This window comes from Sphingomonas trueperi (genome assembly GCF_040545965.1).
GTDB classification, from domain to species: Bacteria; Pseudomonadota; Alphaproteobacteria; order Sphingomonadales; family Sphingomonadaceae; genus Sphingomonas; species Sphingomonas trueperi_C.
In genome coordinates this window covers 1-57671 of the sequence record NZ_JBEPMV010000007.1, presented here as the reverse complement: position 1 = coordinate 57671, position 57671 = coordinate 1, and the positions used below count along the sequence as shown (strand labels likewise).

The window sequence follows — 57671 nt, the reverse complement described above, 5'->3', positions numbered from 1 at the left end:
TGCTCACCGTGGTGAACTTCCAGAGCTGGCTGGATCCGTTCGTGATCATCACCGCACTGCCGGGCGCGATCGCGGGAATCATCTGGATGCTGTTCACCACCGGGACCACCCTGTCGGTGCCCGCACTGACCGGCGCGATCATGTGCATGGGCGTGGCGACCGCCAACTCGATCCTGGTGGTCAGCTTCGCCCGCGAGCGGCTCGCCGAGCTTGGCGACGCCACGGCGGCGGCGATGGAGGCGGGCCTGGTCCGCTTCCGCCCGGTGCTGATGACTGCGCTGGCGATGATCATCGGCATGCTGCCCATGGCGATCGGCTTCGGCGAGGGCGGCGAGCAGAACGCCCCGCTCGGCCGCGCGGTGATCGGCGGCCTGATCGTCGCCACCTTCGCGACGCTGATGTTCGTGCCGGTGATCTTCAGCCTCGTCCACAAGCGCAAGGCAGGCGCCGCCCCCGCCGACCGCGGCCCCATCCCACTGGAGGAATTGCATGTCTGAGAACGGCAACGGCCGGCTCAAAATCACCGCGGCCGTCGCGGGGTTCGTCGCGATCGGCGCGGTTGCCACCGGCATCGTGACGCGGGCCAATTCCGAGCGCAACCTCGCCGCCTGGACCGCCGAGCAGGCGGTGCCGAGCGTCAGCGTGATCCACCCCACGCTCGCCGCGACGAGCGACGCGCTGCGCCTGCCGGCGAACCTGCAGGCACTCAACAGCGCGCCGATCTATGCGCGCACCACCGGCTATGTCCGCCGCTGGCTCGTCGACCTGGGCGATCCGGTGCGGCGCGGCCAGGTGCTGGCGATCCTCGACGCCCCCGATGTCGAGCAGCAGCTCGCCGCCGCCCGCGCCGACCTGCAGACCGCCCGCGCCAACCAGCAGCTCGCCCAGACAACCGCGACCCGGTGGAGCGCCATGCTCGCCAAGGATGCGGTGTCGAAGCAGGAAGCCGACGAGAAGCAGGGCGATCTGGCGGCCAAGTCGGCGCTCACCAACGCGGCGCGCGCCAATGTCGCGCGGCTGCAGGCGCTGACCGGCTTCACCCGGCTGGTCGCGCCGTTCGACGGCGTGGTCACCAGCCGCTCGACCCAGATCGGCGCGCTGGTCGTGGCGGGCAATGCCAGCTCCACGCCGCTCTTCACCGTCGCCGATGTCAGCCGCATCCGCGCCTATGTGAAGGTGCCCCAGGCCTATTCGCAGCAGATCCATCCCGGCATGGAAGTCGATCTTTCGCTCCCGGAATTCCCCGACCGAAGCTTCAAGGCGACGCTGACCCGTACCGCCGACGCCATCGATCCTGCCTCGGGTACCGTGCTGGTCGAGGTGCAGGCGGCCAATGGGGACCGCGCGCTGAAGCCGGGATCCTATGCGCAGGCGAGCTTCCCGCTCAAGGGCGGCGGCAATGCCGTCACCTTGCCGCCGAGCGCGCTGATCATCGGGTCCAAGGGCACCCAGGTCGCAGTGCTGGGCAACGACGGCAAGGCGCAGCTCCGCACCGTCACGCTCGGCCGCGACGAGGGCAAGGTGGTCGAGGTGATCGCCGGCCTGTCGCCCAACGACCGCGTGATCGACAATCCGCCGGACTCGCTCCAGACCGGCGACCCGGTCAAGGTGCTCGCCAATGCGCGCAAGTAAGCGCGCGCTGGTCGCGGCCACGGCGCTCGGCCTTTCCGCCTGCTCGATGGCGCCCGACTATCATCGCCCCGAGGTCGTCGCCGCGCCCGCCTACAAGGAAAGCGGCGCGTGGCAGACCGCCGGGGCCAACGTGCCGGCCGCGGGCAACTGGTGGGAGATTTTCGGCGACCCCACCCTCAACGGGCTGGAGCAGCGGATCGAAGCCGGCAGCCCGAACCTCGCCGCCGCCGTCGCCCGCTATGACCAGGCGCAGGCCCTGGTGCGGCGAAGCCGGTCGGAATTGCTGCCGGAAATCGGCATCGGCGCCGATCTCGAGCGCGACCGCGTCTCCGCCGCCCGCCCCGCCTCGCAGGGGCGCGCCGCGACCTATACCAACGCGCAGATCGGCGCCTCGCTCAGCTACGAGCTGGACCTGTTCGGCCGCATCCGCAACACGGTGAAGGCGAACCAGGCCAATGCCGAGGCGAGCGCTTCGGACGTCGCGGGCGTGCGCCTCGGGCTGCAGGCGCGGCTCGCCAGCCTCTATTTCGACCTGCGCGGGCTCGACGCGCGGGTGGTGCTGCTGCGCGAAACGGTGACGGCGTTCCAGCGCGCCTATGACCTCACTGATACCCGCCACGATGGCGGCATCGCCTCCGGCATCGACGTCAGCCGGGCGCGGAGCCAGCTGGCCAGCGCCAAGGCCGAGCTCGACGCAGTCGCCGCCGATCGTGCCGCCGACGAGCACGCCATCGCCGTGCTGATCGGCGAGAGCCCGTCGACCTTCTCACTCCCGGTGGTCGACACGCTGATCGCCCCGCCCGCCATTCCGGCGGCGCTGCCCTCGACTCTGCTCGAACGGCGTCCCGACATCGCCGCCGCCGAGCGCCGCGTCGCCGCCGCCAACGCGCAGATCGGCGTCGCGCGCGCGGCGCTGTTCCCGACGGTGACGCTGGGCGGCGCCGGCGGGTTCGAGGCGGCGAGCGGCAGCCTGTTGCGCAGCGACAACAGCTTCTGGGCGCTCGGCCCGCTGTCCGCCGCGCTGTCGATCTTCGACGGCGGCGCGCGGCGCGCCAATATCCGCATCTCCCGCGCCCAATATGACGAGGCCGCCGCCACCTATCGCGAAGCGGTGCTGACCGCCTTTCGCGAAGTGGAGGACGACCTCGCCGCCGGCCGCCACCTGATCGACCAGGAGCGCAACCAGCGCGAGGCGGCGGCGGCGGCCGAGCGCACGCGGGACCTGGCGATGACACGCTACCGCGATGGCGCCGCCGATTTCCTTGAGGTCACGATCGCGCAGACGGCCGCGCTCGATGCGGAGCGCGCGTTGCTGGCGATACGTGCCAGGCAGCTGGCGGTGGCGACCGACACGGTCCGCGCCCTGGGCGGGCTTTACTAGGCCGCCGGCGCACGTCCTTCCGGCTACGGTCGTACATGGATTGATGGCCGACCACCCGCACCGCCAGCGCGTTGCGGGCGCGGGCGGCGGCTCCCGCGCTGCAACTTGCAACGGGCACGGTGGTCAGACCGGCAAGGAACGCGACGTCAAGAGCGCACGCCTTTTGTTGCGTAGCAGGTAAGCCCATCCATCGCACATGTTGGTTCGCCGTGCGTCATGCTGCCGGTTCAGACAGGGTCGACACTTCCGCCGGGCGGACCTCGTGGACCAGTTGCTCCATCCCGCACTGTGCCGGCGCCTTGTCGGGCCGCCAGCGCAGCAGCTTGGTGCCGTGGCGGAAGCGGTCGCCGGTCACCTGGTCGTACAGCACTTCGACCACCAGTTCGGATCGCAGCGGCACCCATTCGCTTCCGGCGCCGTTGTTCCACCGGCTGGGCCCGCCCGGCGCCTTGCCGGTAAAGCCCGGCGGCGCGATCAGCGGTCCCAACTTGCGCAGGAGCGCCCGCCGCTCGGCCGCAGCGATAGCCGAAGTGAAGCCGACATGGTGGAGCAGCCCCGCATCGTCATAAAGGCCCAGCAACAGCGATGCGATGCCGTCCCCCTCCTGGGTATGACGGAAGCCGCCGACCACGCAATCGGCGGTGCGGTGCTGCTTCACCTTCAGCATCGCACGCTCGCCCGGGCGATAGGGTTCGTCGAGCCGCTTGGCGACGACGCCGTCCAGTGCACCGCCGCCCTGCGCAAGCCAGGTGCGCGCGATATCCAGATCCTGCGTGCGGTGCGACAGCAACAGCGACGGGCCGCCATGGGCTTGGTGGAAGCCTTCCAGCGCAGCACGTCGTTCGTGCAGCGGCGCGCAAAACAGCAACTCGTCGTCGATGGCGAGGCAATCGAACAGCATCAGCTGTGCCGGCGTCTCCTGCGACAGGCGCCGGATGCGGCTTGGCGCGGGGTGGAGGCGCGCCTGGAGTGCATCGAACGACAGCACGTCGCCGACCGGCAGGAGGAGTTCGCCGTCCAGGACAAAATCCGGGCAGTCCACGGCTGCGATGGTCGCGACGATCTCTGGGAAATACCGGTCCAGCGGCTTGCCCGACTTGGACAAGATCTCGACCGCATCACCGCGGCGGAACACCAGCGCGCGAAAGCCGTCCCATTTGGGCTCGAATTGCCACCCGGGCTCTTCCGGCAGCGCTGCGACCAATTTGGCCTCCATCGGCGACAGATCGGGCGTGGCCATGATGCTCCCTTGGACGGTGGTGCCAGATCGAACGCGCGGCGCTCCGCCAGGTTCAGCCGGTGGAGGGCGGGTCTAAGCTGCCGCTTCAAGCAGCTTTGAAAGCTGCAGCGCATCGCCCATCGCGGCGGAGGAGGCGGTGTTGTCGAAGATGCACCACGTCCCCTGCTCGGGTGCGCCGTGTAGGGGGAGTGCCGTCGCCACGTCCCGCAGACGCGCTTCGCCATACGCCGACCGATACATCACCGGAGAGCCGTGCAGCCGCCAATAGGACAGGCCGCGCCAGCCGCCCGGTGTGGCTGCTTCGGGAACCCTCGCCGGATCGGCGGCGACGCGTGCGACGCCCAGGCCGGCAAGCAGTGCGTCGGCCTCGGGCGTAAACCAGCTCGCGTGGCGCGGCTCGCAAGCGACCGGGACGGCAGTACGCGTCGACAGTGCGGCGCAGAATGCGGAAAACAGGCCCGCGTCGAACGCAAAGCTCGGCGGCAGCTGGAGGAGCAGCACCGCCAGCTTGTCGGCCAAGCCGCCGACCTGCTCGAGAAACTGATCGAGCAGCGCATCCACATCTGCGAGCCGCTGCGCATGGCTGATGGCCTTGGGCATCTTGGCGGCGAAGCGGAAGCCGTCCGGCACGCTATCGGCCCAACGCTGCCAGGTCGTTCGCCGGTGCGGGCGATAGAAGGAGGAGTTGATCTCCACCCCGGTCAGGCGCGTCGCATAGCGTTGCAACGCGCTGCCCTCGGTGGGGAAGCCGGGCCGGTCTGCTGCGGGGATCGCCCAGCCGGCGGTTCCGATCACCGGTCGCATCATCCTGCTCCATCGCGGCGTATTCTTGACCCTCTGATCGAATTCGAACCGCGTTCGTTCCCCATGCCGGCAATGAGCGCGGAGCGAAACGCCGATGAAGATCGCAACCTTCAATGTTAACGGCGTGAATGGCCGTCTGCCGGTGCTGCTGCGTTGGCTGGAGGAAGAGGCACCGGATATCGTGTGCCTGCAGGAGCTGAAGGCACCGCAGGGGAAATTCCCCGAAGCGCCGATCCGCGACCTCGGCTACGACGCGCTGTGGCACGGCCAGAAAAGCTGGAACGGCGTCGCGCTGCTCAGCCGGGTAGGCGAGATCCACGAAACGCGACGCGGGCTGCCGGACGATCCGGACCCGTCGCAGAGCCGTTATATCGAAGCGGCGGTGAACGGGGTCCTTGTCGGTGGGCTGTACCTGCCCAACGGCAATCCCAGGCCCGGCCCGAAATTCGACTACAAGCTCGCCTGGTTCGAGCGCCTGATCGCGCACGCCGCCACGCTTTTGGAGAGTGGGCTGCCGGTGGTGCTTGCCGGCGACTTCAACGTGATGCCTTCCGAGCAGGACGTCTACAAGCCGGAGCGCTGGCTGGACGACGCGCTGTTCGCCCCGGAGGTGCGGGCGCTCTATGCCCGATTGCTGGCACAGGGATGGACCGATGCCGTGCGCAGCCTGCATCCGGACGCCACCATCTACACCTTCTGGGACTATTTCCGGAATGCCTTTGCGCGGAACGCCGGGTTGCGCATCGACCATTTGCTGCTGAGCCCCGTGCTCGCCGGCCGGTTGGCCGAGGCGGGGGTGGACCGCCAGGTGCGCGGCTGGGAAAAGGCCAGCGATCATGCACCCACCTGGATCCGCTTGCGCGACGGTTGACCTTCGCCTTCCCGGCGCGTTGGCGAATTGCGTCACGGCACCAATCGTCGCGCTTGTCGTTACCGCTCTGTAAGGGCTCTTCACCGGAGGATCGGGATGTCGCTCATCGTGAACGGAGCGAAGGTGTCGGCACCCGCCGATGCTCGCACGTCGTTACTCGACCTGCTGCGCGAGGACCTGCACCTCACCGGCACCAAGAAGGGCTGCAATCAAGGAGCATGCGGTGCGTGCACGGTGCTGGTGGATGGCGAGCGCGTTCTCGCCTGCCTGACGCTGGCGGTGCAGGTGGATGGCCGCGAGGTGACCACGATCGAGGGACTGGCGGGCGCGGACGCCCTCCATCCGTTGCAGGTCGCGTTCATTGAGCATGACGGATTCCAGTGCGGCTATTGCACGCCGGGGCAGATCTGTTCGGCGATGGGCATGGCGGCGGAGGCGGGGCGGGGCGTGCCCAGCCATGTGACGGCCGATCTCGCCGCCGAGGTGACGCTGACCCGTGAGGAAATCCAGGAGCGCATGAGCGGCAACCTGTGCCGCTGTGGCGCGCATAACGGGATCATCGATGCGATCCGTGCCACCCTTGCGGCGGAGACCCCGGCATGACGCCCTTGACCTATCTTCGAGCAGCCGATGCGCCCGAGGCCGTACGCCTGGGGGCGGCGGCCGGCGCCGCCTTTCTCGGCGGCGGAACCAATCTCGTGGATCTTTTGCGCGAGACGGTCGCGCGTCCCGAAACACTGGTAGATGTGAGCGCGCTTCCCGCGACAATCGAGGAAACCGAAGGTGGCGGCCTGCTGATCGGCGCCGCCGTTCGCAACACGGCGCTCGCCGAGCATCGCGTGGTTCGGACACGCTACCCGATGCTGGCGCGAGCGATCCTGGCCGGCGCATCGGCGCAGATCCGCAACATGGCGACCGTGGGCGGCAATTTGCTGCAGCGGACCCGCTGTACCTATTTCTATGACACCGACGGATCCCGCTGCAACAAGCGGCTACCCGGATCGGGCTGCGACGCACGCGAGGGGTTCAACCGGATCCATGCGGTGCTGGGCGCGTCGGAAGCTTGCGTGGCGACGCACCCGTCGGACATGTGTGTGGCGCTAGCCGCGCTGGACGCCGTCGTGCACGTGACGGGGCCTGCGGGGCCGCGCAGCATCGCGTTCGGTGATCTGCATCGTCTCCCCGGCGACGCACCCGACCGGGATACGACCTTGGCACAGGGCGACTTGATTCAGGTCGTCGAACTTCCGCCGCTCGCCTTCGGGGCGACCTCGACCTATCGGAAGGTTCGGGACCGGGCGAGCTATGCCTTCGCCCTGGTCTCGGTCGCAGCGGCGCTGAAGCTGGAAGGGGATCGCGTATCGGACGTACGGATCGCCTTCGGCGGCGTCGCCCACAAGCCTTGGCGCGCGCTCAAAGCAGAAGCGGCGCTGCGCGGGGCACGCGCAACGCAGCAGGCCTTTTTGGACGCGGCGGCGCTGGAATTCCAGGACGCCGAGCCGCTTCGCGACAACGCGTTCAAGCCGGCACTTGCCGGACGCACGCTGGCAGCCGTGCTGCAGGCGCTGGCAACGGGAGAAGCGGCGTGAGCATCGTCGACAACGCCAAGCAGGTCGCACAGGGTCTGGTGCAAAGCGCAATGGAGCGGCTGGTGCCGCTTGCACCTGACAGCTGGATTCCCGGCGGGGTGCCCGATCCGCTGATCGCCCGCAAACACGGCACCATCGGCACGCCGGTATCGCGTCTGGATGGTGCCCTCAAGGTGACGGGAACCGCGGCGTTTTCGGCAGAGTATCGCTTCGAGAACATGCTCTATGCCGCGCTCGCCTACGCCACCATCGCGCGCGGCCGCATCGCCGCGATCGACAGCGCTGCGGCGGAGGCGGCGCCCGGCGTGGTGCTGGTGATGACGCACCGGAACGCACCGCGCATGGCGACGCCGCCCGCATTTGGCTCGTCGCCTACAGGTGTCGGCCCCGCGGACCTGCCGGTGCTGCAGGACGATCGCATCCATTGGAACGGGCAGCCGATCGCCTGCGTCCTCGCCGAAACGCAGGAGCAGGCCGATCACGCCGCCACCTTGCTGCAGATCACCTACGAGGTGGAGGCAGCGACGACCTCGCTTGCCGACGCCAAGGCGAAAGGGATCGAGCAGGGTATCTTCATGGGCCATCCGCTGTTGAACGAGGTCGGTGATGCCGAGGCCGCCTTCGCAGCAGCACCGCACAAGATCGACCAGATCTATCGCACGCCCCGGCACAACCACAATCCGATCGAGCCGCACGCAGCCACCATGGCGTGGAACGGCGACACGCTGACCATTCACGATGCCAGCCAGATGGTGACGCAGCAGGCGCAGACGCTGGCGGACGTGTTCGGACTCGAGACCGAGCAGGTGCGGCTCACCTCGCCCTATGTCGGCGGCGGCTTCGGCAGCAAGGGACTGTGGGACCACCAGATCATCGGCGCCGCCGCGGCGCGGCTCTCCGGTCGCCCCGTCCGCATCGCGCTGTCCCGCGAGGGCGTCTACCGCGTGGTCGGCGGTCGGTCCCTGACCGAGCAGCGGGTGGCGCTCGGCGCCCGTGCCGACGGAACGCTGGAGGCGCTGATCCACACCGGCCTCTCGGTGATGACGCCGCACAACAACATGCCCGAGCCGTTCATCCTCGGCAGCCAGGCCGCCTATGCGTCGCCCAACATCCTGCTGAAGGTGGAGGTCACGCGGATGCATACGCTCGCCAACACCTTCATGCGCGCGCCGGGCGAGGCGGTGGGCACCTTCGCGCTCGAATCGGCGATCGACGAGCTCGCCGAGCAGCTCGGCATCGACCCTGTCGAACTGCGCCTGCGCAACGAGCCGGAGAAAGATCCGGTCAACGGCCGGCCCTTTTCCTCGCGCCACATCGCCGAGGCGTGGCGCAGCGGCGCCGATCGCTTCGGCTGGGCGGATCGTCCTGCGCCGGGTACGCGCCAGCAGGGCGAGTGGCGCATCGGCCTTGGCTGCGCGACCGGCACCTATCCCTACTACCGAATGCCGGGCGCCGAGGCCCGGATCACCCTGTCGCGCGACGGCGAGGATGTGCGCGCCAAGGTGGAGGTCGCCGCCGCCGAGATGGGCATGGGGACGGCCACCACCACCGCGATGGTGGCGGCCGAGCGGCTCGGCCTCGCCATCGAGCAGGTCGAAGTCGCGTACGGTGATTCCACTATTCCCGGCGCGATCATGGCAGGCGGTTCGCAGCAGACCGCGGCGATCGGCGCGGCGGTGATCGCCGCGCATGGCGAGCTGGTCGGCGAGCTGCTCAAGCTGGCCGGCAATGACTCGCCCCTTGCGGGCCTGTCGGCGCAGGAGGTCGGTTGCGACGATGGCGCACTTGCCGCGCTGGCCGATCCCGCCCGGCGCGAGCGCTACGCCTCTATCCTCACGCGGGCGCAGCGGGACGCCATTACCGTCACCAAGGCGGGATCGATGCCGCTGGAGACGATGCATTGGTCGATGCATTCGCATAGCGCCCTGTTCTGCGAGGTGGCCGTCAACACCGTTACCGGCGAGACCCGCGTGCGGCGCTTCCTGGGCTCGTTCGATTGTGGCCGCATCCTCAATCCGAAGACCGCCGCCAGCCAGTTCCGCGGCGGCATCATCATGGGGCTTGGCATGGCGCTGATGGAAGAGACCCAGTTCGACGAGCGGAGCGGCCGCATCATGAACCCCAGCCTGGCGGAATATCATGTGCCGGTGCACCTCGACGTGCCGGAAATCGACGTCATCTGGACGGACATTCCCGATCCCCATACCCCGATGGGGGCACACGGCGTCGGCGAGATTGGCATCACCGGCGTGGCGGCCGCGGTGGCGAACGCGATCTACAATGCGACGGGCAGGCGCGTTCGGGACCTGCCGATCACCCTGGACAAGCTGCTTTGACACCGGCCTTCTCGCAAGGGCGCGCGGCGTGAAGCAGTTGGTCGCCTTTGATCTCGACGGAACGCTTGCCGAGAGCAAGCAGCCGCTCGAGGCGCCCATGGCCGGCTGCCTGAAGGCCCTGCTCGACATCGCGATGGTGGCCGTGATCTCCGGCGGGGACTGGAAGCAGTTCCAAGTGCAGGTCGTCGCGCGCTTGCCGGAAGGTACAAAGCTGGAACGGCTGTTCATCATGCCGACCACCGGCGCCAAGCTGTACCGCTTTGCCGACGGCGGTTGGCGGCAGATCTACGCCGACTCCTTCACTCCTGCCGAGCGCGCCCAGATCGTGACGGCGTTGGAGCGTGTCGTCGCCGATTCGGGACTGCAACCGGAGCGGCTTTGGGGCCCCCAGATTGAGGATCGCGGTACCCAGATCACCTTCTCGGCGCTCGGGCAGGAAGCGCCTGTCGACGCGAAGAAGCGCTGGGACCCCGATCAGGCCAGGCGATCCGCGCTCCAAGGCAAGCTCGCGGCGCAATTGCCGGGCTTCTCGATCCGGATCGGCGGAACGACCTCGCTCGACATCACCCGCGAAGGGGTCGACAAGGCATATGCCATCGATCGCCTCGTCGACTATGCAGCGGTCCCGAGGGAAGCGATCCTGTTCTTCGGCGACGCGATCTATCCGGGCGGCAATGACGATCCGGTGCGGGCCGCGGGCATCGACAGCGTCCGCGTGCGAGACCCGGCGGAAACCGCCACGATTTTACAGGCGCTGATCGCCTGGAGCCGGAAGGATGGCGAGGCGCTGTAATTAGAGGCGATCGTCCACGGACCGTCGTCCATCTCGGCGCTAGGCAGGCGGTCAGGGCTGCCACGTCGGTCGGTAGGACGGATCGAGTTGCCGATCGAGAAAATAGGCGGCGCTGATAAAGGCGAGGTGGGTCAACGCCTGGGGGAAATTGCCGAGCGGCAGGCCGCGCGCGTCGGTTTCTTCGGCGAACAGGCCGAGATGGTTGGCATATGCGATTCCCTTCGCCAGGACCTGCTGCGCATCGTCGAGCCGACCCGCGCGTGCGAGGCACTCCGCATACCAGAAGGTGCAGGTGGTGAAGGCGCCTTCGTTTCCGGTCAGGCCATCATCGCCGCGATACCGATAGACCAGCCCGTCGTCGCAGAGCTGCGCGCCGATGGCGTCGAGGGTCTTGAGCCAGACCGGATCGGTCGAGGACACGAAGCGCACCAGCGGCAGCATCAGCAGCGCCGCGTCGAGCGCGGTGCCGACGCGTTCCTGGACGAAATAGCCATGCTCGGGGTGGCGGAAGTTCGTCCAGACGTCCTCGACGATGGCGTCGCGGGTCTCCGTCCAGGCGACGAGCGGGGCGGGGAGCGAGCGCTTCCTGGCGAGGCGGATGGCGCGATCGAGGGCGACCCAGCACATCACGCGCGAGTGGAGAAAGTGGCGTGGTTCGGACCGCATTTCCCAAATGCCGGCGTCCGGCTCTTGCCAGTGATCGATCACATGATCGACGAGCCCGCATACATGCCGCCAGCCTTCGTGGGGGATGGCCGGCCCGTACTTGTTGGCAAGATAGGCGCTGTCGAGGAGCTCGCCGAAGATGTCGAGCTGCGTCTGTGCGCTCGCGGCGTTGCCGATCCGCACCGGGCGGCTATCCGCATAGCCGTCCAGATGCGCCAGTTCGCGTTCCTCGCCGGGAACGCTCCCGTCCAGCGCGTAGAGTATCTGCAGCGGGTTCCGGCCACCAGAAGCCATGATGCGCCCGCCGACCCATCGATAGAAATGCTCTGCCTCTTCGGTGAATCCCAGTCGGAGAAAGGCGTAGACGGTGAAGGACGCATCGCGGATCCAAGTCGCGCGATAGTCCCAGTTGCGTTCGCCGCCCTCCGCCTCGGGCAGCGAGAAGGTCGCGGCGGCGGCGATCGAGCCATGGCGGGCGGAGGTCAGCAGCTTCAGCGTCAACGCCGAGCGCAGCACCTGTTCGCGCCACCGGCCTTTGTAGGTCGATTTGCCCAGCCAGGAACGCCACTCCTGGGTGCTCGCCTCGATCTGCGCAAGGACAGCATCGTCGTCGGGCCGCGGCATCCCGTCGTCGCCAAGGACGAACCAGGCGCTCTCACCCTTGCGCAAGGTGAATTGCGTGCGCGCCTCGCCCTGCTGGCGCTCTAGCGGCACGGAAGCGAAGAGGCAGAGCGAGAGATCCCGCCCCGAAAAGCGCATGCCGCCTTCCATGTCGGCGACGTTCGGTACCTCGCGCGCATAATCGAAGCGCGGCGTGCAGCGCATCGCGAAGGTCACGGTGCCGCTGGTCACCGTCACCCGGCGGATCAGGGAGCGCGTCTCGCGTCCGGCCCGGCGGCGCGCTTCGGGCTGAGGCATCAGGTCGACGACTTCGGCGCTGCCCTGCTCCGTCATCCAGCGCGTCAGCAGCACATTGGTGTCGGGGAGGTAGAGCTGGAGGTGGCGCGGCTGGTCCAGTAGCGGCGCAATCCGGAACGCGCCGCCGCGCTCGCCGTCGAGCAGATCCGCGAAGATCGTCGGGCTGTCGAGCGACGGCCAGCACAGATAGTCGATCGTGCCGTCGCGCGCGACCAGCGCTGCCGTCTCCAGATCGCCGATAATGCCGTGCTCGCCGATCGGCCGGCGAGGCTCAGCCATTGTCGCGGAATTCCGGGTAGAGCGACATGCCGCCGTCGACGAACAGGGTGGTGCCGGTCACATAGTCGGCTTCGTCCGAGGCGAGCCAGACGACCGCGCGTGCGACATCCTCGGGCTCGCCGATGCGGCCATAGGGGATCAGCCGAAGGAGCTTTTCGAGCGCTTCCTCGCTGTCCCATGCTTCCTTGTTGATCGGCGTACGGATGGCGCCCGGTGCGACGGCGTTCACCCGGATGCCGTCGGCGGCGACTTCCTGCGCGAGCGAGCGGGTCAGCATTCGCACGCCGCCCTTGGCCGAGGCATAGTTGATGTGCCCCGCCCAAGGGATGATCTCGTGTACCGAGCTCATCGCAACGATGACGCCGGCGCTACGGGCAGGGCGCTCCTGCTCCGGCTGTACGCGGAAGCGCTTCACCGCCTCGCGCGCGCAGAGGAACTGGCCGGTGAGGTTGATGCCGATGACGGTGTTCCAGTCCTCGAGTGTCATCTCGGCGACGGCGGCATCCTTCTGCACGCCGGAGTTGGAGACGAGCAGGTCGATGCGGCCGAACGCGGCGGCGGCTTCGTCGAACAGGCGGATCACCTCCGCCTCTTCCGACACATCGGCCTGCACCGCGATTGCGCGTCCGCCCTGGGCGGTGATCCGCCGGGCGAGTTCCTCCGCAGGTTCGGCTTGGGCATGATAGTTCACCACCACGGCGGCACCGGCCGCCGCCACCGCCTCGGCAACAGCGAGGCCGATGCCGGAGCTCGCACCGGTGACGATCGCGGCATGACCCGCGAGGGAGGCGTTGGTCGACGGCATGGTATGTCTCCATAGGTGCGCAGCGTGGCAGGGTATCGCGCGACAACGCACGATCGGGCGGGGCGGCTACCGGGAAAATTGGGCCCGGTGGTGGAGGATGAAATCGGTGAAGTCGTGCGGCGGCCTGCCCGTCAGGCGCTCGATCTCGAAGGTAGGATCGATGTCATGATGCCCCGCGACGACGTCGGCGAACTGCACGACCAACCCCTTCGCCGTCCAACCCGAATTGCCGGTCAGGCGCAGCAGACCCCAGAAGAGCGGAGAGGGTAGGTCGAGATAGCGGACCTTGTGCCCCAGCACCTTCGACAGGCGGGCGGCAGCTTCCTTCATGTCCAGCGTCTCCGGCCCGGTGAGGAAATAGGTCGCGCCTTCATGCCTGTCCTCGGTCAGCACGGCGGCCGCCACGCGCGCGACGTCGCGCGTATCGACCCAGGAGACCGATCCTCTGCCGGCGACCTGTGGCAGGAACCCCTTGGCAATCGGATCCTTGAACCACAGGAAGTTCTGCATGAAAGCGGTGGGCTTGAGGATCGTCCAGCCGATCCCCGAGGCGCGAAGGTGGTGGTCGATGAGGGCATGCGCCTTCGCCCAGGGCACCGGCGAGCGGACATTGCCGTCGGAGGCGGAGATCTTGACGATCCGGCTGACACCCGCATCCTTGGCGGCATCGATCGCGGCGGTCTCCTGCGCCACCTGCTGCTGGGTGGGGGGCGTGATCAGGAACATCGTGTCGATGCCCTGCATCGCCGCCGCGAGCGTTTCCCGCTGATCGAAATCGCCGCGCACGGCATCGATGCCCTTCTTTGCCAAGCCTTCAACCTGCTCCTGCTTGCGGCACAGGGCGCGGAACGGCGTTCCGGCATTCTTGAGCAGGCGGCACACTTCACCACCGATGCCACCAGTGGCACCTGATACCAGGATCATGACGGATTTCCTTTTACGCGTGGGAGTCGGGAAGAGCGGCGGGGGCGGCGCGATCAAGCCATTCCGCGAGGATGATGTTCATCGCGTCGAGCGTCTGGATCGCGTCGCGGATGCGGGCGCGGCCAATCCGGTCAGCGATTTCCTTGTCGAGCGGGGCGACCGCCTGCTCGGCGCCGGTCACCGCCGCCAACCCCGCTTCGGTGAGCACGACGAGCTTGGCGCGGCGGTGCTGCGGATTGTCCTGGAACGTAACCATGCCGCGCTCGGCCAGCAAATCGACGATACGCTGCACCGCCTGCCGCGTGAGCCCCATGTTTCGGGCAATTGAAACGGTCGGCAGTGGCACGGGCGAGTAACGCAGGGCGCCCAGGACTTGCCACCAGGCACTGGTCAGCCCGAGCGGGGCGACCAGTTCATTTCCGGTACCGATCAGCCTGCCGCTGGTCGCAAAGACCGCCAGCGCAAGCTCTCGAACATCCGTATCCTCGCTCGACATTCCACCAGCACCTTATTTGACAGCATATTGTCAAACTGGGCAGCGATAGGTTGGTTCCCTCGAAACGACCAACGTCGATGTGCAGGCGGCCATCGCAGAATATCTCAGATGTTCGCGTCCGCCGTCGGGCTCTCGCCGGCCGCATCAGGATAGGGGGGCGTGCACTACAACTCCGCTGCAGCCTCTGGTCGGTTTCTCGCGAAAACAGACGCTGTTGCTGCAGATTTCATCTTCAACGCATCAAAAAGAAAAGTTGATATATTTAAGTTGACGATAGGAGCGCTTTGATCTCTACATGCTCGTCGGACGACAAAAGTCGCTAGTGCGGGAGGGAGAGGATGCGCACCTGGACAAGGCGCAACCAAGGCTGCCTCCCCTTCTCTGGGAGTTTGAGACATGGTGCAGTCCTTCCATCGCCACCGCAGCAATCTGCTTTGCGCAGTCTCCGTTCTCTGCATGGCCACCAGTGGTGTCGCCTTCGCGCAGGAAAGCGCGCCGGCAGCTGACAGCGCTGCCGGTCAGGACAACGAGATTGTCGTCACCGGCATCCGCGCGTCTCAGGCGCGTGCCATCGAAGTGAAGCGCGACGCCGCGTCGGTGGTCGATGCGATCTCGGCAGAGGACATCGGCAAGCTGCCCGACGTGACCATCTCCGACTCGCTTCAGCGCATCACCGGCGTGCAGATTCGCCGTGACGCGGGCGAGGGCGCCGCGATCAACATTCGCGGGCTGCCGCAGGTCACGACGCTGCTCAACGGCGAAGCCTATCTCGGCGCCAATTCGATCACCACGATCCAGCCCAATTTCAACGACATCCCGTCGCAGCTCTTCTCCGGCGCGGACGTGATTAAGTCGACCACGGCGGACCTGCTCAACGCGGGCATCACCGGCACGGTAAACCTGCGTACCCGCCGCCCGTTCGACCTGAAGCGCGGCCTGACCCTCGCGGCGACGGCCGAAGGCTCGTACGGCGACAAGACCAAAAGCTGGGACCCGAACGTCAACGGACTGGTCGGCTGGCAGAACGATCGCGTCGGCTTCATCGTCTCCGCCGCCTATTCGGACCTCAATCTGTCCAATTCGCACAACGGCATCCAGGAAGGGTACGGCGCCGCGCTCCACAACGAGGGGCTGGCCGATGCCACGAGCTGCGGCGGCTTCTCGCCCCAGGCACCGGGCTGCACCGCAACGACGCGCCCGCGCGGCACGCCGGTGGCCGGCGGGATCGACGTCAACGGCGACGGCGATGCCAACGACACGTTCATCGTGCCGCAGGGCTTCACCGCGTGGAACCGCATCACCCAGCGCCAGCGCCTGGGCGTAAACGGCTCGTTCCAGGCCAAGCTCAACGACGCGCTCAGCTTCACCGCCGACGGATTCTACACCCAGCAGACCCAGTATAACCGCACCGCCGGCATCCAGATGCAGAACGTCAACTGGCAGGCGGCGGAGTTCGTGCCCCTCAAGTCGCAGGATACCGGAGCGACGTCGGGCGGCTATCACGTCAACACCACCCAGGTGTACCAGTACGACCTCGGCAACTTCGATTCCTATTCCGAAACTTATAAGTGGAAGTCGGAATCGCAGAACTACAATGCCGAGCTGAAGTTCGATAACGGTGGCAAGTTCCGGGCGACGCTGCGCGGCCTCTACGGCAAGGCGACGCAGAACCAGGACCAGAGCTACCTTCAGTTCAGCGTGAGCAACGGCATCCAGTGGCAGCCGGGCGGCATTGGCCACTACCCGGCGGCGCTGGGCGGCGACCGGGCCTTCAACCCCGGCGGCTATACGGTGAACACGCTGGCCGGCCTCAATTCGCTGCGCGCGACCGTCGACTATACCGGCGACGAGCCCAGCTTCACGCTGCCGACCCAGCTGACCTCGCTGCTCGGCAATGCCGCCAATTATGCGCTGAAGACGATGTCGTCGGAAGACAATTACCGTCGCCGCGCGGATCTGAAGGTCGGCCGCTTCGACGCCGAATATGATGTGAGCGACCGGTTCAACATCACCGGCGGTGTCCGCTACAGCGATCGCTCGGTCGACAACTACCAGTTCGAGCGCGTCGCGCCGGTCTATGCGGGCCAGGGCGCAAGCAATGCCGCCGGCTGCCTGGTCAAGTGGAAGGCGTTCGACGTCTCGGTCAAGGACTCCACCTGCTCGGCGGGTGACGGCGCGGGCTTCTACACCGCGGGCCTGACGCGCAAGGCGACCGACCCGGTGTTCAACGGCCAGGTCAAGCCGTACAACCTGCCGGGCAGCGGTCTGCCAGCGGTCTATGTCCTCGATCCACACACGATGGACAATGCCGCAGCGTTCCAGAACGGCTTCTACCCGAACGAGCAGGAGCACCTGAACCCGGGCGCTTCCTACGATGTCGGCATCAAGCAGTTGTCCGGCTATTTCCAGCTGAACTTCAAGGAGCTGGAACTGGGTGGTATCACCGTGCGCGGCAATGGCGGCCTGCGCGTGATCAACACCAAGCTCGACATCCGCCAGAATGTCGTCGGCGGCCCGCTGCCCTATGGCCTGTCGAACCAAGACGGCGGCGATCTGCGCACGCAGCGCAATTTCACCGACTTCCTGCCGGCGTTCAACCTGGCGTTCGACTTCACGCCCAAGCTGCGTCTGCGCCTGGCCTATGCGCGGACGATGACGCTGCTGAATCTCGACCAGTGGGGCGGCGGCCTGACCCCGGGCTATGCGATTGACACCTCGACCGGGCTGTTCCGCGTCACCGGCGGCAGCCAGGCGGGCAACCCGCAGCTCGATCCGTGGCGCGCGGACAATCTCGATGCATCGGTGGAATATTATATCGGCCGCGCCTCGATGCTCAGCCTCGCCGCCTTCTACATCGACGTGCAGAGCTTCATCCAGAACGGCATCATCTATCGCAGCGACTTGCCCGACAATGACGGCGTGGTGCGCAACCGCACCGTGCCGATCAACACGCTGGTGCAGGGCGGTGGCGGCACGCTGAAGGGCATCGAGGCGTCGTGGAAACAGTCGCTGGGCGACATCGGCTTCATGCCGACCTTCGCGCGCGACTTCGGCTACGATCTGAACTTCACCTATTCGCCCTCCAGCACGGGCGACAAGGATCTGGCCGGACAGGACATCCCGTTCCAGGATAACTCCAAATACCAGGCCAATGCCGCGCTCTATTACCAGGCGCACGGTATCCAGGCGCGCGTTGCGTGGAACTACCGCTCCAAGCGCGCCGTCCAGTCCAACTTCGTCAACGGCCTGACGGGGTCGGAACTGTACCAGGCGCCGACCAACTATGTCGACGCGTCAATCAGCTACGACATTACGCCGAACGTGACGATTTACGGTCAGGGCCAAAACCTGACCGGCGAATACGAGAAATACTATATCGTCTACCCGGACGAGCGCGCGTACAACAATATCTACGAGCGCCGCTTCATGGCCGGCGTTCGCGCCAAGTTCTGAGGCCGTTCCCCGGCGCCCCGGCTCCAGTCGGGCCGGGGCGCCGCATTTCCCGAGTGCTTCCGCCGATTACGGCTCGGCCCTAGGAACAGGACATGCGCGCAGCCGGACAACCCATCCGCTCCATCCTGATCGTCGGCGGCGGCACCGCCGGGTGGATGGCGGCCGCCCTGCTCGAGCGGCTGCTCGATCGCCAGCCGGTCACCATCACCCTGCTGGAAAGCCCCGACATCCGCACCGTCGGGGTCGGCGAGGCGACGGTGCCGGCGATCCGGGACTATTTCCGCGCGATCGGCGTAAGCGAGGCGGAGGTGCTGCGCGAGGCGAAGGGAACCGCCAAGCTCGGGATCGAATTCCGCGACTGGGCGCGGCCCGGCGACAGCTTCTTCCATCCCTTCGGGCTGTACGGCATCGCGTCGCGCGGCGTGGGGTTCCACCATTACTGGCTGAAGCGTCGCGCCGGCGGCGACCAGACGCCGCTCGCCGACTATTGCCTCGCGACCCAGATGGCGCTGCGCGGGCTGGTGATGCCGCCGGCCGAGAACCCGCCCAACGACCTCGGCATCTTCGACTGGGCGGTGCATTTCGACGCGGGGCTGTTCGCCCGCTTCCTCGCGCGCGTCGCGACGGGGCGGGGCGTCCGGCACGTCGAGGGCACGGTCGCAGCCGTCGAACAGGACGGCGAGAGCGGCTTCCTCACCGGCGTGACGCTGCAGGACGGCAGCCGCATCGAAGCGGACCTGTTCCTCGACTGCACCGGCTTCCGCAGCCTGCTGCTCGGCGGAACGCTCGGCGTGCCCTATGTCGACTGGAGCCATTTGCTGCCGTGCGACCGCGCGGTGGCGATGCCCTGCACCCATGGCGACGCCTTCACGCCCTATACCCGCAGCACGGCGCTGGCGGCGGGATGGCAATGGCGCATTCCGCTCCAGCACCGCGTGGGCAACGGCTATGTCTATGCCAGCGCCCACCTCTCCGACGACGAGGCGCAGGCAGTGCTGCGCGGGGGGCTGGAAGGGCAGGCGCTCGCGGAGCCGAACTTCCTGCGCTTCACCACCGGCCACCGCGCACGCGTCTGGGAGAAGAACGTCATCGCGCTTGGTCTGTCGGCGGGGTTCCTCGAGCCGCTGGAATCGACCAGCCTCACGCTCATCCAGTCGGGGGTGGAGCGGCTCGGCAATCTGATGCCCGATCGCGGCTTCGCGCCCGAACTGGCGGACGAGTTCAACCGCATCACGGCGCTCGAATATGCGCGGGTCCGCGACTTCCTGCTGCTCCATTATTGGGCGAACGGCCGGGTAGGCGAGCCGCTATGGGACGCCTGCCGCAGCCTCGCACTGCCCGAGGAGCTTGCCTACAAGGTCGCGCTGTTCCGCAGCCGCGGCGTGTTCGCCCGCTACGAGTGGGAATCCTTCCGCGATCCCAGCTGGCTGTCCATGTATGCCGGGTTCGACCTGCTGCCGGACCGATATGATCCCCTCGCCGACCACTTCACCGATGGCGAACTGGAGGGTGCCTTTGCCCGCATGCGCGAGGCGATCGGCCGCGCGATGTCGCTGGCGCAGCCGCATCGTGATTTCCTCCGGGACATCGGCGGCCTGGCTGGAGAAGGCGTCTAGGGCAGCAAGCACTCGCCGATCAGCGACATTGCTCGGTTCTGCGGCGGCCGGTTCGGAGCAGCGCGCCGTGGAAACGCGGCCAGCCGCGTCGATCGCGCGGACGCAGGGTGCGCAGGCGGAGCGGCAGCCAAGCCTCGGCGGCGCGGATGGCGGGCTCCTGCGCGATCCGGGCCATGTCCGTCGCGAAGGGCGCGAAATAGACCGGCTCCCCCATCGCCGCCTGCATCTCGGCCAGCGCCTGATCGATACTCGCACCGCGCACATGCAGGGCAATGTCGGCGAAGCCACGGCAGATGCGGAAGAGCATCCAGTGGAGATGGCCCAGCAGCGCGTGCGGCTCGGCGAAAAGCCCGTCCTCGGCCATCAGCATCTCGGCATAGCTGCCCCAGCCTTCCGTAAAGGCGGTCGCATAGCGTAGCCGCAGCGGATGCGGCTGGGCGCGGGCCTCCTGCGGCAGCTGCGCCATATGGCCCGGCAGCAACTCGTGCGCGACGACGCTCGGGAGCGAGAAGCTCGGCCTGCGGCGAATCTCCTTCAGGTCCACGACATAGGCGCCTCGCGAGGCTGCGTTCGGGAGGATGCGGTACCCGCCCTTGCCGGCGGCGATCTCCTCGGCGGTCAGCGCGCGGATCTCGACGTTGCGGCATTCCGGCGGCAGGGCGCCGACCAGCCGCGACAGGCGGGGCTGGATGGCGGCAAGCGTCGCCCGCATCGCGTCAACGGCGGCCGCGCGGCCGTCGGCATCGTCGGGGAATAGATAGCGCGGGTCGCGCCAGAGCCGCTCGAAACGCGTGCCGACCGAAGTTTCGGGAAAACCGAGGCCATCGAAAGCGGCGGTTGCGCGTGCCAGCAGCGCGCGATGGGCGGCATGCAGGTCTCGCTCCACCCGCTTTAGCTCGGCATCGTTCCCGGTGATCCGTTGCACCTGAAGCTCGAAGCGCCGCGATCCCGTTGCGGGCGCATGCGCCAGCGCGAGGTCGATGCGCAGGCCCGCGCGGGCGGCCTGCAGGTCGAGTTCGCTGCCGAGCGACGCGCTCCCTCCCGCGAGGGGGGCGAGCAGCGCCAGGGCGCGGTCGGGCGGGAGCGCAGCCGCTTCGTCCAGCGCGTGGCGGACGTCGGCGTCGTTGGCCGCATTCGCCTGCACGGGTGCGAGCGCTAGCGCGCCGGCGCCTGCGAGCAGGTGGCGCCGCGAGACCCTCATCGGGCGGGTGTCAGCGCAACGCGGTTGTTGAGGCGGGTGACCTCGGGTGCGTTCTCCGGCAGCGCGACCTCGACGCTTGCCGCCTGCTGCTTCGGCGCCGCGATCCGCACGACCGTCATATGCGGCCGCAGGTCCGTGGGCGCATCGAGTGGCGGGATCGGCGCCGTTGCCAGCACCGTACCGTCGGCAGCGCGCAACGAAAGGGTGCCGCCCGCGGCTCGATGGGCCCCTAGGCTGTGGACCGTCACCGCGAACCCCTTAGGCGTTCGCACCACATCGTCGATGCCGATGCCGAGATCCGGCCGCTGCTCCACCGGCGTCGTCGGAGTGGCCAGCGCGAAGTCGTAGATCGTGGTGGTGTGCGGCGCAAAGACGACCTCGGTCCCCGCGCTGCGTTCCAGCGACAGCGTAACCGGCCCGCCGTCCGCGGCCAGGGTCGCGCTGCCGTCGTTGCTCGTCGAGCGTCGCATCGTCCAGCTACCGGCGGTGACGTTCCACGCGGTCATCGTCGCGCGTTGCGGACGATCGGTGCGGTTATAGGCGAGCACCCGGAAGCGATCGGGCGTCGCGCCCGGTACGAGGATCGCCACCTGCTCGCCCGCACCGTCCTCGGCAAAGCGCCAGGAGACGCTGTTGCCCGGCCAAGTCTGGTTGCGGCGGAGCGCAATGCCGCCGAGCCGCTCGCGCTGCAGGATCTCGTTGGGCTGCTCGACCCGGTCCGACCACCAATGGCCTTCGGTAGAGAGATATTCGTGCTGCGCCTTGTCGGCGATCGCCTCGGCATGGAGCCGTTCGAGCGCCTTGGTGTCGCCGGTCGCGTCCCAGCGCGCGTAGAGCGAGAAGGGATCGGCCTTGGCCGCGGCGACGATGTCAGCTTGCAGCTTGGCGCCGCCGGGAAGCGCGGCGAAGGCATTTTCGTTGAACTCGGCGAGCGTCGCGGCGCCGCTCTTGGCGATCCGCGCCTCGATCGGCCGGAGATACTTCGCGTCGCCGGTGAAGCGCCAGGCGCTCCACGCGCTCTGCAGCGGCGTGGTGATACCGCCGCCGTCCCCGACGCGCTCGGCATCGGTGCCCCAGTTGATCTCGTTGGGGAAGCTCCAGGTGCCGTTCGCATCCTGCCGGCCATGCGCCAGCCACCCGTCCATCACGCCGGTGACCAGCCCGCGAGCCTGGGCATTGCCGTTGTACAGCCCGATCAGGATCGGCGCGTGCATCACGGTGAAGCTGTACGGCTTCTGCCAGGCCCAGGCCGGGTCGCGGTACATCTTGCGCCCGCCATACCAGTTGGAGGCGAAGTGCAAATGCCCCGCCGGGTTCTTCAGGATCACGCCCTGCAGCGCCCGCGTCGTCTCCATCAGCCGCTCGACCGCCTTGGGCTCACCCCAGTTGAGGTAGAGCCGCTCGGCATCCGAGTTCAGCCCTTCCTCATAGGCATGCAACTCGTCGGTGGTGATGGTGCCGAGCCCATGGGTGCGCATGCTGTTGGCATAGACCGCGTCGGACAGCGCACGCAGCGAGGCGTTGATCTTGTCGGGCTCGATACCCATCAGCGCGAGTCCCGGCCATTGCTGGGTCAGGTCGGTGTCGTCGGAAATACCGCCGCCGAAATCGCCATAGGGCACCTGCCGCTTGTCGATCCACCAGTCGACGAACCGGCGGACATAGCGCAGATCCTCCAGCTGCCGGAACGCCCAGAGCGGCTCGCCCGACTGCGGGACCGGCTGGGTGAAGGCGGGCATGTTCTCGGGGCGATAGTTGATGTCCGCCCAATAGCTGCGCGCCATCTTGCTGTCGGGATCGACGCGCACCAGGTCCGTCATGTCGGCGAACAGGCGGCGGTAGAGCGCCATCCGCTTCGACGCGGTGTGCTCCTCGACCAGGAACGCCCAATTGTCCTTCACCTGGTTGAGCCGGTCCGCGACATGTTCCGTCAGCGCGTCGGCGCGCGGCTTGAACACTAGCCGGATGCGCGTGCCGTCGAGGCTCGCCGCCGAGAAAGCGGGATCGGACGCGGCGATCGAAAGATAGAGGCTGTCCTGCGAGAGGATGCGGTCGCGCAGGTTGAGCCAGAGCGTGCGCTTCTCGCCGGGGCGAAGCGTGACCGACAGGTCGATCATGTCGCGCCCGGGCCAGATCGGGTCCTTCACCCGGATGTTGAGCGCGACCGGCTGGGTGCCGGGCAGCGCGGGCAGGTCGATGGCGATGCCGTCCAGCCCGTCATGGATATTCTGCCAGCCATAGTCGAAGGCGCGGGCGACGGGCTGGTCGGGCGGGGCGTCGCCCAGGCTGGCGGGCAGGAGGATGTGGACGATCGGCGCCATGCCCGCCGGACGCGCGACCTTGCCGCCGCCGCCCGCAGCACCGGCACCCACCGCCGCCTTCACGCCCGCCGTCGGCATCGCGACGACGGTCGCACGTTCGTCCGGGGCATAGCGTCCGGCGATGAAGGCGTTGAGCGGCGCCAGTGCGGCAAGCGTCGGCGCCAGGTCTGCGCGGATGGTGTAGTCCAGCTTGAAGCTGCCCTCGGGCTCGGCGCCCGCGCCGATGTCATAGGCCCAGAGTTCCTGGATCGGCTGTTCCTGCATCACGTTGTTGAAGTGGAGGATGCCGCCGGTGCGCGGCGCGAACTGGTCGACGCTGCGCACCACGCCTTGCGGCCGCTTGGCCAGCACCTGGTCTTTGCCGTCGCCGCTCCAGCTGAGCGTGCCATAGGCGGCACCGCGCAGTTCGACCCGGTTGAAACGCTCGCCTGCCGGCACCGTCAGGTCATAGCGCTTGCCGCCCTCGACATAGGTGTTCCAGTCGGGCAGCTCGAAATAATCGTCGCGGCCCGGCAGGCGCGAGCGGTTGTAGACCCCGGGCCAGGTCGTCTCGGCAATGCCGTCGACGCCTTTCCACATCCATTGCTTCAGGTCCTTCGCGTCTGCGAACTCGACCTTGCGCACCCGCGTGACGGGCGCATCGAGCACCGGCGGCAGCGCCATGTCCCAACCGTAGCGGTGGAGCCAGGCCTGATGCTCAGCCGCGGCATCCGGCGTGGAGAGGGGGCCCGGCTCGGCCTTCGCTGCCAGTCGCGCGACATTGGCGGCGGAGAGCATCCGGTCATAGACGCGGATCTCGTCCACGTCCGATCCGCGCATGAAGCTGTAGCGGCTTTGCACCTGGTGCGGGGCCATGACGCGGCCGGCAAGGCCGAACTGGTCAAGCCCGGAGTCGAGATCGGCGCGCTGGTCTTTCCGAGCGACCTCGCGGCCGTCGACATAGAGCCGGACGCCCTGCGTCTCGTCCCACGCGAAGGCGATGTGCTTCCACGCGGCGGGATCAGGCAGCTGGTCGATCCGCCAGGAGACGCGGATCCGCGAGAGATTGGCGTCCGTGACGAAGGCGTCGAAGCCATGGCCGTTCCAGTCGATCCGCAGGAAGGCCATGTCCCAGCTCGTGTGGTCGGCAAAGCCGGCGCGGAAGATGACGAAGGGCACTTCGCCCAGCGGCTCGCGGGCACGCCAGAAGAAGGCGAGCGTGCCGCGTGCCGCGCGCATGTTGCCCGGCGCTTTCCAGGCGACATAGCCGTCGTCCGCCCAGCGTGCCGCACCGCCGATCGCGCCGTCGGGCACGATGTCGACATGGGCGCGGAAATTGGGGGCGGGGTCGCCCTGCGCGACGTCGGCATCGAGCGACGTATCGGCGGACGCTCGGAACAGCAGGCCGGCGGCGGGATCGGTCTGCGCCTGTGCGGGCAGCGAAAGGCAGCCGATCGTGAGGGCGAGCACGGAGGCGATGGGGCGAGTGGGCATGGCGGCGATCCTCTCCTGCAACCGGCTCAGATGCTGTCGACGCGGGCGAGGCGCGGGCTCAGCAGATGGACCACCGCCACGGCGAGCAAATAGACGCTGCCCGCCACGGCGAAGATGATGGTGTAGCTGCCGGTCGCCTCGAGGATATAGCCGGTGAACTTGGCCATCATCATCCCCCCGATCGCCCCCACCGTGCCGCCGATCCCGACCACCGACCCAACCGCGGCGCGCGGGAACATGTCCGACGGGATGGTGTAAAGATTGGCCGAGAAGGCCTGGTGCGCGGCGGTCGCCAGCCCGACGATGGCGACGGCGAGCCAGAGATGGTCGACATATTGGGCGAAGAAGATCGGCGTCACCAGGATCGCGCAGGCCAGCATCGTCCATTTGCGCGCGGCATTGGCGGTAAACCCCCGCTGCATCAGTCGCGACGACGACCAGCCGCCGGCGACGCTGCCCAGGTCCGAGATCAGGTAGATCACGATCAGCGGCGGCCCGAAGCTGACCAGATCGAGATGATAGGTTTTAGCGAGGAAGTCGGGCGTCCAGAACAGGAACAGCCACCAGATCGGGTCGATCAGGAACTTGCCCAGCGCATAGGCCCATGTCTCGCGATAGCCGAGCAGCTTGACCCAGCCGATCTTGCGCACCGGATCGGGCATGTCGCTTTCGATATAGGCCAGCTCGGCGGCGGAGAGCTTTTTGCTCTCCTTCGGCCGGCGATACAGCGCCACCCAGGCGACCAGCCAGACCAGGCTCACCACACCCGTCACGATGAACGCCATGCGCCACCCAAAGGCGATAGTGATCGCGGGCACGATCAGCGGCGTCACCACCGCACCTACATTGGCGCCGGCGTTGAAGATACCGGTGGCCAGCGCGCGTTCGCGGGCCGGGAACCACTCGGTCGCCGCCTTGAGGCCGGCGGGGAAATTGCCGCTCTCGCCGATGCCGAGGATGAAGCGCGCGACCGAAAACTGGAAGGCGGAGCCGACGAACCCGCACAGCGTGTGCCCCAGCGTCCAGATGACGAAGGCGACCGAATAGCCGATCCGCGCGCCGACCCAGTCGACCAGCTTGCCGAAGGTGAGGTAGCCGATCGCATAGGCGGCCTGGAACCAGAAGATGACGTCGGCATAGGTGGTTTCGGACCAGCCGAGCTCGCCCGAGATGGTCGACTTCAGCACGCCGATCATCTGGCGATCGACATAGTTGATCGCCGTCGCCGCGAACAGCAGCGCGCAGATCACCCAGCGATACCGCCCGACCTTGTCCGCCGCGGCCGCGACCGCCGGCGCCTCCCTGCTAGCCATCGGTCCTCTCTCCTGTGTCCGGGCCTCTTTGCGGGCCTATTGTGCGATTATCGTGCAGTGTACCGAAAGCCGGCCGTCGAACCGCGCTTCCACCCGGTCGCCGACCGTGACGGGGTGGACGCCGGTGACCGCACCGGTGGAAATCCATTGGCCCGGCGTGATCGCGATGCCGCGCGCCGCCAGATGCTCGAACAGGAAGCGCGCCGCGCCGAAGGGGCCGTCGAGCATGTCCGCGGCGATGCCGGTGCCGATTTCGGCGCCATTGATGTGCAGCGCGACAGGCCAGCGATTGAGGTCGATGTCGCGCCAGTCGTCGATGGGCGCGCCGACGACCAGGCCGTTATTGTTGCCGAAGTCCGAAATGGTGACCATCGGGCCGTGATCGTTGATGCCGGCAAAGGGCGAACTGGCGATCTCGATGCCGACATGGACGGCGTCGATCAACGCGCGCGCCTCGTCGAGGCTGAAGGTGCGCTGCGCAGGATCGGGCGCCTGACCGATGCGCAACAGGAACTCCGCTTCGGCCGCACCGAAGCCGCCGGCGAAGATCGGCATCGCAATGCCGTCTTGCCGCTCGACCTGATCGGCGAAAATGGGGCCCGCCAGTCGGTCGACGCCGTCCACGGGCGGATTGATTCGCCCGACTTTCCAACCGGCTACGGGTTTCGGCACCAGCGCCAAGGCTGCGTCCTGCACGGCATAGGCCGCGGGCAGGTCCGCCGGAATGGCGCCGGGGAAGGCGGCTAGCGGGGAGGCAGTCCGACGCGCTTCCACGAACGCGCGCGCTATCTGCGAAGTCTCGCTATTCGGCTGCACTGCCGCCCCTCCCTGTGATCGTCCTTTTCCCGATCGGTATGGGAAACCGGTGTCAATGGCAAGCGGTGGCGTGCGGTACGGACGTAAAATCCTTTTGATCGCATGCACGGGAAGGGGATCGACCGAGTCGATTAGAGGTGTTGCATGCAGGCAAGACACGGAAGTCGAAGCGGATCTTTGCGTGCCGACCCGACATGGCTCCAAGCAGGGTTGCGCACGCTCCTGACACCGGTTACCAATTGCGCCAACTGCTGGCGAAGGCGGATGGAGAGGATCGTCATGATCGGCGTCTCGCGAGGTGGTGCAAGGTGCTTGCCAGTGTCGCGCGGGCCCTGCCATGATCGGCGCATCGACTCTCCGTCCCGCATGATTTTGGAAGGAGTGCCGCATGTTCGACCGTACCTATTACGCCACCCATCCCGACATGATGGAGTGTGTCAGCAATGAGGAACTGCGCGACCGCTATCTAATCTCGGGGCTGTTTCGTCCGGGCGAATGCGTGCTCAACTATACCCATGCCGATCGCTTCGTGATCGGCGGGGTGCAGGTCGCGGGCGGCGAGGTCCGGCTCCCGGCACAGGCCGAGCCGAAATCAGCGGAAGGGCATCCCTTCCTCGAGCGCCGCGAGCTGGCGATCGTCAATGTCGGCGCGGTCGAAGGCACGGTGACGGTTGATGGCGAGGCGTTCCCGCTGGGCAACAAGGACTGCCTCTACGTCGCCATGGGCGCCAAGGACGTGACGTTCGCCGGGGAGGGCTCGCGCTACTATCTGGCGTCCTGCCCGGCGCATAAGGCGTTCACCACCCGGAAGCTCGGCATCGCCGATGCCAATGCATTGGAGCGTGGCAGCCTGGCGGAGTCCAACGAGCGGACGATCTACCAGCTGGTCATCCCCGGCGTGTGCGACAGCGCGCAGCTGGTGATGGGCCTCACCGTGCTCAAGCCGGGCAGTGTGTGGAACACGATGCCGCCGCATGTCCATGAGCGCCGCAGCGAGATCTATTTCTATTTCGAGCTCGACGATCTGGAGAAGGATCGGGTGATGCACTTCATGGGCGAGGGCGAGGCCACTCGGCATATCGTCATGGCCAATGAAGAGGCGGTGATCAGCCCGCCCTGGTCGATCCATATGGGCGCGGGCACCAAGGCTTATGCCTTCATCTGGGCCATGGCCGGCGAGAACCAGGATTATACCGACATGCAAGTGCTGGATATCTGCCAGCTGGCGTGAGCGCCTAGCTCCCCCTCCCGCGCGCCGGAGGGGGCTGGGGGGGTGGGCCCCCGGCCTTCGCGCGCAGTGGACTTCATGGATAGCGGGGGCCCACCCCCCGACCCCCTCCCGCAAGCGGGCGGGGGAGAGGGATATGCCATGACCAACCCCTTCGATCTCACCGGCCGGGTCGCCATCGTCACCGGCGCGAACACCGGCATCGGGCAGGCGATCGCGGTCGCGCTGGCGGCGGCGGGTGCCGATATCGCCTGTGTCGGCCGCACACCTGCCGAGGAGACGGTCGCCAAGATCGCCGCGCTGGGCCGCCGTGCGGAGATCGTCTCCGCCGACTTGTCGACGATCGCCCCGGTGGAGCAGGTGGTCGACGAGACGCTGGCGCGGCTCGGGCGGCTGGATATCCTGGTCAACAATGCCGGCATCATCCGTCGCGCCGATGCGGTCGACTTCACCGAGGCGGACTGGGACGCGGTGATCGACACCAATCTCAAATCGGTGTTCTTCCTCAGCCAGGCGGCCGGGCGGCACATGATCGCGCAGGGCGGGGGACGAATCATCAACATTGCGTCGATGCTCACCTTCCAGGGCGGTATCCGGGTGCCGAGCTATACCGCGTCCAAGGCGGGGGTGGGCGGCCTCACCAAGCTGCTCGCCAATGAATGGGCGCGGCACGGGGTGACGGTCAATGCGATCGCGCCCGGCTATATCGCTACCAACAACACCGCCGCGCTGCAGGCGGACGAGACCCGCAACGCGGCGATCCTCGACCGGATACCGGCAGGGCGCTGGGGGGCGCCGGAAGATCTGGGCGGTGCTGCGGTGTTCCTCGCCTCGGATGCGGCGGCCTATGTGCAGGGGCATATCCTTGCGGTCGATGGCGGATGGCTCGCCCGGTGAGCGCGGGCTGGACCCGGCGCGGGGCGCTCGGCGCAGGGGCGGGGCTGGTCGCCGCGACGGCTGCACGCGCGGCTCCGGACGGCGTGGTCCGCACCGCGGCGGGCGATTTCGTCGGCACCCGGTCCGGCGAGGTACGGGCGTTCCGCGGCATTCGGTACGGCACCGCCCCGCGCTTCCGCGCGCCAACTGCCTTCGCGGCGCCGGGGCAGACCTTCGCGGCCGACCAGTTCGGCCCGGTCTGCCCGCAGCGCGGCCCCTATGGCCCGCAGGACGAAGACTGCCTCTACCTCAACATCTGGACTACCGAAGCGCATAGCGGCGCGCGCAAGCCTGTGATGCTGTACATCCATGGCGGCGCCTATTCCAACGGCAGCGTCACCGATCCGCTCAATGACGGCGAAGCGCTCGCCGCGCGGGGCGATGTGGTGATGGTCACGGTCAACCACCGACTCAATGCGCTCGGCTATCTCTATCTCGCGCGGTTCGACCCGCGCTTCGCCGACAGCGGCAATGCCGGGCAGCTGGACCTGATCCTCGCGCTGCGCTGGGTGCGCGCCAACATCGCCGCGTTCGGCGGTGACCCGGAGCGGGTGATGGTGTTCGGCCAGTCCGGAGGCGGCGCCAAGATCGCGACGATGCTGGGCATGCCGGCCGCGCAGGGGCTGTTCCACCGCGCCGCGACGATGAGCGGTCAGCAGGTGACTGCCTCGGGTCCGCTCAACGCCACCGCACGGGCGCGCGCCTATCTGGCGGCGCTGAAGCTTTCGGAGCGCGACCTTTCCCCGCTGCTCGACCTTTCGGCGGCGCGGCTCGTGGAGGGGCTCGACGCGACGGACCCGATCCTGGGCGGCGGCCTGTATTTCGGGCCGGTGCTCGACATGAAGTGGCTGACCCGCCATCCCTTCTGGCCGGACGCCAATCCGCTGGGCAACCCGATCCCAATGCTTCTCGGCAATGTCCGCGACGAGACCAGGGCGTTCCTCTCGCCGGATTCGGAAAAGGTGCGCGGGCTCGACTGGGACAATCTCGCCGCGCGCATGGCGCCCGAGCTGAAGATCGACATTCTGCCCGAATGGGTGGTGGGGCAATATCGCGCGCATTTCCCGGACTGGTCGCCGACCGACATCTTCTATGCCGCCACCACCGCGGGCCGCAGCTGGCGCGGGCAGGTGATCGAGGCCGAGGCGCGCGCCGCCGCCGGTGCGCCGACGTTCGTCTATCAGGTCGACTTCACCTCGCGCACCGATCCGCGACGCGGCGCCTTCCACACCATGGACATCCCGCTGGTGTTCGGCACCCTCGCCGCGAAAGGATCGCAGACCGGCACGGCCGCGGATGCACGGGCCGCGAGTGCGGCGATGCAGGACCGCTTCGTCGCCTTTGCCCGGACCGGGGATCCCAATCCTGCGGGCATGCCGCGCTGGCCCCGCTACGACCTCGCGACCCGCGCGACGATGGTGTTCGACGTGCGCAGCCATGTCGAAAACGATCCGCGTCGCTGGCAGCGCGAGCTCTTTGCCCGCGTCCCCTATCTCCAGCCGGGCAGCTGACCGGCAACGAGGCGGGAATGCCAGGACGGCTGACCGCATCGCGTGCGCGAAACACCTGTTGACACCGGTTACCATCGCGCGCAGAAAAGGTGCGGGGACAGCGGGCGGAGACCCGTGGACCCCGGGGAGGATCGAACAGACGCGCGGACATCGCGTGCAAGGCCCTTCCCACGGATTGGACGACGGCAGCGCGCATGCGCGTGCAGCCGCATTCAGAACGGACCGTCCCGCGGGACGAAGGGAGAGAGAGATGGCTGAGGGGTTCTCGGTGCCGGGACAGGCACGCATGCGGCATTTGCGGGGCGTTTCGGCGGGCGCACTGATCCTGGCGCTGGCTACGCCGATGGCGGCCGCGGCGCAGGTGGCGTCGGATGGCCCGCAGACGGCGCCGTCGACGGACATCGATGCCGCACAGGCCGAAAATCAAGAAATCATCGTCACCGGCTTTCGCCGCTCGCTCGATGCGGCGCTGAACGTCAAGCGCGACTCCGTGGCCGCGGTCGACGCGATCGTGGCGGAGGACATCGCCAAGTTCCCGGACCAGAATTTGGCGGAATCGCTCCAGCGCATCCCCGGCATCTCGATCCAGCGCGATGCGGGTGAGGGCCGGGCGATCACCGTGCGGGGCCTCGGCGCGCAGTTCACCCGCGTTCGGGTCAACGGCATGGAGACAGTGGCGACCTCCACCGACGGCGCCAGCGCGAACCGCGATCGCGCCTTTGATTTCAACGTGTTCGCTTCCGAACTGTTCACCTCGATCGTCGTCCACAAGACGGCGGAGGCCTCGCTGGACGAGGGCTCGCTGGGCGCCGTGGTGGACCTCAACACCGGCAACCCGCTGGCCGGCAAGACCGGCTTCACCGTGGTCGGATCGGCCCAGGCCAGCTACAATGATCTCTCCAAGAACGTGCGGCCGCGTCTCGCGGGGCTGCTCTCCTGGAAGAACGAGGCCGGCACCTTTGGCGCGTCTGTGTCGGCGGCCTACAGCAAGACCAACAATCTGGAGCTGGGCAACAACACCGTCCGCTGGGCGCAGGCGCGCTTCGACTCGGTGAACGGAACGCCCTGCTTCTACAACAGCGCCACCGGCACCACGCCGGTGCGCAACAGCGGCGGCACCTATCGCTCCAGTGCGGCGTGCAACCAAGCGGCGCTCGCCTTCCACCCGCGCATCCCGCGCTACGGCGAGGTGCGGCACGACCGCGAGCGGCTGGGCATCACCGGCAGCGTCCAGTTCGCGCCGAGCGACCGCACCAAGATCTCGATCGACGGCCTCTATTCGCGCTTCAAGGAAACCCGCGAGGAGAAATGGGGCGAGGTGCTGCTGCGCTCCAACGAACGCTCGATCGACCTGCTCAACCCGACCTATGACACCAAGGGCAACATGGTGTCGGCGACGCTCAACGATGCCTGGGTCCGCACCGAGCACTATCTGCGCAAGTCGCAGACCGAATTCTACCAGATCGGCGGCAGCTGGGACCAGGACGTCACCGATAAGCTTCGGTTTACCCTTCTGGGCGGCATTTCGAAGTCGGATGCGGACATCCCGGTCGAGACCACCTTCGTCTTCGACAACCGCACCGCGCAGAATTACAGCTACGACTATACCAACATGTGGCAGCCGAAGCTGACCTTCGGCACCAGCGTGACCGATCCGGCGAACTTCCAGCTCGCCGAAATTCGCGATCGGCCGTCCAACGTCACCAACAAGTTCCGCACCGCGCAGCTCCGGACGGAGTGGGACGTGACCGACGGCTTCCAGGTCAAGGCCGGCGGGGTCTATCGCCGCTTCTCCTTCGACTCCGTCGCCTATACCCGTGACGCCGTGGTCTGCCCGACCAGCACGGCCGCCGCACGCGACGTGGTGCTGGGCAGCGTGACCTGCTCGGCATCGAGTCAGGTCTTCGCGCCGGGAGCGGTCTATGGCTATCCGGCGGCGGGGCTGGGCGAGACGTTCAACCTCGGCAATGCCGGCCAGCCTGCCGGCACGACCACCAGCTTCCTGATCCCCAATATCGACGCGTCGGCGAAATATACCGGCCTCTACAATCGCCCGCTGGCGATCGACGCGGGCAACATCCGCAACGTCGTGGAGGCGGTGAAGGGCGGCTATCTCGAATTCGACGTAAAGGGCGACCTGTTCGGCCTGCGCTACGCCGCTAATGCCGGCATGCGCTATGCGCGGACGGACCAGACTTCCACCGGCCTGAACAACGGCGTGGCGGTAACGGTGAAGCGTAACTACGACGACTGGCTGCCGGCACTCAATGTCGCGCTGTTCCCGACCGAGAAGGTGATCCTGCGCGGCGCCGTCTCCAAGGTGATGACCCGCCCGACGCTGGGCAATTTGACCCCCGGCGGTTCGGTCGACGGCTTCAACTACAAGATCAGCTTCGGCAACCCGCAGCTCGATCCGTTCCGCGCGACGTCTTATGACCTGGCGGCCGAATGGTATTTCGCGCCGCAGTCGATCTTCTCGGTCGCGCTGTTCAAGAAGAACGTCGAGAGCTTCCCCGTGTCGGTGACCACGTCGGGCACCTACGCCTCGACCGGCCTGCCGCTGTCGATCATCCCGCCAAGCTCACCCGCAGCATCGAACCCGGAGGGGCAGATCTGGCAGATCAGCTCGATTACCAACGGCACCGGCGCGTCGCTCAAGGGCATGGAAGTCTCGTTCCAGACCGCCTTCCGCTTCCTGCCCGGCTTCCTCAAGAATTTCGGCGTGATTGCCAATGCGACCTTCATCGGTTCGGATGCGGCGTACACCCAGAGCGGGCCGGCGATCGCACCGGGCGGCGCGCTGGTTCCGGTGACGCGGACCGAGACGCTCTACGGTCTATCGAAGCGCGCCTATAACGGCACGCTCTATTACGAAGACCAGAAGTTCAGCGCGCGCGGCTCGGTGAGCTATCGCGGGCCGTATATCGATGGCGGCTCGGGCACCGGCAACATCTTCGAGGGCTATAATTCGTCGCTCAACGTCGATGCCTCCATCCGCTACAAGATCACCCCGAACGTCGAAGTGTCGCTGGAGGGCACCAACCTCACCGACGACTATCGCGATCGCTACACCGATCTCGATGCCAATCGGAATTATGAATATAATCATTTCGGTCGCACGATCCTGATCGGCGCGCGCTTCAAGATGTGAGCGGCGCGCGAGGGAGGATGGAGATGCCGGGGATCGACCGCCGAAGCGCCTTGCTCGGAACATTCGCCCTCGGCATCGGCGGGGTCGCGGCGGGGCAAACCGCGCCGCCTGCGGTTCCCGGCAGAAAGGTGCCGGGTCCTCCCGATCCGCGCGAGACGATCGAGCTTTGGCCGAACGGTGCGCCGGGCATGCCCGCCACGCCGCCGGTCGAGACGGTCGAAGAGCGGAGCAAGGACCCGCGGCTTGCCGACCGGGCCGTCCATGGGATCACCCGCCCGAGGCTCGTCGTGTTCCGACCCGAAAAGCCGAACGGGACCGCGGTGCTGCTCTTCCCGGGCGGCGGCTATCGCTGGGTGGTGGTCGACAAGGAAGGCTATGAGATGGGGCGCTGGCTGGCGGCGCGCGGCTTTACCGCCTTCGTGCTGTTCTACCGGTTGCCGGGCGAGGGGTGGGGCGCGGGGCCGGACGTCGCACTCTCCGATGCGCAACGGGCGATGCGGATCCTGCGGTCGCGCGCAGGGCATTATAGCATTCGTCCGGACAGGGTAGTCGCGATGGGCTTCTCGGCGGGCGGTCACCTCTGCGGCGATCTCGCGACCCGCTTCGATGCGCCCACCTACGCCGTGGTGGATGCGGCGGACCGTCTTTCTGCGCGGCCGGATGGCGCGGCGCTGCTCTATGCCGTCCAGTCGATGACGCTGCCGGTGGCGCATGCCGGGTCGCGCATGCAACTGCTGGGTGCGAACGCCGACCCGGCGCTGGAACGCGCCCACACGCCTGCGCGGAACGTGACGGCACGGACTCCACCCTGCTTCCTGCTCCATGCCGAGGATGACCTGAGCGTGCCGGTGGAAAACACGCTGGAGATGCGCGCCGCGCTGCGGGCGGCGGGCGTGCTCGCCGAAACGCACCTTTTCCCCGGGGGCGGGCACGGCTTCGGGCTGCGGCTGGCGGCCGGAAAGCCCGTCCAGGTCTGGCCCGAGCTGTTCCAGCGATGGGCCGAGGCGCGAGGGCTGGCGTGATGCGGATCGACCGACGGCATTTGTTGGCGGGCGCGGTTGCGGGGGCAGGGGTGCCCGCGCTCGCAGCATCGACGACGCGGTCGCCCGCCGAGGTTACCTGGGCACGCGGCTTCGACAACCAGCGCAAGCCCGATCTCGGCGACGGGCGCTTCCTCAACCCGCTGCTCGCCGGCGACCATCCCGACCCCGCCATCCTGAAGGACGGCGCCGATTATTACATGACCTTCTCCAGCTTCGACAGCTATCCCGGGCTGACGATCTGGCACAGCCGCGATCTGGTGAACTGGCAGCCGCGCGGGTCCGCCCTGACCCGGAACATCGGCTCGGTATGGGCGGTCAGCCTCGAAAAGCATGATGGTCGCTATTTCCTGTACGTGCCGGTCAAGGCATCGCCCAACACGATCTACGTACTCTGGGCGGACCATATTGACGGCCCCTGGAGCGACCCGATCGATCTCGGGCTGCACGCGCATATCGATCCCTGCCATGCGGTCGGCGAGGATGGATCGCGCTGGCTGTTCCTGTCCGGCGGCGACCGAGTGCGGCTGGCGGCGGACGGGCTGTCGGTCGCCGGCCCGGTTGAGCATGTCTATGATCCCTGGCGCTATCCAGAGACGTGGGACGTCGAGAGCTTCTCACCCGAAGGCCCCAAGATCGTGCGTAGGGGCGGCTGGTTCTACATGATCACCGCGGTCGGTGGCACCGCGGGACCGCCCACGGGCCACATGGTAATCGTCGCTCGATCCCGATCGATCCACGGGCCTTGGGAGAACGACCCCGGCAACCCGGTCGTGCGCACGCGGGACGAACGCGAGCGCTGGTGGTGCCGGGGCCATGCCAGCCTGGTCGAGGCGCCGGACGGATCCTGGTGGTCCGTCTATCACGGCTATGAGAACGGCTTCTGGACGCTGGGGCGGCAGGCGCTGCTCGATCCGGTCCGTTGGACCGCCGATGGCTGGTTCCGCATGACCGGCGGCGACCTCTCCGCGCCCATCGCCAAGCCCCGTGGTGGCAGCGCCGTGCCCCATGGACAGCCGCTTTCGGACCGGTTCGAGACCCTGGACCTCGGCAGGAAGTGGAATTTCTTCCGGCCGGGACCCGAGGAAGCCGGGCGCGTGCGCGTCGAAGGCGGTGCGCTCGAACTCGCCGCGCGCGGCAGCGCACCGCATGATTCCTCGCCCTTGCTGCTCACCGCCGGGGACCAGGCGTACCAGTTCGAATGCACGATCGAGATCGATCCCAGCGCCACGGCGGGCCTGCTGCTGTTCTATGACGACCGGCTCTATTGCGGGCTGGGCTTCGACGCGGAGCGCTTCGTAACGCATCAATATGGGGCGGAGCGCGGCCGCCCGCCCAATCCGCATGGCCGCGCGCTGCGGATGCGGGTGGTGAACCGGCGGCACATCGTGTCGCTCTGGACGAGCGGGGACGAGGGAAAGAGCTGGCGGCGCTTCGATCGCGGCATGGAGGTATCCGGCTATCACCATAATGTGCGCGGTGGCTTCCTCATGCTGCGCCCGGGGCTGTACTGTGCCGGCGCAGGACGCGCACGCTTCCGGGACTTCCGCTTTCAGGCGCTTCTCGACGTACCGGGGCGTTAGACCGCATTCGAAGTCTAGTCTTCTACGCCGCTGGCGTTCGCCGCCTGCCAGCGATCGGCCACGCCTTCGTCCTCCCCGAGCAGTTGCGCAAAGCCCCACGCGTCCTCCACGCACACGCAGCCATGGCTGAGATGCCGCTGACTGCGCTCGAGCAGGCCCGGCGTGCTGGTATCGTGAAGGTAGATCATGTCGAACTTGACCAGGCCCAGCGCAGTGTCCGGCCCCGGCTGCTGGGCGATAAGGCGGTGCACGCCACAAGCACGCAGCGGAAACGAAATCTCTCGAAGTTCACGTCCTTGCCAACGCCTCGCGCCGCCCGATCGCTCCGTGGAAGCAGCCCGTTCAGCTTGTCCGCCAGCGCTCCAGTTCGTTGAGCAGATCGCCGGTGATCTGCTCGGTGGATAAACCCGTGATGTCGCGGATGCGGGTGCCCTGGCTGGTCTGCACCGCGAGCGTCCAGGCGACGCTGCGCCGCGCTTCCGATGCTTCGAGCGCGGTATAGGCGGCGAGCGGGCGGGAGCGGGGGAAGATGCGGTAGGTAAACAGCCTGTCGCTCTGCTGACCGACGGAGAGCGCCAGTTGCGCCTCCTGGATCTCCAGGCGAAGATCCGTCCAGCCTTCCGCCTGCATGCCCTCATAAACGGCGCGCAACGCCGGCTCGCCCTTGCCGTGCATCTGGCGCAGGATCTCCGACCGACGTGCGGGGGCGACCAGCCGCTTCAGACGCGCGCTGATGGCCGGCGCGTCGTCTGAAAGCGCCACACCGGCAAGATCGGCATTGGTCTGGCGGATCAGGCCATAGGCGAGCAGCAGCATGATGAAGCAGAAGGGCAGCGCCGCCAGCAGGGTCGCCGCCTGCAGCGCGCCGAGCCCGCCCGCCACGAGCAGCAGCGTCGCCGTCGCGCCAAGCAGCACGCACCAATACATCCGCTGCCAGCGCGGCGTGTCTTCCTTGCCGCCCGAGGCCAGCGTGTCGATCACCAGCGCACCGGAATCGGCCGAGGTGACGAAGAACACTGCCACGAGCAGGATGGCGAGCGTCGAGGTGACGCTCGCCGCCGGCAGATACTCCAGGAACTTGAACAGCGCGGTGGAGAGATTGACCTGCACCGCCTGCGCGATCCCGCCCGATGCCGCGCCCAGATCGAGCGAGATCGCGGTGTTGCCGAACACCGTCATCCACAGGAAGGTGAAGGCGGTGGGCACGAACAGCACGCCGATCACGAACTCGCGGATCGTACGCCCGCGGGAGATGCGGGCGATGAACATGCCGACAAAGGGAGACCAGGCGATCCACCACGCCCAGTAGAACAGCGTCCAGTCCGCCATCCAGGCGCGCGGCTCATAGGCGTAGAGCGTGAACGTACGCATCACGAAATGGTCGAGATACAGGCCGAAATTCTGCACCAGCGCGCGTAGCAGGAACAGCGTGGGGCCGAGCACCAGCACGAACAGCATCAGCAGCACGGCAACGGTGAGGTTGAGTTCGGACAGCCGCCGGATGCCGCGATCCGCGCCGCTCAGCACCGACAGCGTCGCCGCTCCCATCACCAGCACGATCACGACGATCTTGGCCGTCAGCGTGTCGGGAAGCGCGTAGATATAGGCCAGGCCTGCGGTCATCTGCGAGACGCCGAAGCCGAGCGACGTGGCGACGCCAAACACCGTGCCGCACACCGCGAAGATGTCGATCGCGTCGCCGAGTGGTCCGTTGATGCGCTTGCCGAGGATCGGCGCCAGCCCCGAGCGGAGGGTGAGCGGCAGATCCTTGCGATAGGTGAAATAGGCAAGGCTCAGCCCGACGAGCGCGTAGATCGCCCAGGCATGGACGCCGTAATGGTGGAAGGTGATTGCCATCGCCTCCCGCGCCGCGTCGATCGTGCCGCTCTTCGCCTCTGGGGGCGAGATATAGTGCTGGATCGGCTCGGCGACGGCGAAGTACATCAGGCCGATGCCCATGCCGGCGGCGAACAGCATCGCCAGCCAGGAGAGATAGGGGAAGTCCGGTTCGGCATCGTCCGGCCCGAGCTTGAGCTTGCCCGCCGGACCGAAACCCAGCGCGAGCACGACGACGAGGAACACCGCGACTGCGGCGATGTAGAACCAGCCGAACGTGTCGATCGTCCAGGCCTGTGCCGCCTTGAAGGCGAGGTCGGCGCTGCCGGGCATGGCGATGGTGACGCCGAGCAAGGCCAGGATGAGCGCCGAGGCGCCCCAGAACACGCGGGGGTTGATTGCACTTTTCAGCATACGTGCACGCTGAACGCCCGTCTGGCGAAAAGGTGGCCCCACCGCCGTCACGCGCCCCCAAGGCGACCGTATGCAACCGGTTTGCACTCAGCGCCGGGCAACCCCGATCAGGGCGGTCGATGGGACGGGCAGGATCGCCCGGTCGCCGGCCATGCCCCGAACCTCGGCGACGACGGCGGCTTTCTCCGCCTCGGTCAAACTGATCCAGTCGGGGGACATGCCGAACAAGGAATCGGGTTCGTCCAGCGCGCTGATATCGAGCGGATAGTCGTGGGTGACAGCTTCGATCTGCGGATTCTGGTATCCGGCTGCTATCAGTTCGCGCGCGAAATCGCTCGGGTCGCTCAGCGCCTGGACCGCCGCCGGCATGGTCATGCCTTCGCGTTCGGGGAACAGCTTGCGGCGGATCTGGCCGAGCAGCAGGAAGGTCGCGGCACCGCCCGCTTGCCAGGTCGCAATCACGCCGCGTCCCCCCGGGCGCGTAACCCGCGCCATCTCCGAGAGGCCCTTGCGCCACTCGGGAAACATGATGACGCCGAAGATCGAGAAGACCGCATCGAAATGGCCGTCCTCCAGCGACAAGGCCTGGCCATCCATGACGCGCGCTTCGACATTGGGGAGATTTGCCGCCGCGATCCGCGCCACCATGCCGGGCGAAAAGTCCGTCGCGAGCACCTTCGCGCCGGAACGTGCCGCCGCCAGTGCGAGCGCGCCGGTTCCGGCCGCGACGTCCAGCACGCGGCTATCGGGCGTCAGCGCAACCCGCGACAATGCCGCCTCGGCATAGCGAGCGGTGAAGGGATGCGCCGTCTTTTCGTAATGCTGGGCAGCTGCGTCCCAGTGGTCCGGCTTCTCATACACAGGCATGGTTTATGCTCCACGAATCACGTAACATCATAAGTAGCGTGATAGCTTGGCCTTGCCAATCGCGGCGGCGGCATGGAGGATCAGCGCGTGCGCAACGACAGCCGCCTTTCGCGAATGCTCCATGTGCTGCTCCACATGGCGCGGCATGAGGGGCCGATGACCTCGGAAGCGATCGCGCGCATGCTAGGGACGAACCCCGTCGTGGTCCGGCGGACGATGGCAGGTCTGCGGGATGCGGGGTATGTGCGGTCGGAAAAGGGCCATGGCGGCGGCTGGGTGATCGCAACGCCCTTGCAGAACGTGTCGCTGCTCGACGTGCATCGTGCGGTCGGCGGGCCACGGCTGTTTGCCATCGGCCATGAGAATGCGAACGCCGATTGCGCAGTGGAGAAGGCAGTCAACACGGCGCTGGAGGGCGTGCTACGCGAGGCGGAGGCCCTGCTCGTCGCGCGCCTCGGGGCCGTCAGCCTGGCCGAGCTGGCGCGCGATTTCGACGCCCAATGCGATGCGGCTGGCTGGGCAAGCGGATCGAGACCGGCCGATATCCGCCTGCCCGCCGACGACGATCGTTAATCGGGGGCAGCCGCGCGGATCGTGTCGATCACCGCGCGCAGCGCCGGCGCCATTTGCCGCTGCTGGGGGTAGCACAGATAATAGCCGGGGAAGGGGACCGACCAGTCCGTCAATAGCGGGACGAGCTCGCCCCGGGCGAAGGCGTCGACCACGGACTCCTCCTTGAGGAAGGCGATGCCGACGCCAGCCAGCGCCGCGTCCACCATTACCGCGCGGCTGCTGGTGATCAGCGGGCCGTCCACGGCGACCGAGAACCAGTGTCCCTTCTCGAAGAACTCCCACGCATAGGGGCCCGGTTGCCCCGGCCAGCGCCAGCGAATGCAGCGATGCTGCAGCAGATCCTTCGGCGTTTGCGGAACTCCGTGCTCGGCGAGATAGGCAGGCGCCGCGACCGCCAGCTGCCGAATGTCGCCGCCCAGCCGGGCCGCGACCATGTCCCGCTCGATCAGTTCGCCGATGCGGATCCCGGCATCATAGCCGCTGCCGACGAGATCGACGACCGTGTCGTCGATCGTGAGATCCAGGGTGATGTCGGGGAAGTCTCGCGCCAGCTTGGGCAGGATCGGCACCACGAACCGATCGGCGGCGGCGTGGAAGCAGTGCAGGCGCACGGTGCCGGTCGGCTGCCGCGCGGCGCTTCGTGCCTGGTCCAGTGCGCCGGCGAGGCTGTCGATCGCGGGCGCGACATCGGCGAGCAGGGCGGCGCCCGCTTCGGTGAGCGAGACGCTGCGCGTGGTGCGATGGAGCAGCCGGATGCCCAGCCGCTCCTCCAGTCCGCGGATCAGCTGGCTTAACGCCGAGGAGGATACCCCCAGCTGCTCGGCCGCCCGGCTGAAACTCCGCTGCTCGGCCACGGCCGCAAAGGCGCGCAAGGCGCCGAACTCGCTGGGATGGATCATGCGGCGCATCTCAGCATTGTGAAGCTGACCTTACAAGCTCGGGTAGCAGCTGGCCGATTATCCGGCTCCGCTGAAGGGCTACATCCGGCGGCGAAGGAGAACAGCTATGAAGACATGGTTCATCACCGGCATTTCCCGCGGGCTCGGCAAGGCCCTTGCGCAAGCCGCGCTGGCGCGAGGCGATACCGTTATCGGCACGGTGCGCGAAGGCGTGCCGGACCTCGACGCGGGCAGCGGTACGCTGCATGTCATTCCCGTCGACCTCACCGAGGCGGCGGCGATCGCGCCGGCCGTGCAAGCAGCCTTCGACAAGGCCGGGCACATCGACGTGCTGGTCAACAACGCCGGCTACGGCCTGCTCGGCGCGCTGGAAGAGGCGACCGACGCGGAGTTCGAGCGGCTGTTCGCGGTCAACGTCTTCGCCCCCTTCGCGGTGATCCGCGCAGCACTTCCGGCCTTGCGACGGCAGGGCAGCGGTCACATCCTCAACATCACGTCGATCGCGGGCCGCGCCCCAGCGGGTTCGTCCGGCCTCTATTCCGCGACCAAGTCGGCGCTCGAAGGGCTGACGCAGAGCCTAGCACAGGAAATCGCGCCCTTCGGCCTAAAGGCTACGGCGATCGCGCCCGGCGCCTTCCGTACCGACTTCCTTAGCGACCATTCGATCCGGCGCAGCCAGGGCGGCGGCGCGCACTATGCGCAAAGCGTCGGGACGGGGATCGCACGGCTGGATGCGATGGCGGGCCGCCAGCTCGGCGATCCGGAAAAGGCAGCCGCAGCAATCCTCGAACTGGTCGACGCGCCCAACCCGCCGCTGCACCTGCTGCTCGGGAGCGATGCGCTGCGGCGTGCCCGCGAGAAGCTCGACAAGGTGATCGACGAGATCGATCGCTGGGAAACGGTAACGCGCTCCACCGATTATGCGCAAGGCGCGTAAGCGCGCCGGGCCTGGGCGGCCCTCCCTTTGGAGTAGAGGGAGGGCTGCCTTGCCCGCGAGGTTCGTTTGCGAATAGCGGGAAGGGCGCGCTACAGCAGCAAGCCCCCAGCCAGGGCCGACGGACGGCGTACCCGCGACCCGGCAAGCATGTGAGTAGCGTAACGACATGAGCGAGCAGAAAAGCGGCGTCCTGGTTCAAGCCCGGCTGATCCCCTTCCCCTCGTCCATCAGCGAGGAGGCGCGTGGCCGTCTCGGGCGGCAGGTAAATGAGGACGGCGTTCCGCTGAATACGCTCTACACCATGCCATCACTGGACGACCATGCCGGCTGGATGCAGCTCAAGGCAGCTGCGGACGGGCACTATGCGGCGGCGGTGAAAGGACTGGCCGGCACCTTGCGCGCCACCGTCGGGACGGTGCGAACCGGTACGGTCACGATGCATGTCGCGACACCCGAAGCCATGGCTGCGCCAGATCGTGCCTATGTCGATTTCCATGGCGGGGCGTTCGTGTTGGGCGGCGGCGAGGCCTGTCGTGTGCAGGCGCAAATGCAGGCGGATCAGCACAAGGCGATCTGCTACGGCGTCGACTATCGGATGCCGCCCGAGCATCCCTATCCTGCGGCCCTGGACGATGCGATGGCGGCGTATCGCTATGTGCTGGAGCGGCACGCGCCGTCGCGCATCGTCGTGGGCGGACGATCGGCGGGTGGCAATCTGGCAGCCGCGATGCTCCTTCGGGCGAAGCATGAGGGACTACCCATGCCCGCCGGATTGGTCCTGCTTTCCCCGCAGGTCGACCTGACCGAGTCCGGCGACAGCTTCCAAGTCAACCAGATGGTCGATGTGGTGCTGCCTACGTCGCTGATGCGGAACAATGAGCTCTACGCCGGTGGGGCCGATCTGTCGCACCCCTATCTCTCGCCGTTGTTCGGAGACTTGACGGACTTTCCGCCGACCTTCGTCCAATCCGGCACCCGCGACCTGTTCCTGTCCAATGCGGTACGGATGCACCGCGCGCTGCGGCAGGTGAAGGTGGACGCCGAGTTGCACGTGTTCGAGGCGATGCCGCACGGAGGGTTCCAGGGGAACACGCCGGAGGACGATCAGCTTGCAGCCGAGATATCCCGTTTCGTACAGGCTCGGTGGGGATAAGGTACTTCACCGATGCCGCGGCTTTCCGGTGGCATAACGCTGTCGGGTTGGGAGTATTCAACCAGATCAATCGATCACACTCTTCCTCAACCCCGCGCTGCGACGACCCTCGGCAGGCTGCGGATTGGTTCCACCGTGATGTGTCGGAACCAGGTCTCGGCACCTTCGGATTGCAGCTGGATACGCCCATGGGTCAGCGCCGTCCGCTTGCCGTCGGAGCCGATTATCGCGAGGTCCTTTGCCTCGGCAACCGGCACCCCGTTGACAACATGTACCGCCCGATCGCCCAGCACGTAGAGATCCAGCACATTCCATTCGCCTTCAGGCTTCTCGGCATCGACCGCGGCCTCGACATTCCAGGTCGCGGTCCCGTTGATCATGTCGATCACGCGCCCGTCGGTGCGGAACCGCAAGTGCGGGGCGACCAGCGAGTCATCGAAGGCGATATTGGTCCGCGCGCGGAGCGCCTTGCCCACCATCACCAGCATGCCGGTCGAACCTTGCATAATCTCGAACTCCACGGACGGTTGCCACGTGCCGAACACCTCACCCGGTCTGCCATGGGTGTGATAGAGCAGGCCGTTGTTCGGCGGCAGCGTCGCGCGCGGCGCCCAGCGTTTGGGCCCCCATTTGAACTCGAGCCGCAGGTGGTAATCGCGCAGGTCGGCGCGGTGTACCAGGCTACCCCAGGTCTCGCCCTTCACCCAGATTGCCGGCTCGCCATCAATGGTGCGCACGGCGAAGTCACCGCTGGTGTCCCGTGAGGTGCCGATCGGAGTCGCAGCCCGATCGCCGCGATAGGTGATCGCGGGATCCGCATAGCCGAGCCAGGGCTGCCAGCCGTCCAGCGACTTGCCGTCGAACAGGGCGATCGATCCCCCGGTCGGCTTGGGCAGATCGACGAGCGTGAGATGCTGCGGCGCCGCGCTGGTCGGTCCGGCGAGCGCGCGGGCGAGTTCCTTGGAGTCCTGGTCACCGCCCGCCAATGGCAGCGAAAGCAGAAGGGCGAGCATACGGAGCATCTTGGGCATCCTTCGTGAGCGGGGTGAATCGACGGCGTGCCAAGCGTAACGCGGCGCAAGGCGCGGGCAAGGCGTTGCGCGTCCGCGCAGTGCGAAGCGCGGATGGGTTTCAGCGTGCCAGCGGCTCCAGTTGAAGCAAGAGCACGTCATTGGTCTGCAGCGCGATCGGGACGCTGAGCGTACCGGAGCCGGGTACGGTTACCGTCGCGTCGCGTTCGGGCAGGTCGCGGGTCAGGCGCTGAAGCGCGGCGACCTGCGTCTCGGTCAGTGCTTTCGGCCTGTCGAGGTCGATATAGGCCGAGAACGCGTCGTTGTGACGATAGCCGGTTCGGAACAAGCGCAGCTTGTACTTGCCGGGGCGCAGATGGGCCAACTGGACCGACGCAGGCGGCGCCGGCGTGGCAGGGACGAGCTTGCCGTAGAAGGAGCGATTGCTCACCGGCTGCTCGGGCTGATGCCAGTCCCAAAGCACCACCGCCAGCTTCGCGCCATCGACCGCGGCGATGCTATGCGGGTCGCCGGTCGGCACCTCGCGCCCGTGCAGCGCGTTGAGATATTTGTAGGCGAACCAGGCTGGCTTGCGGATGCCTTGCGGGTTCATCAGCCCGAAACCGCCCTCGAAGGGGGCAGTCGGCGGGCCTGGCTCCTCGAACAGGTCGCTGAAGGTCCAGTAGCTCATGCCCTGCGCGATACCCTGCACCGCCTTGAGCTTGGTGAGGATGTAGGCTGCGCTCTCATAGGAATCATGGACGAAGTCGCGGGGCGTGTAGCTGGTGCTCCATTCGGTGAAGTAGAGCGGCAGATTGGGATAGGGCGAGGCAGCGATCTGCTGGCGGACGTTGCGCACATCGCCGACGATCGCGTCGGGCGAGGACGACAGCTTGGTATCCTGCTTGCCCTGCTCGTCGAGGAAGCCGCCCTCTACGCCGTAGGTGTGGGTAGTGACGAAATCGACCGGCGTGCCGCGCTTGTGCATATCCGCCAAGAACTCGGGCACCCAAGCGGCGCCGGCAGTGGAGGGGCCGCCTACGCGCAGCGCCGGATCGACTGCCTTGATGGCGCGGGCGCTCGCGTCGTACAGATCGAAATAGGCGGCTTTGTCGGCCTTTTCCCAGAAGCCGTCGAGATTGGGCTCGTTCCACACCTCGAAGAACCAGCTGCGCACCTCCTCCCGGCCATAGCGCTCCTGCGCGTGGCGAACAAAGGCGGTGAGCAGGTCGCGCCACGCTCCCAGTGCCGGATGCGACGTATTGCCCTTCCAGTAGAAGATCGAATTGTCGGAGGTCTTCAGCGCGTCGGGCGTGAAGCCGAGTTCGACGAAGGGCCTCAATCCCCGCGCGCGCAGCTTGTCGTACAGCGCGTCGATACCGCTCCAGTCATAGGTGATCTTGCCGTTTTCGCGCTTCACGGTGCCCAGCACGTCGTGGAAGATCGCGTGGAAGCGGACATAGCGGAAGCCGAGCTCATCATGCGCCGTCTTCAGCTGGGCCATGGAGTCGTCGCGGCGGAGCGTGCCGGGATAGTCCGAGCCGATCGACAGGTCGAAGAAGCGGTCGACGGGTGCCTTGGCGGTGGCGATGTCGACCTGGACGGTGCGGGCCGGGGGCTGGGCGAGGGCCGGCAGCGGCGCGAGGCCGAGCAGCAGGCCGCCGAGCGCAAGCGGCAGGACGTTCTTGGTCAAGGCATCTTCTCCTGGAGCGCGTGCCGGTGCGGTGGCGCGGAGGTCACGCGTCCTCCGCCCGGCAGGTCTTCGCGACGAAATGGTCATGCGCCGGCAGCCGCGGCAGCGCGGCCTCCAGCTCGGCACGGCGCTGCGCGAACAGCCGGTCGAGCGCGTCGAGCGGCGGCCGGTCGGCGGTCGGTTCATGGCCGCGCGGGAACCGTCCCTGGCCCAGCAGCACCGCCACCCAGCTCGCCTCGGCGTGCGACTCCCGGTCGTAGAGCGGTAGCCGCCCGATCGCGTCCCACAGCGCTAGCTTGTGCGCCAGCGTGTCGGGTAGCGCCATTGCCGCCATGTCACGCCAGAAGGGTTCGGGGCGGCGGCTGATGCAGTAATGGGCAATGAGGAAGTCGCGGATCCGCTCATATTCGCCGATCGTCTCGCGATTATATTCGGCGATCACCGCGGGGTCGGCGGCACCGATGCTGGGCAGCAGTTCGGCGAGGCGGACGAGGCCGGTCTGGACGAGCTGGAGGCTGGTCGATTCCAGCGGCTCCATGAACCCCGCGGCGAGCCCGATCGCGACGACATTGTGCGCCCAGAAGCGCTCGCGCCGACCGGTGGTGAAGCGCAAGGGGCGCGGATCGCCGATCGCGTCGCCATCGAGGTTCGCCGCGAGCCATGCCGCCGCTTCGTCGTCCGAGAGATAGGCGCTGCTATAGACCAGCCCGTTGCCGGTGCGGTGCTGGAGCGGGATGCGCCACTGCCAGCCCACGGCATGGGCGGTGGAGCGGGTGAATGGCGTGAACCGGCCGGCGCGCGTGCAGCCCTGCGCCAGCGCGCGATCGGCGGGGAGCCAGCGCGACCAGTCGACGAAGGGGGTGCCCAGCGCCTCGCCCAGCAGGCGACTGGCGAAGCCGGTGCAGTCGATGAACAGGTCGCCGGCGATCCGCCGCTCGCCTTCGAGCCGCAGCGCGGTCAGGTCGCCGGTGCTGGGATCGCGCTCGGCGGCGAGGATGCGGCCTTCGATGCGGGTGACGTCGCGCGCCTCGGCATGGCTGCGCAGCAGCTGCGCGTAGAGCCCGGCGTCGAAATGATAGGCGTAGCGATATTCGGCCGCCTCGCCGCGTAGCGCCTCAGGGGGCGCGAACCGGTCCTGTGCGGCGGCGAGGGCGGGCATCGACCAGCCGTCGATCGGATCGGCGATGCGCCCCGCAGCCCGCAGCCGCAGCCAGTGATGATGAGGCGCGAGGCCCTCGATCGGCGCGCCGAAATCACCAAAGCCGTGGAAGTGGCGGTTGCCCGCGTCTCCCCAGCCGACGAATTCGATGCCGAGCTTGAAGCTGCCCTGGGTGGTCGCAACGAAATCGGGCTCGTGCAACCCGAGCAGCCGATTGAAATCGCGGAGGATCGGCACGGTGGCTTCGCCGACGCCGATCGTGCCGATCGCATCGGATTCGACCAGGGTGATCCGCGTATCCGGGGCCGGCCGCAGCCGCGCGAATAGCGCTGCGGCCATCCAGCCGGCACTGCCGCCGCCCGCGATGATGATGTGCTGGCCCACCGCTTCCTCTCGTTCAGGTTCATGCGCGGTCGAGCTTAGGCGCGATCCGCGTCCGGTAAGAATTTGCCCCCGGAGCCTGTGCGGGTCCGGGGGCGAGGTAGAGGAAGCTTAGAAGACCGAGCGGAACAGGAAGGCGAAGCGCCGGTCCGTGTCCGTCCAGCTGTAGCGCGGCTTCAAGTTGGGATCCCCCACGTCGAGGAAGGTCCGCGAATTGAGCAGATTATAGCCCTGCACGCCGATCTTGATGTGCTTGTTGAGCGAGTAGAGGATCGACGCGTCGAGCTGGCCATAGCTCTCCGACCAGACCGGATAGTTCAGGTTCGCGGCGGACGTGGTCAGCAGGTAGTGCGAACGCCAGTTATAGGCGGCTCGGGCCGAGACGCCGTACTTCTCATAGACCAAGGCCGCGTTGTACGAGGTTTTCGACAGGCCTTCCAGCGGCAGGCTGAGCCCGGCGTTGGTCGTCTGGTTGGAGTCGAATACGTTGACCGCGGTGTTCTTGCCGCCCGACGAGTCGACGAAGGTGAAGTTGCCGCTGAAGCCCAGACCGCCGAGCGCACCCGGCAGCATGTCGAAGAACTGGGTGTAACCGAGCTCGAAGCCCTTGATCTTGCCCTTCGACCCGTTGGTCTGCTGGGTCACGTCGAAGGTCAGCGTCTGGCCGTTCGAGGTGAAGGTCTGCTGGGTAGCGCCAGCGAAGATGTAGTTCGAGATGTCCTTGTAGAAACCGGCCAGCGTGATGCTGTTCGAACGCCCGAAATAATATTCGAGGCTGAGGTCGAACTGGTTCGAGCGGGTAGGCTTGAGGTTCGGATTGCCCGCGCTACCGGTGAAGCCGGTGAGGTTGCCGTTGCTGCCCACGCCAGTGGCGATGCCCGTCACCGAATCGAAGTTGAAGCCCAACTGCACATAAGGATTGAGCTGCATGAAGGTGGGCCGGACGATCGCCTTGGCCGCGGCGAAGCGCAGCTGGAGATTGTCCTTCAGGAAGAAGCGCAGGTTCAGGCTGGGCAGCACGTCGGTGTACGAGCCGCTGCCTGCGGTCGCCTGGGTGATCGTGCCGCCGGCGAACCGGAACGCCGCCGCATAATTGGCGCAATCGGTGGCGTTCACGGTCTGGCCTGCGCGCGGGCCGGTGGCGATCGGCGTCCCGACCACGCACAGATTGGGCGAGGAGGTCGGCGCTGCAATCGAGATCGGCGTGCCGCTCGCCTCGTTCTCCGTGCGGATCACGCGGACGCCGATATTGCCGTCGAACTTGCCGATCGGGCTCTGGTCCATGCCGAAGCGCAGCAGCGCATAGCCGGCATAGGTCCGCTCGATCTGGTTGTTGATGCCGCCCGGCGTGGTCGTGTAATCGTCGCTCAGCGGCTTCCAACCGGTAGGCTGGCCGTTCGCATCGAGCATCTCGGTGCTCTTGAGGTAGCCGTACGCGTTTGCCGTTCCGTTCTGGACGAGGCTTGCCGCCGGGAACCAGAAGCCGGCGCCCGGCTGGGGCACCTTACCGCGGAAGAAGTTGTTGTAGTTGATCAGCGAGGTCTGGTTCGGCAGGCCCGCATTCTGCGTGCCCCCCGCACGGCCGGTCTGGTTGAGGAAGACCGGGCTGCTCTGATCCCAATACTGCGCCGAGAGCATCGCCCAGTTATAGGTGCTCTGTCGTGTGGTGGCATTGCGATCGGTGAAGCGGCCGCCGACGCGGAACGACTTCAGGAAATTGCTGTCGGTGAAGGTATACTCCACATCGGCGCGGCTGGCCCATTCATGGGCTTCGTTGTTTTCGATATGGTCCATCGCCGCAGCCCACCAATAATCATTCTTGTTGGTGAGCGACTGGGCGCTGTTGGTCGGCGAGAAGGTCATCGAGGGATCATCGCCGCTGAAGTCGAAGGCGATCGTCGTCGGGATGCTGGCGCCGGTGAACGCCGTCATGCTGTACACCTTGGCGGTGGACTTGATGTACTGCAGGTCCGCACTGACCGACCAGTTCTCGTTCGGCGTCCAGCGCACATTGCCCGAGAAGTCCTGGGTCTTCTTGTCCTGGCTGCCGGCGCGGGTGTCGAGATTCAGGTTGCGGTTGGTGATCGTGCCCGACTGCAGCTCGCGGTTCGGCCCGAACTGGTAGCTGCTGTTGTCGGAGGAGGGCGTGTCATAGTCGCCCACCGCATATTCGATGTCGTGCGGCGTCGCCTTGGAGATCAGTGCCTCGAAGGTCAGCTGCAGCGTGTCGCTCGGCTTCCACTGGAACGAGCCGTCGAACGCGGTGCGCTTCTGCTGCCAGTCGATGCGGCGGAAGCCCATGCCGGCGGGGATGTAGACGTTGGTGCCGGCGGCGAGGCCGTCCTGCGGCGCGCTCAGCGTACCGCGGTCATAGCGGCCGGCGGTGATGCTGTCGGTGCGGTTGCCGATATTGTTGATCGAATAGCTGAGCAGCAGGCCCATTTCGCCCAGCGGGGTCTGCCAGCGGCCGCTGGCCAGCGCATTGCCCGACCAGAAGGTCTTCTTGCGCAGATCGGCATAGTTCGCGTCGCCCGACAGCGCGAAGACATAACCGGGCGAGTCGAACGGCTTGCGCGTGCGCAGATTGACGATGCCGCCGATGCCGCCTTCGACCAGCTCGGCCGAGGGGTTCTTGTAGACGTCGACGCCGACGAGCAGGTCCGACGACACGTCTTCGAACGACAGGCCGCGGCCATTGTTCGCCGAGAACACGTCGCGGCCGTTCAGCTCCGAACGAACCCAGGAGAGGCCGCGGATGAACACGCCGCCACCTTCGGACGACAGGCGGGCCGGATCGCGATTCTCGTTGGTGCGCTGGAGCGTGACGCCGGGGACGCGCTGCAGCGCTTCGGAGACCGAGCGGTCGGGCAGGGCGCCGATGTCCTGCGCAGTGATCGAATCGACCACCTGTTCGGCGTCGCGCTTGCGGTTGCGCGCGCTCTGCAGCGACGCGCGGATGCCGGTGACGACGATTTCCTGGGCGCCGTCGGCCGCGGGGCTATCCGTCGCTGTAGCATCCTGGGTCGCGGCTTCGCTGCCCTGCGGCGCGGCGGCCGCGGTCTGGGCGAGCGCGGTCCCCGAAAGGCCGATCAGTGACAACGTTGCCAGTGAAGCGCCAGCGCGCAGCGTGGCGGTCAACGAAGCAGCATGAAAAGATGACGAGAAACGGTTGATCATGAGTCCCCTCCCTGGGCGCCACGGGCGCCGGTCGCAGATGGTGTTGCGGCGCATCAAATCGCATGCCGCGCACGCAGTGCCGGTGTGGTCCCGGCATCCGAATGTTCGCGCTACCATCTGCTCAGATTGATCGCAACAATAATGTGAAACAAAGGTTTACCAATGAAACCTGTTCACGTTAACAAGGTGGATTTCTCGTTGATTCAGCTTCTTAGGTGCGCGCGTGTCGGGAGTCAGCGTAAGCCAAAGTCCTGCGTCCTGCTCGGCAGGAGCTTGATGCAGATGGGTCAAGCCACGGCGCCATTTGTGAGGCTCTGACGGGAACGTCCGCTACCCGGCAGGTACAAAATTCATTCATCTGTAAAAGTAAATTTCAAGACAGCGGTTTCCTTTGTGGTCTGGTAGCGCTAACCTGCTGGCACGCGGTCGTAAGAGACGCGACGGCTTAAGCGCGGGAGGGGAGAGGAATGCGGCGTTCCATGTCGCTTGGCATGTTTGCAGCGCTTGCCGTCCTTGCCGTGCCGGTGGACGGTGCAGCCCGCGCGCAAATCCCCTATCGCTGGACCAATGTGACGGTGGGTGCCGGCGGCTATGCGCCCGGCATCGTGTTCAGTCCGGCCGAGCGCGGGCTCGCCTATTTGCGCACCGACATGGGCGGCGCCTATCGCTGGGACGCTGCCGCGGCGCGCTGGGTGCCGCTGCAGGATGGCAACGTTGTCTCAAGCTATATGGGCATCGAGAGCATCGCCCCCGATCCGCACGATCCGGCGGTGGTCTATATGGCTGCGGGCATGGGCGCGAACGCCCCTTCGGCGATCCTGCGATCGACCGATCGCGGCGCAACCTGGGCGGTGACGCCGGTACCTTTCGCGATGGGCGGCAACGAGGCGGGCCGCGGCCTGGGCGAGCGGCTGGCGGTGGACCCCAACCGCACCAGCACCTTGTTCTTCGGCACGCGGCATGACGGCCTGTGGCGCAGCGACGATTCGGGCGCGCGCTGGAGCAAGCTCGCGGCCTTTCCCGTGGCGGGGCTGGGCAGGCCCGCACCGCGCCAGACGCATGGCGGCGTGGCGTTCGTGCTGTTCGATCCTAGCAGCGGCGCGCGCGGCACCGGCTCGCGGCGGATCTGGGCGGGGGTCGCCGATCCCGGCGCCGTCCACCTCTATCGTTCCGAGGATGGCGGCGCGTCGTGGCTGCCGGTCGCCGGACCGGGGCCGGAGATGCTGGCGGTGAAGGCGGCGATCGCGGCGGACGGCACGCTCTATGTCGGCTATGCCACCGGCATCGGCCAGAGCGATGCGCGGGACGGCGCGGTGTGGCGCTTCGCGCCGGACAGCAAGGGCCAGGCGATCACGCCACCCGATCACCGAGAAGGGGGCATTTTGGGCGTGGCGGTCGCTGCGTCGGCGCCGGGCACCGTGGCGATCAGCACGCTGGATCGCTACACGCTCGGCGACACGCTGTGGTTGTCGCGCGACGGCGGCGCGCATTGGGACGATCTCGGCCCGCGCAGTCGGCGCGACATCGCCGCCTCGCCCTTCCTGCTGCACGAGGGCAAGGGCGCCGATATCGGCCATTGGATCACCGGCCTCGCGATCGACCCCTTCGATGCCGGGCATATCGCCTACACGACGGGGGCGACGGTCTATGCGACCGGCGCGGCGGGGCAGGGGCGGGTCGACTGGGCGCCCTGGGTGCGCGGCATCGAGCAGACCGCGATCATCACGCTCACCTCGCCGACCGGCGGCGCGCATCTCGTCTCCGGCTTCGGCGATCTCGCCGGCTTCGTGCACGACGAATTCGCGGTCTCGCCGCAGCCGAGCTTCACCAACCCCTATCTCTCCAACACCAACACGCTGGACTATGCCGGCCGCAAGCCGAGCGTGGTCGTGCGCAGCGGCAGCCTCTATGCCAACCGCCCGCGCGACGCGTCGCTCGGCCGCTCCGAGGATGGCGGGCGTAGCTGGGTGCCGGTGAAGGTGCCGGCGATGGGCAACCCGCCCGCCCGCGCCGACCTGAACGGCGAGGCGGCGATCAGCGTATCCGCCGATGGCGGCATTATGCTTGTGGCAACGCCCGAGCCGCTGCGCAGCCGCGACGGCGGCAAGACCTGGCTGCGGGTGGAGGGGCTGCCGGGCAGCACCCGCGCCACCGCGGACAAGGTAGACCCCACGCGCTTCTATGCGGTGAGCGACACCCATGTGCTGGGCTCGCGCGACGGCGGGGCGCATTTCGCGCCGCTTGCCGGCCGGGGGCTGCCGACGGACCTTTCGGCGGCGCGCATCCGCAACCGCGAGCAGCAGTCGACCCTGGTCGCCTCGCCCTTCGCAGCGGGCGAGCTGTGGCTGAAGCTGGGCGCCCAGCTGTGGCGCAGCACCGATGGCGGCGCCTCGTTCCAGCCTGTGAGTGGCGCGTTGCAGGTGGATCTGTTCGGGCTCGGCAAGGGGCGGGGGCGCAGCCCCGGCCTCTATGCGGTGGGCACGCTGGCGGGACTGCGCGCGCTGTGGCGCTCGGACGATTTGGGGAAACATTGGCAGCGGATCAACGACGACGGGCATCAATGGGGCCTGCGATTCCGCGTGATTTCGGGCGATCCGCGCATTGCCGGGCGGGTGTATCTCGGCACGGATGGGCGCGGGCTGTTCTATGGCGATCCGGCAGGGGAGAGAAAATGAAACTGCATTTGCTTGGGAGCGCGGCGCTCGCGCTGCTGTCGGCCGGTACGGCGGCAGCGCAGACTGCGACACCGGTGCCGCATATCGAGAGCAAGAACGGCCGCCACGCGCTGATCGTCGACGGCGCGCCGTTCCTGATGCTGGGGGCGCAGATCAACAACTCGAGCAACTATGCCGAGCCGCTGGCCACCGCCTGGCCCGTGCTCGAGCGGATGCACGCCAACACGGTGGAAGTGCCGATCGCCTGGCAGCAGGTGGAGCCGCGCGAAGGCGAGTTCGACCTCAGCTTCCTCCAGACGCTGCTCGACCAGGCCCGGGCGCACGATAAGCGGGTGGTGCTGCTGTGGTTCGGCACGTGGAAGAATACGAGCTACAGCTACACGCCCGACTGGGTGAAGCTGGACTCGAAGCGCTTTCCGCGGATGAAGACGCGCGACGGCAAGGATCACGGCGTGCTCAGCGCGCATGGGGCGGAAACGCTCAAGGCCGATATGCGCGCCTTTGTGAAGGTGATGGAATATCTCCGCGACCACGATCCGCAGAACACCGTGATCCTGGTCCAGCCCGAGAACGAGACGGGCAGCTATCGCAACCCCCGCGACTATTCGGGCGAGGGCAACCGGCTGTTCGCACAGGCCATCCCGGCCGAACTCGCCAAGAAGACGGGCAAGCGCGGCACCTGGGCGGAGGCGTTCGGCGCGCAGGCCGATCGCGCGTTCAACAGCTGGTATGTCGCGCGCTACGTCAACGCGATCGCGGCGGCGGGCAAGGCGGTGAAGCCGCTGCCGATGTACGTCAACGCCGCCCTTGCCGGCGCTTCGAACGTCCCCGATCCGGACGGCGTGGCGAGCGGCGGTCCGCAGCAGGACGTGCTCGACATCTGGAAGGCGGCTGCACCCGCGCTCGATTTCGCGGCGCCCGATCTCTACGATCGCAGCAGCGAGAACGTCTCGCTGTACCTGCAGAAATACGCCCGGGCCGACAATGCGCTGATGGTGCCGGAGATCGGCAATGCGCGCGAGTTCGCGCGCTTCTTCTACGAGGCGCTGGGCCACGGCGCGATCGGCTTCGCGCCGTTCGGGATGGACAGCACCGGCTATTTCAACTTCCCGCTCGGCGCGCGCGATCTCGATTCCGCGACGCTGGATGCCTTCGCGCTGCCCTATCGCACGCTGGGCAGCATCGCGCGGGACTGGGCGCGCATCGCCTATACCCGCCCGACCTGGGGCGTCGCCAAGCCGGACGACAACAAGCCGCGCAGCACCACGCTCGGCGGCTGGCAGATCACCGCCAGCTGGGGCGAATGGCAGTTCGGGATGAAGGAATGGACTTTCCTCAAGTCCGATCCGGCGCCCTGGGGCGCGCAGAAAATCGGCGGCGTTGCGGTCGCGCAGCTTTCCGAGAATGAGTTCCTGGTGGTGGGCGACCATGTCCGCGTGACCTTCACGCCCGCGGAGGGCAGCCCACCCAACGGGATCATGCTCCGCGCCGAGGAAGGCAGTTTCGTCGACGGCAAATGGAAGACGGCGCGCTTGTGGAACGGCGACCAGACTGATTACGGGCTCAACCTGATCGACAGGCCGCAGATCCTCAAGGTCACGATGGGCCGCTATCGCTGAAAATAGGCGCGCGGGGGAGCCGTGCGCCATCCGTTACGCACAAGAAGTGCGTACGAGTGCCATTCGGGCTCGCCATGTAGTTGGATCTTCTTGCATGGCTGGGCGACATTACTGGTACATAGTTAGACTAGTTGGGAAGAGAGAAATGACAATGATGCTGCAAACCCGCGAAATGATTCGAGCCGGCTTCGCTGCCGGGGCCTCTCTGTTCGCGCTTGTCGCCGCACCGGCCTCCGCAGCACCGCTGGCCTCGCTCGATCGGCATGGTGCACGCGTGGCGATCGAGCCGTATGCGCCCAATATCGTCCGGGTTACCATTGCGATGGACCCGGCGCTTGCCGATGCCCCGCCGGGAGACGGTCCGAACGCGAAGCCGGATCTGACCGGCTGGAGCCACGTCGTCAGCGCCGCCGGAGATGTCTTCACGTCCTCCGCCGTCTCGCTCACGGTCAATGCCGAACCATGGCCCAATGCCCCGACGCAGATGCAGCGCTATTTCGCGCCGTCGCTGCCGCATGTCGGTCTTACCGTTCGCGGACGCGACGGCCACGTCATCACCGAGATGACCGGGTGGGAAATGGCGCCGGTGCAAGTCAACGGTGAACGGACCTTCCGCGTCGGCGCGAGCTTCGCGGTGCAGCCGGGCGAGCATTATTATGGGCTGGGCCAGAACCAGGAGGGCGTGCTCGACCTGAAGGGACGCACCATCGACTGCCGGCACAATTATGATGCGCCAGCGGGCGAAAGCGTGTGCGTTCCCTTCATGGTGACGAACAAGGGCTATGGCATCGTGTGGGACAATCCGTCCGCCACAACCGTGTCGCCGGGCCTCAACAACAGCACGCACTGGCAGTCCAGCGTCGGTGAGCGGGTGTCGTTCTTCATCATCACCGGCGACACCACCGACCAGCTTTACGCGGGCTATGCCAAGCTGACCGGTGCCACCCCCCTCCCGCCCAAGGCGGCGTTCGGGTTGATCCAGTCCAAGGCTCGCTACGAAAGTCAGGCCGAACTGCTCGGCATCGCGGAAGGCTATCGCAAGCGCAACCTGCCGCTGGACGTGATGGTGCTCGACTGGTTCTACTGGACGCGGATGGGGCAGCTCGACATCGATCGCACCTTCTTTCCCGATCCCAAGGGCATGAACGACGCGCTACGCACTATGGGTATGCGCTCGATCATCAGCGTTTGGCCGCGCTTCGAGCGGGAGTCGCGCTATTATGACTTCCTCTCGGCGAAGGGCTGGCTGCTGCACGACAAGGACGGTAGCGTGGTCGACGGCCTCCCCGTCCGCGCCGACCGTGCTGGCGCGCTGCTCGATTCGACCAACCCGGAGGCGCGCGGCTGGTTCTGGGGCAAGATCCGCGACAATATCGCCTCGCAAGGGTTCGACTGGTTCTGGCTCGACGAAACCGAACCGGATCTGGTGCCGGACGGCCATTTCTTTTCGATCGGTTCGGGCGACCGCTATCACAACCTGTTCCCGCTGGTGCACACCAGTGGCGTAGCGGAAGGATCGGCGCGGGATCGGCCCAACCTGCGCAACCTGATCCTTGCGCGCGCCGCCTATCTGGGCACGCAGCGCAATGGTGCGCTGTTCTGGTCCTCCGACGTGCAATCGACGTGGGAAGCGCTCCGCCGCCAGGTGCCGGCTGGCCTAGGATTCACCGCCACGGGCCTTGCCTATTGGAGCAGCGATACCGGCGGCTGGCAGTATCCGTCCGGCCCGAAGGCCGAGCGGCCGCCACTGCTCGATCCGGCGGGCGCGACCGCGATGCCGCCAAGCTATGCCGACTATCCCGAGCTGTTCACGCGTTGGTTCGCCTATAACAGCTTCACGCCGACGCTGCGCATCCATGGGCAACGCCCGGGCACAGCACTGTGGGAATATGGCACGGCCGCCGAGCCGGTGCTCGCGAACTTCCTGCGGCTCCGCTACGCCTTGGTGCCGTATCTGTATTCGCTGGGATACCAGACCTACAAGACGGGTGCACCGTTCATGCGCGCGCTGTTCATGGACTTCCCGAATGATCCGGCGGTGTCGACGATCGGCGACGAGTATATGTTCGGCCCGGCCTTTCTCGTCGCACCCGTCACCGCGCAGGGCGTGACCAGCCGCGACGTGTATCTGCCTGCGGGCGCGGACTGGTATGATTACTGGACCAATCACCGCTACACTGGTGGGCAGACGGTCAAGGTCGCCGCTCCGATCGACAAGATTCCACTGTTCGTTCGTGCGGGCTCGATCGTGCCGATGGGTGTGCAGGTGCCGAGCACCGCGACGCGGCAGGCGCTCGACAGCATCCGCGTATACCCGGGCCGAGACGCCAGCTTCACGCTGTATGACGATGACGGCGTCACCAACGGCTATCGCAATGGCGGCGGCATCACCGCGACACTCCGCTGGGACGATGCGGCAAAACGCCTGACCGCGTCAGGGCGGCTGCCGACCGGACAGGACGCAGTGAAACTGGCGCGTGTCGTGGAGCCGGACAAGCTCTAGGAGAAAAGATCCTCGATCATTTACAGGACGACCGGCAACCTTCGTGCCGTCCAAATCCTTCTCGGTCATAGCAAGATCGAGGATACAGTGCGCTATCTCGGCATTGACGTGGAAGACGCGCTTGCCCTTGCCGAGAATACTGCAATCTGACCTGCTGGCCCCTTGCCGCTGGCGAGGGGCCACTTCACCGTGCCTCGGGACGAAGCGGCCGTTTACATGCTGCGAGCTGAACGTCAGATCTTGCCGCGCACCGACATTTAGCGATTGCTGGATTTCGCTCGCACAGCGCCTGCTGAGGGTCGCACCTAGAGCAATTTCACATTGACCGTTGATATCCAGCGGCCTGGAAGAAGTTGGCACATTGGCAGGGCGGGAAGCGATCAAGCAGTTCGCCGATGC

At 67.1% G+C, this 57671-nt stretch carries 40 protein-coding genes and 1 pseudogene (1 of these 41 running past the window's edge); 23 read left to right on the top strand and 18 right to left on the bottom strand.

From position 1 onward, the window contains the following. The 3 genes in view from ABIC35_RS18190 to ABIC35_RS18180 are tightly spaced (each overlapping or abutting the next) and all read left to right on the top strand, a layout consistent with a single transcriptional unit that may run on beyond the window. On the top strand, positions 1-497 hold the 3' end of the coding sequence (locus ABIC35_RS18190) for an efflux RND transporter permease subunit (RefSeq protein WP_121076207.1). 2701 nt of this gene lie to the left of the window's left edge; 497 of the gene's 3198 nt are visible here — the last part of the coding sequence; its start codon lies beyond the left edge, outside the window; it ends in the stop codon at positions 495-497. Continuing rightward, entirely contained in the window at positions 490-1632 is a 1143-nt protein-coding gene (locus tag ABIC35_RS18185; protein WP_121076210.1) for an efflux RND transporter periplasmic adaptor subunit, read from the top strand. The genes ABIC35_RS18190 and ABIC35_RS18185 overlap by 8 nt, the downstream gene beginning before the upstream one ends. Then, the gene (locus tag ABIC35_RS18180) at positions 1619-3013 is read left to right on the top strand and encodes an efflux transporter outer membrane subunit (protein ID WP_121076213.1); all 1395 of its coding nucleotides are present in this window, start codon (positions 1619-1621) and stop codon (positions 3011-3013) included. Before ABIC35_RS18185 ends, ABIC35_RS18180 begins: the two co-directional genes overlap by 14 nt. Before the next feature lie 214 nt (positions 3014-3227). On the opposite strand, the gene ABIC35_RS18175 is transcribed toward ABIC35_RS18180, so the two are convergent. Then, positions 3228-4253, bottom strand: coding sequence for an ATP-dependent DNA ligase (locus ABIC35_RS18175; protein ID WP_121076216.1), 1026 nt, complete (start codon positions 4251-4253; stop codon positions 3228-3230). 72 nt (positions 4254-4325) lie between these two features. After that, complete coding sequence (locus ABIC35_RS18170; protein WP_354278545.1) at positions 4326-5060, bottom strand: DUF72 domain-containing protein; 735 nt, start codon at positions 5058-5060, stop codon at positions 4326-4328. 91 nt (positions 5061-5151) lie between these two features. Here ABIC35_RS18170 and xth point away from each other — a divergent pair, with 91 nt between their 5' ends. The 5 genes from xth to ABIC35_RS18145 all read left to right on the top strand — a co-directional run bounded on the left by xth (position 5152) and on the right by ABIC35_RS18145 (position 10646). Beyond that, a complete protein-coding gene (gene xth / locus ABIC35_RS18165) occupies positions 5152-5928 on the top strand; it encodes an exodeoxyribonuclease III (protein WP_121076219.1) in 777 nt (258 codons plus the stop codon). A gap of 96 nt (positions 5929-6024) precedes the next feature. After that, a complete protein-coding gene (locus ABIC35_RS18160) occupies positions 6025-6531 on the top strand; it encodes a 2Fe-2S iron-sulfur cluster-binding protein (protein ID WP_121076222.1) in 507 nt (168 codons plus the stop codon). Then, positions 6528-7517, top strand: coding sequence for an FAD binding domain-containing protein (locus ABIC35_RS18155; protein WP_121076225.1), 990 nt, complete (start codon positions 6528-6530; stop codon positions 7515-7517). The genes ABIC35_RS18160 and ABIC35_RS18155 overlap by 4 nt, the downstream gene beginning before the upstream one ends. Next, entirely contained in the window at positions 7514-9853 is a 2340-nt protein-coding gene (locus tag ABIC35_RS18150) for a xanthine dehydrogenase family protein molybdopterin-binding subunit (protein ID WP_121076228.1), read from the top strand. Before ABIC35_RS18155 ends, ABIC35_RS18150 begins: the two co-directional genes overlap by 4 nt. Positions 9854-9881: 28 nt before the next feature. Further along, positions 9882-10646: an HAD-IIB family hydrolase gene (locus tag ABIC35_RS18145; protein WP_121076231.1), complete on the top strand. Its 765-nt coding sequence runs from the start codon at positions 9882-9884 to the stop codon at positions 10644-10646. 51 nt (positions 10647-10697) lie between these two features. Here the strand turns inward: ABIC35_RS18145 and ABIC35_RS18140 are convergent, their stop codons facing one another. The 4 genes from ABIC35_RS18140 to ABIC35_RS18125 all read right to left on the bottom strand — a co-directional run bounded on the left by ABIC35_RS18140 (position 10698) and on the right by ABIC35_RS18125 (position 14734). Continuing rightward, positions 10698-12509: a glycoside hydrolase family 15 protein gene (locus tag ABIC35_RS18140; protein WP_121076234.1), complete on the bottom strand. Its 1812-nt coding sequence runs from the start codon at positions 12507-12509 to the stop codon at positions 10698-10700. Further along, entirely contained in the window at positions 12502-13314 is an 813-nt protein-coding gene (locus ABIC35_RS18135) for a glucose 1-dehydrogenase (protein WP_121076237.1), read from the bottom strand. The genes ABIC35_RS18140 and ABIC35_RS18135 overlap by 8 nt, the downstream gene beginning before the upstream one ends. Positions 13315-13380: 66 nt before the next feature. Continuing rightward, the gene (locus ABIC35_RS18130; RefSeq protein WP_121076240.1) at positions 13381-14238 is read right to left on the bottom strand and encodes an SDR family oxidoreductase; all 858 of its coding nucleotides are present in this window, start codon (positions 14236-14238) and stop codon (positions 13381-13383) included. Between the two features lie 13 nt (positions 14239-14251). Further along, positions 14252-14734, bottom strand: coding sequence for a MarR family winged helix-turn-helix transcriptional regulator (locus ABIC35_RS18125; protein ID WP_121076242.1), 483 nt, complete (start codon positions 14732-14734; stop codon positions 14252-14254). A gap of 396 nt (positions 14735-15130) precedes the next feature. Here ABIC35_RS18125 and ABIC35_RS18120 point away from each other — a divergent pair, with 396 nt between their 5' ends. Both ABIC35_RS18120 and ABIC35_RS18115 read left to right on the top strand, forming a co-directional pair. Next, positions 15131-18187, top strand: coding sequence for a TonB-dependent receptor (locus ABIC35_RS18120; RefSeq protein WP_121076245.1), 3057 nt, complete (start codon positions 15131-15133; stop codon positions 18185-18187). 92 nt (positions 18188-18279) lie between these two features. Continuing rightward, positions 18280-19803, top strand: a complete 1524-nt coding sequence (locus ABIC35_RS18115) for a tryptophan halogenase family protein (RefSeq protein WP_121076249.1) — start codon at positions 18280-18282, stop codon at positions 19801-19803. A 19-nt stretch (positions 19804-19822) separates the two neighbouring features. On the opposite strand, the gene ABIC35_RS18110 is transcribed toward ABIC35_RS18115, so the two are convergent. Genes ABIC35_RS18110 through ABIC35_RS18095 form a run of 4 tightly spaced genes read right to left on the bottom strand, consistent with a single transcriptional unit; the run spans position 19823 to position 26927 of the window. Next, entirely contained in the window at positions 19823-21004 is a 1182-nt protein-coding gene (locus ABIC35_RS18110; protein ID WP_121076251.1) for a DUF885 family protein, read from the bottom strand. Further along, positions 21001-24798, bottom strand: coding sequence for a LamG-like jellyroll fold domain-containing protein (locus tag ABIC35_RS18105; RefSeq protein WP_121076253.1), 3798 nt, complete (start codon positions 24796-24798; stop codon positions 21001-21003). The genes ABIC35_RS18110 and ABIC35_RS18105 overlap by 4 nt, the downstream gene beginning before the upstream one ends. A gap of 26 nt (positions 24799-24824) precedes the next feature. Then, positions 24825-26111, bottom strand: coding sequence for an MFS transporter (locus tag ABIC35_RS18100; RefSeq protein ID WP_121076256.1), 1287 nt, complete (start codon positions 26109-26111; stop codon positions 24825-24827). Positions 26112-26147: 36 nt separating this feature from the next. Next, complete coding sequence (locus tag ABIC35_RS18095) at positions 26148-26927, bottom strand: 2-keto-4-pentenoate hydratase (protein WP_121076258.1); 780 nt, start codon at positions 26925-26927, stop codon at positions 26148-26150. A 388-nt stretch (positions 26928-27315) separates the two neighbouring features. On the opposite strand from ABIC35_RS18095, the gene kduI reads away from it, so the two are divergent. The 6 genes from kduI (at position 27316) to ABIC35_RS18065 (ending at position 36376) form a co-directional block, all read left to right on the top strand. Further along, positions 27316-28158 carry a 5-dehydro-4-deoxy-D-glucuronate isomerase gene (kduI, locus tag ABIC35_RS18090; protein WP_121076261.1) on the top strand — a complete coding sequence of 281 codons (843 nt, stop codon included), beginning with the start codon at positions 27316-27318 and terminating at the stop codon, positions 28156-28158. A gap of 138 nt (positions 28159-28296) precedes the next feature. Continuing rightward, a complete protein-coding gene (gene kduD, locus ABIC35_RS18085) occupies positions 28297-29052 on the top strand; it encodes a 2-dehydro-3-deoxy-D-gluconate 5-dehydrogenase KduD (protein ID WP_121076264.1) in 756 nt (251 codons plus the stop codon). Beyond that, positions 29037-30602, top strand: a complete 1566-nt coding sequence (locus ABIC35_RS18080) for a carboxylesterase/lipase family protein (RefSeq protein WP_121076267.1) — start codon at positions 29037-29039, stop codon at positions 30600-30602. Before kduD ends, ABIC35_RS18080 begins: the two co-directional genes overlap by 16 nt. 250 nt (positions 30603-30852) lie before the next feature. Then, positions 30853-33753 carry a TonB-dependent receptor gene (locus tag ABIC35_RS18075; protein ID WP_121076270.1) on the top strand — a complete coding sequence of 967 codons (2901 nt, stop codon included), beginning with the start codon at positions 30853-30855 and terminating at the stop codon, positions 33751-33753. Positions 33754-33770: 17 nt separating this feature from the next. After that, positions 33771-34775: an alpha/beta hydrolase gene (locus tag ABIC35_RS18070; RefSeq protein WP_121076273.1), complete on the top strand. Its 1005-nt coding sequence runs from the start codon at positions 33771-33773 to the stop codon at positions 34773-34775. After that, positions 34775-36376, top strand: coding sequence for a family 43 glycosylhydrolase (locus ABIC35_RS18065; protein ID WP_121076276.1), 1602 nt, complete (start codon positions 34775-34777; stop codon positions 36374-36376). Before ABIC35_RS18070 ends, ABIC35_RS18065 begins: the two co-directional genes overlap by 1 nt. 14 nt (positions 36377-36390) lie before the next feature. On the opposite strand, the gene ABIC35_RS18060 is transcribed toward ABIC35_RS18065, so the two are convergent. The 3 genes from ABIC35_RS18060 to ABIC35_RS18050 all read right to left on the bottom strand — a co-directional run bounded on the left by ABIC35_RS18060 (position 36391) and on the right by ABIC35_RS18050 (position 39493). Continuing rightward, complete coding sequence (locus ABIC35_RS18060) at positions 36391-36627, bottom strand: hypothetical protein (RefSeq protein WP_436286789.1); 237 nt, start codon at positions 36625-36627, stop codon at positions 36391-36393. A 91-nt stretch (positions 36628-36718) separates the two neighbouring features. Continuing rightward, positions 36719-38626, bottom strand: a complete 1908-nt coding sequence (locus tag ABIC35_RS18055) for a BCCT family transporter (RefSeq protein ID WP_121076279.1) — start codon at positions 38624-38626, stop codon at positions 36719-36721. 87 nt (positions 38627-38713) lie between these two features. Continuing rightward, positions 38714-39493, bottom strand: coding sequence for a class I SAM-dependent methyltransferase (locus ABIC35_RS18050; RefSeq protein WP_121076282.1), 780 nt, complete (start codon positions 39491-39493; stop codon positions 38714-38716). A gap of 87 nt (positions 39494-39580) precedes the next feature. Here ABIC35_RS18050 and ABIC35_RS18045 point away from each other — a divergent pair, with 87 nt between their 5' ends. Further along, positions 39581-40066: an Rrf2 family transcriptional regulator gene (locus ABIC35_RS18045; protein ID WP_121079290.1), complete on the top strand. Its 486-nt coding sequence runs from the start codon at positions 39581-39583 to the stop codon at positions 40064-40066. On the opposite strand, the gene ABIC35_RS18040 is transcribed toward ABIC35_RS18045, so the two are convergent. After that, the gene (locus ABIC35_RS18040; protein ID WP_220667348.1) at positions 40063-40965 is read right to left on the bottom strand and encodes a LysR family transcriptional regulator; all 903 of its coding nucleotides are present in this window, start codon (positions 40963-40965) and stop codon (positions 40063-40065) included. The two genes, ABIC35_RS18045 and ABIC35_RS18040, sit on opposite strands and share 4 nt — an antisense overlap. A 106-nt stretch (positions 40966-41071) precedes the next feature. On the opposite strand from ABIC35_RS18040, the gene ABIC35_RS18035 reads away from it, so the two are divergent. Both ABIC35_RS18035 and ABIC35_RS18030 read left to right on the top strand, forming a co-directional pair. Then, positions 41072-41902: an oxidoreductase gene (locus tag ABIC35_RS18035; RefSeq protein ID WP_121076288.1), complete on the top strand. Its 831-nt coding sequence runs from the start codon at positions 41072-41074 to the stop codon at positions 41900-41902. A 166-nt stretch (positions 41903-42068) separates the two neighbouring features. Then, positions 42069-43055 (top strand): alpha/beta hydrolase, encoded by a 987-nt coding sequence (locus tag ABIC35_RS18030; RefSeq protein ID WP_121076291.1) that lies wholly within the window; start codon positions 42069-42071, stop codon positions 43053-43055. Positions 43056-43141: 86 nt separating this feature from the next. Here ABIC35_RS18030 and ABIC35_RS18025 read toward each other — a convergent pair whose 3' ends face one another. The 4 genes from ABIC35_RS18025 to ABIC35_RS18010 all read right to left on the bottom strand — a co-directional run bounded on the left by ABIC35_RS18025 (position 43142) and on the right by ABIC35_RS18010 (position 50475). Further along, complete coding sequence (locus ABIC35_RS18025) at positions 43142-44077, bottom strand: 3-keto-disaccharide hydrolase (protein ID WP_121079293.1); 936 nt, start codon at positions 44075-44077, stop codon at positions 43142-43144. A gap of 109 nt (positions 44078-44186) precedes the next feature. Beyond that, positions 44187-45758 carry a GH39 family glycosyl hydrolase gene (locus tag ABIC35_RS18020; protein ID WP_354278544.1) on the bottom strand — a complete coding sequence of 524 codons (1572 nt, stop codon included), beginning with the start codon at positions 45756-45758 and terminating at the stop codon, positions 44187-44189. Between the two features lie 43 nt (positions 45759-45801). Further along, the gene (locus ABIC35_RS18015) at positions 45802-47301 is read right to left on the bottom strand and encodes a tryptophan halogenase family protein (protein WP_121076294.1); all 1500 of its coding nucleotides are present in this window, start codon (positions 47299-47301) and stop codon (positions 45802-45804) included. A 108-nt stretch (positions 47302-47409) separates the two neighbouring features. After that, a complete protein-coding gene (locus tag ABIC35_RS18010) occupies positions 47410-50475 on the bottom strand; it encodes a TonB-dependent receptor (protein WP_121079297.1) in 3066 nt (1021 codons plus the stop codon). Between the two features lie 467 nt (positions 50476-50942). On the opposite strand from ABIC35_RS18010, the gene ABIC35_RS18005 reads away from it, so the two are divergent. From ABIC35_RS18005 to ABIC35_RS17990, 4 genes and pseudogenes are all read left to right on the top strand, one after another. Continuing rightward, positions 50943-53150: a hypothetical protein gene (locus tag ABIC35_RS18005; protein WP_354278543.1), complete on the top strand. Its 2208-nt coding sequence runs from the start codon at positions 50943-50945 to the stop codon at positions 53148-53150. After that, positions 53147-54769 carry a DUF5597 domain-containing protein gene (locus tag ABIC35_RS18000; RefSeq protein WP_121076300.1) on the top strand — a complete coding sequence of 541 codons (1623 nt, stop codon included), beginning with the start codon at positions 53147-53149 and terminating at the stop codon, positions 54767-54769. The genes ABIC35_RS18005 and ABIC35_RS18000 overlap by 4 nt, the downstream gene beginning before the upstream one ends. A gap of 172 nt (positions 54770-54941) precedes the next feature. Then, positions 54942-57272: a TIM-barrel domain-containing protein gene (locus ABIC35_RS17995; protein ID WP_436286791.1), complete on the top strand. Its 2331-nt coding sequence runs from the start codon at positions 54942-54944 to the stop codon at positions 57270-57272. Positions 57273-57278: 6 nt separating this feature from the next. Further along, positions 57279-57422, top strand: a pseudogene (locus ABIC35_RS17990) (integrase); the annotation flags it as partial. Positions 57423-57671: the final 249 nt, after the last annotated feature.

Coding starts and splice junctions, on each gene's coding strand:
- ABIC35_RS18115 (WP_121076249.1), top strand. CDS start 18,280: ATGCGCGCAGCCGGACAACCCATCCGCTCCATCCTGATCGTCGGCGGC.
- ABIC35_RS18040 (WP_220667348.1), bottom strand. CDS start 40,965: ATGATCCATCCCAGCGAGTTCGGCGCCTTGCGCGCCTTTGCGGCCGTG.
- ABIC35_RS18030 (WP_121076291.1), top strand. CDS start 42,069: ATGAGCGAGCAGAAAAGCGGCGTCCTGGTTCAAGCCCGGCTGATCCCC.
- ABIC35_RS18120 (WP_121076245.1), top strand. CDS start 15,131: ATGGTGCAGTCCTTCCATCGCCACCGCAGCAATCTGCTTTGCGCAGTC.
- kduD (WP_121076264.1), top strand. CDS start 28,297: ATGACCAACCCCTTCGATCTCACCGGCCGGGTCGCCATCGTCACCGGC.
- ABIC35_RS18065 (WP_121076276.1), top strand. CDS start 34,775: ATGCGGATCGACCGACGGCATTTGTTGGCGGGCGCGGTTGCGGGGGCA.
- ABIC35_RS18000 (WP_121076300.1), top strand. CDS start 53,147: ATGAAACTGCATTTGCTTGGGAGCGCGGCGCTCGCGCTGCTGTCGGCC.
- ABIC35_RS17995 (WP_436286791.1), top strand. CDS start 54,942: ATGATTCGAGCCGGCTTCGCTGCCGGGGCCTCTCTGTTCGCGCTTGTC.
- ABIC35_RS18025 (WP_121079293.1), bottom strand. CDS start 44,077: ATGCTCCGTATGCTCGCCCTTCTGCTTTCGCTGCCATTGGCGGGCGGT.
- ABIC35_RS18035 (WP_121076288.1), top strand. CDS start 41,072: ATGAAGACATGGTTCATCACCGGCATTTCCCGCGGGCTCGGCAAGGCC.
- ABIC35_RS18110 (WP_121076251.1), bottom strand. CDS start 21,004: ATGAGGGTCTCGCGGCGCCACCTGCTCGCAGGCGCCGGCGCGCTAGCG.
- ABIC35_RS18050 (WP_121076282.1), bottom strand. CDS start 39,493: ATGCCTGTGTATGAGAAGCCGGACCACTGGGACGCAGCTGCCCAGCAT.
- ABIC35_RS18105 (WP_121076253.1), bottom strand. CDS start 24,798: ATGCCCACTCGCCCCATCGCCTCCGTGCTCGCCCTCACGATCGGCTGC.
- ABIC35_RS18185 (WP_121076210.1), top strand. CDS start 490: ATGTCTGAGAACGGCAACGGCCGGCTCAAAATCACCGCGGCCGTCGCG.
- ABIC35_RS18155 (WP_121076225.1), top strand. CDS start 6,528: ATGACGCCCTTGACCTATCTTCGAGCAGCCGATGCGCCCGAGGCCGTA.
- ABIC35_RS18070 (WP_121076273.1), top strand. CDS start 33,771: ATGGAGATGCCGGGGATCGACCGCCGAAGCGCCTTGCTCGGAACATTC.
- ABIC35_RS18075 (WP_121076270.1), top strand. CDS start 30,853: ATGGCTGAGGGGTTCTCGGTGCCGGGACAGGCACGCATGCGGCATTTG.
- ABIC35_RS18140 (WP_121076234.1), bottom strand. CDS start 12,509: ATGGCTGAGCCTCGCCGGCCGATCGGCGAGCACGGCATTATCGGCGAT.
- xth (WP_121076219.1), top strand. CDS start 5,152: ATGAAGATCGCAACCTTCAATGTTAACGGCGTGAATGGCCGTCTGCCG.
- ABIC35_RS18125 (WP_121076242.1), bottom strand. CDS start 14,734: ATGTCGAGCGAGGATACGGATGTTCGAGAGCTTGCGCTGGCGGTCTTT.
- ABIC35_RS18005 (WP_354278543.1), top strand. CDS start 50,943: ATGCGGCGTTCCATGTCGCTTGGCATGTTTGCAGCGCTTGCCGTCCTT.
- ABIC35_RS18170 (WP_354278545.1), bottom strand. CDS start 5,060: ATGATGCGACCGGTGATCGGAACCGCCGGCTGGGCGATCCCCGCAGCA.
- ABIC35_RS18160 (WP_121076222.1), top strand. CDS start 6,025: ATGTCGCTCATCGTGAACGGAGCGAAGGTGTCGGCACCCGCCGATGCT.
- ABIC35_RS18080 (WP_121076267.1), top strand. CDS start 29,037: ATGGCTCGCCCGGTGAGCGCGGGCTGGACCCGGCGCGGGGCGCTCGGC.
- ABIC35_RS18175 (WP_121076216.1), bottom strand. CDS start 4,253: ATGGCCACGCCCGATCTGTCGCCGATGGAGGCCAAATTGGTCGCAGCG.
- ABIC35_RS18180 (WP_121076213.1), top strand. CDS start 1,619: ATGCGCGCAAGTAAGCGCGCGCTGGTCGCGGCCACGGCGCTCGGCCTT.
- ABIC35_RS18010 (WP_121079297.1), bottom strand. CDS start 50,475: ATGATCAACCGTTTCTCGTCATCTTTTCATGCTGCTTCGTTGACCGCC.
- kduI (WP_121076261.1), top strand. CDS start 27,316: ATGTTCGACCGTACCTATTACGCCACCCATCCCGACATGATGGAGTGT.
- ABIC35_RS18100 (WP_121076256.1), bottom strand. CDS start 26,111: ATGGCTAGCAGGGAGGCGCCGGCGGTCGCGGCCGCGGCGGACAAGGTC.
- ABIC35_RS18135 (WP_121076237.1), bottom strand. CDS start 13,314: ATGCCGTCGACCAACGCCTCCCTCGCGGGTCATGCCGCGATCGTCACC.
- ABIC35_RS18055 (WP_121076279.1), bottom strand. CDS start 38,626: ATGCTGAAAAGTGCAATCAACCCCCGCGTGTTCTGGGGCGCCTCGGCG.
- ABIC35_RS18130 (WP_121076240.1), bottom strand. CDS start 14,238: ATGATCCTGGTATCAGGTGCCACTGGTGGCATCGGTGGTGAAGTGTGC.